Genomic DNA, 57,671 nt, shown 5'->3' with positions numbered 1-57,671 from the left:
ATACAGTAGTATTTAATCCGGCAACTTTAGCTGCATATATTAAAATGGATATTGTAGGTACTAATTTAAAAACACCTGGTACTGATTTACAATTCATAATTAAACCAGCAACAACAGGAACTATCACTCCATCTGTTTCAAATTTAACGGAAGCAACTATTAATACATTATCAACAGCTACTATTAGTTTACTCTTACCAAGTGGCGTATTATGGAACAATCTGGACGATGCTAAAAAAGACTTATTAATTAATGCACTACAAGTAAAAAATCAAACAAGCGAATGGGAAAAAGTTAAAACAAATTTAAAGTCATTGCCTGGAAACATTAGTGTAATAAACTCTAATAAAACTCTACAGATTATTATTCCTCAGACAGACGATTATAGATTAACAGAGGACCAAGTAATTACATTGAATGTTCCATACCAACTTTTACAAAATGCCGTTATTTTGCCGGAACAAAAATTTACTATTGTTGCAAAATCAAAAGCTCTTATTAAAGGAACTGTTACTCCAAGTATTTCACAAGCGGATGTTGTTAAAGGTGGAAAAACAATTATAGTAGAGCTAGTAAATGCAAAATGGGCATCAGATATTGCAACTAAAACAACAAACCGTGAAACCTTACTTAATGGTTTTGATTGGGATAATACTATTAAAGATATTATTCTCGCAAGTGCTGATGTCAAAAGAACAAGTGACAAAGTAGTTACGATAACATTGCCGCCGATTCCAGGATACAAAATAACAAGCGTAACTGAAATAAAGTTTAATCAAAGTAACAGTAAATTGGATGGTAATACATTTCTTTCCAATCAAGAATTTAGTGCATTTAATGTAATCCCTACTGACAATCAATCAGCAACAATATCTGGTTCAATTTTGTCTGGTACAAATGAGTTTGATATTGTAAAAGGTGGTAAGGAAGTTACCATTACCTTGAAAAACGATGTATGGGTAAAAGATATAAATAATAATGTCAATACAATCAAAATTAATGCACCTTCATTGATTCACACTATCAATAACTCAACAATAACTAGAATTAGTGATACAGTGGTGAAGTTTACATTACCTCCAATAGTTGGCTTTACATCGGAACAAGATACAACTGCAACAATAGAAATCTCTAAAGAATTGTTGACCATGTCAAATGATGTTTTAAAAGGAAGTTTCAAAATTGCTGATGTAAAAGCAGAACTTTCCGGAACAGCTAGTAGTGGATTGGACGCAGTGGATCTTCAAAAAGGTGGCAAAACTATAATCATTACATTGAAAAATGCTGCCTTCAACAAAGATTTACCTATCAATGATTATATTAAAGTAATAAAATCTGGGACCGGACTTCCAGATAAGGTAATAGCAGCTTTAAAAGCGTCAAATGATAGCAAAAAAATTACCATAACAAATAATAAACTAACAATTAAACTGCCAGCAGTTGATTTTTCAGGTAATGGCACACTAGGGTTTGTAGTTCCTGAGGATCTTCTCGCAAATGGGTATGATCTTTCTATAGAAAAAAATGCTAGTATTTCAGTAGGGGCGGTAGCAACAATATCCATTGGTCCAAAATCTTTAAAAGAGAAAGATTTGTCCGATGGAACTACGCTTACTCTTACCCTTACAGGAGCAACATGGGATCCAGCAATTGCAACAAATTCAAGTAAACAAGCAACTTTATTAAAAGGGTTTACTACGGATGACCAAACTAAAGAATGGGCAACAATAATTGACACAATTAAAAAGAATGGCACATTTGTTTTGGACGACGCAAAAGAAGTGTTAAAAATTACGATTCCAAAAGTATCTGATTATGCAATCGTTCGGGATCAAACTGTGAATATTACCATTCCAAAATCAGTCCTAGTAGACTACAAATATGATATTGCAGTTCCGACAGGACAAGAATTAGCTATTTCAGTGCAGCATCCAACATATAGCACTACTCTTGGTAAACTATTAGAAGATGGTTTTGATGACTATATCAAAACAGGTTTTGAAACTATTCGAGTGAAAGTTCCAGAGAAAAAAATTCAAACAATCACAACAAATACGGTAGCTCTTTCTGCTACACAAAATGTAACAACTATTGAGGTACTTGCTAATAGTGATGTACAAAAAGTAACACTTACGCTTAGTAAAGAAGAAGGCACAGACGAAACTATGGAAGCGAGTAAAATAAATGGTAAGTTCCTATTTGTATTAAATAATTTACCTAAAAATGCGGAAGTAAGTTTTTCTGCTTATGGTTCAGGAACTAACAAAGTTCAAGCTGATATTTTTAAGAAAATCGGCACTGGCAATAAAATCTATAATGAAGTACCAAAGAAAGATCTAACCGGATCTTATTCTCTTTATACACTTTTTATGGATAAGAGTTTGATGAAAGATATCTTAAAATACTACTCAATAGATGATTTACAAGTGGGTAAATAAGGAAGGAGAAATATCTTGACTGGAAAAAAACTTATCTATACGACTTTTGCTGCTATGATTATGTTGCTCACTTTCCAACCAATGTTTACACTAGCAAAAGACTGGGAATATAAAACGTCAGAAAATGTTAATAAAGTGTGGAAAGTACGATTCAATATGCAATTAAATACTAGTTCACTGAATTCGTCCAACGTTTACGTGACGGATGGACAAAACGTACATCCAACGACTGTTACTACTTCTAATAATGGGTATGTAGTGGAAGTGAAGCCTACAAAATCTTATTCAGTTGGAAAGCAATACACATTATTTATAAAAAACAGTATTCAAAGCACGCAAGGAAAAACATTGAAAACTGGCTTGGAAGTACCGTTTCAAATCGTAGATCCTTCGTTAAATATCCAATATGTGCAAAGTAATACGAATAGCATTTTTACTACAGTAACTGTGAATACTAATTCGGATGTTCACCGAGTAACGATTAGCGGAGATGACATGATTTATAAAGGAAGCAATAAATTTACTTACACATTGGTAGACGCAAAACCTGGTTCGCTCATAACTATTTACGCATACGATGAAAACAATAAGAGTTTGGAAACAAAAAAGTATACACTTGGAAACTAGTTACTTGATAAAACAAATACCAAAACATTTACAAAATCCTCTTAAGTCTTACATGACTAAAGGGGATTTTTTTATCTATGCGGTATAAAAAAACTTCCCATTATATGGTTCTCATGAATTTGCCTAACCATGATATAGTCGACTCGGTAATTACAATGCACATAAACCAAGTCTTTTGAAAGGAGATTCCAAGTTTATGAAGAAAAAAACTATAAACATAGCAGCATTAACTGCAGTAGCAACTTCAGCTTTTACTGCAGTAATAGCTGCACAAAAAATGGGCTATATCAGTAGAAGGTTTTGCTGATTATCAAACTCGTTCGTACGAACGATATAACATTGCTAAAAAGGCTATCTTAGCCACGAGAACGGCAGCTTCTAAATAAATCTACCTCTGAAAAATTAAGCGTTCAAGCAAAACTAGTGGAACCAAAAATCCAAGTCTAACGTGCACAAGCTTACATAGATGCAATTACTTCCAGTCAAAAAATAATTGATTTAACGAACAACTGAGTAGAGCAATCAACTCAGCTGATCTGGACAAAATAGAAACCGCATACCATAAAGCAACGGTTTAGTACCGTAAACAGGCAAAATTACTAGATCGTGTATTTGGTCAATCAACTAGAGACGGTATTCGTCAGGCAGTAAACCTGCAATAGAAGAACGGATCAATGAATTAAAAATTGATATAACAGTTAGAATGTATGTTGATAAAGCCGTTAATTGGATGAAGAGGATAAGTTAGTAGAAGCAGCTTCTGGATTAGAAAAAGCTCACTATTACTTAACACTAAAAGAAGCGAAGTTCAAGCAGTTACTTGGAAAAATCATACTGTGCAGTTTGTGACAGCAGCTGTTGCAGATATTTCTGGCATCTTCTTAAACGAAACCAATGTAGCCTATATGGAAACAACCGACTCTCGTACATATACCGCTAAGTTAACAAATAAAGATGGCTCCCATACGTGGGGCGTGTAAAAAAAATTTGGCCGAAGTAAGTACGCCAACATCAATTGCATCTACAACTGCGGTAATCACTTTGCTAAATGGTCCAGTAGTGAATGCGGGACAAGAATGGGTGGCAAATACAGATGTAAATGGAAATTTAGTATTTATAATTGCAACAGCATATAGTGCGAATAGTAAAATCTCTTCTGTTATCCATGTGCAACCAACCATCCCAAAACTGGATGGCGACGAAAAAAGTAAAAAAGCACCAATCACCCATTTTATGCAGTTACAACAGATAAATAATGCTTATGCATTGTATATAAATAGAACAACTGTAAACATAGAAAATCATTATGTATTTGCGAATGACTTTAAATATAATTAATTGGGATGCAAACGACCAATTCTTCATCCGCGGACAAAAAGTGTCACAAAAAGTATTCGAGGATGCCCTATCGAAAGGGGACACAGTAACAGTCGACTATAAAGTAAAAGTAGCAAACGCTTCTTCTTGAAACATTACGGTCGACGTAACGGAAGCTGCTAAATTGGAATTTTCAAACCCAGCTCATAGTTATAACGTTCGATGGTTTCACCTATGACATAAGTGGAACTGCTCAACAAGGGAATACTGTAATAGTGTACCAAAATGATGTATTAGTAGGTACAACTACAGCGGATGGGAATGATCACTGGACTCTAGGTGCAGTATCTTTAATTCAAAAACGCTGCTAATACTTTTACAGCTTATCAATACGCTCCTGGAAAAGAAGGAGAACATGGTGCAGGATCTGAAAATCCAATTACTCCTACAAAATCTGTTATCAATAAAGGTACTTTTACTTATACGGAACTTGTTATTAATGATAAAGACGATAATGGATTAACAATCTCAGATACATTAGATTTCACTTTCTTAAATCTTCCTATGGGCATGAATTCAAAAAGGGTTTATCTGGCACAATTACTTGGAAAGATAGTCAGGGGAAATGCGCTGAGGTGAAAGTTGATTATGTGGACGGTGGCACACTGAAAGTAGTTGATTTTATTTCGATGGAAACAAGTTTTGATAACTCTCGTTTTCTTCAAATTAAAGCTACTTCTGGATCAGAAAAATAAATAGAATAATAGATGGGAAGTTTATCATTAATTGACGCAAGATTGTTGGGATTTGTGGTATAATGCAGAAATAGTATGCGTATTTGAAAGGAATGTTCTAATTGGTTAAACGATTCAAAGGAAACCAAGCAAAACCGACAAATAGATTAAAAACAATGTTAGAATTCAGTGATAAATGGGATTTGGATCAACAAGATCGTTATGTCTTCCAATATTTCCACAATAAATTAAAAGGACTTGAACCAAATCAAGTGAATATCCATGGGGTAGAGTTACTTAAAGCGGAAGATGGATTTATCATGACGGCCATTATTCGTCATTCTCTACAAAAAGCCTTAAATATACAAGATATTCGACTAGTTGTTCGTGATACAGAAGGAAAAGAACTTGCACGAAAAGATTTTAATATGGAGTATTTTGGCGTATTAAACTCATTGCGAGCTCGTGCATGGGTATTCGATTTTGATAAGGATTCTTTGTTAGTATCAGAAGATGAAATTCAGGATAAAATGGAATTTGAAGTCGTTTTCGAAATTCAGGAGCCTGCAGTTTCTCGATTTGAGTTGCAACTGGATGACAATTGGTCAAACGGTTTAACAGAAGAACAAAGGAGTTCTTTAAGCACGACTCTATCTTCTCTTGATTCAATCAAACAGGATGAAATATCAGTTTCTGCATTCAATTTAGAAGTAGTAGAAGATGGAGTTAGCGTTTATGTATTTGTACGTAATTCTTTCAATAACGATATTACCATCAGCAATCTACCATTACAGTTGTTTGATGCTGCCGGTGACTTAATAGCTCAACTAGGTTTCCCATTGGAACAATTTACTGTTCAACCAACTCACGCACGTCCGATAAGCTTGCATTTCCCTGAAACTGTATTCAAAAAAGCAGCTCCAGACTGGACAAGTTGGACTATTAAACTTACGTCACAAGGTTAATCAGTGTATGTATAAATCCCTCTATCGAGAAATTGATAGAGGGATTTTTTTACTATTATTGTATATAAAAGTTTTTAGTAGAAGCAGTTTTGAGTGTTTTACCAGATACTTTAGCTTTTACGTTTTGTATGAATAGCGTGTAATTAGTATTGTTTTTATAGCCATTTGAAGGTGCTTGTACAAGTACTTTCTTTGCGCTCGTTGGGTCTACTTGTAATGTTACGGTAACATTTTCACCATTTTCTGTTTTAACGAGAATATTTTCCTTTTTAATAGAAGAAGGATCGACTTCTTGGTTGAATGTAATCGTCCATGTTTTATTGGCGGTTACTTTTTGGCCAATTCCTGAAAATATATTATCTAAAGGTAATAATTCTCGTTTGTTCGTAACATTGTTTAAGTAAGTTAACGTATTTCCCACTACTTGAATATCCGTTGAATGGATGGAATTCATTTGCGCTAGTGAAGAACCGTCTAGTTTCATTTTATACATATACCCGCTATTGGAATAATTACTGAAGTAAATAGTGTCTCCGTAAATAGCGAAATAAGGTGCTCGTACATTATTTACTTTTTGTTTGTTTGAACCATTCTTTGCTATTTTGTATAGTTTGTCAAGATCGGATTGGCTGCTGTAGTAATAGTATCCATCAAATTCTACTGTTTTATTAAAATCATTAAAGTAACTATATGTATTACTCGTAGCGATTGGCCAGTTTCCTTCTTCCCATGTATGATCTTTTCTAAGTTGATCGGAAGTTATAAGGAAATAAGAGTAACGAACGTATCCATCTTGGTTAGGGGCCGGATCATCCCACGTGATGTCCATCCAATAGAAAGTCCCATTTAGCTTAATAAGATTCCAAGAGTGGAGACCGCCATTTGCAGTTCCATACACATAATAATTCTCAATTCCTAGACGATTCATAAGTAGTTGTGCCGCCTTTGCATAGCCATCGCATACAGCAATTCCTTGGATAAGGGATCCATATGCAGTATAAGAGTCTGCTGGCACAGTTCCATTTAAATAATTATCCCAATCATAGGCAGTAGATAATGCAATATAATCATGAATTGCTTTTACTTTATCAAAATCTGAATAATTGGGTCTAATAATAGAAGAAAGAACTTTATCTACTTCTTGTTGAAGCGCTAATTGATTTGCAATCACTTTCTTAGTTGGTAGTGAATAATAAAATTCAATCGTTCCATTTGAAGAAAATCTAGCACCCGAGTAATACATAATTTCAGGGTTTTCAAAGGTTACTTGATTAATTAATTCACCAACTTTTAAATAATCAATTTCGGATGTATCAAATTGACCTGTAGCTTGTCCCGTTAAAAGTGCTATTTTAATCTTTTCATATGATTCGGGTGCAGCTGTTTTTTGAGACGAACTGACCTGGTAGGATGCTTCTGCTTTCGCTACTGATGAATGGTCAACTAGTAGAAAAATAGTAAAGATAAATGTACATAATATGGCAAGCGTTTTGTTCAAATAATATCTCCTCCTGCAACTAATATCGACATTTTCAAAATAGTCTTTAGTTTGCTAGTTGGATGTTATTTATTTGAAGGGTATTGCTTGAATATAGTCACGGTGAATATACAATTCTTTATATGAACTAGAGTCAGAGAGAACTTGTACCCAATCGGTTTCTGGTAGACTATCATCTAGAATAATAATCAGTAAGTTCGATTTAGCATATCGATAAGCAACAGGATAATTGGTACCGGGACCAGTTCTGACGTTTAGACCAGAAGTGGTTGTAATACCAAGCTTGTATGGATTAATAGAATCTTTCCCACCCATCATTTGATCCATTCGATATAAATGACCAGCTGCTTTTGCTCCCCAATATGGGTCGGAAGCATATTTTACATTGAATCCTGTTGCTTTATTACCAAAAGCGGCACCATATGCATATCCAGCATTAGGCGGAATATAATTTTTGTTCAAAAACTTTGTTATTAGTTCCTCAATATTTTGCTCGACTGTATCAAAATACTTTGCTAAAGGGTTGTTATCTGTAACATACAGTCCAAATAAGTTATTGTATTCCAAGGCTCTATTACTTAAACCATACGCACTTTCATGTTGTGCAAGTGCCAGGATAAAGAGTGCATTTATATGATATTCATCTTCCATTTGTTTTAAAAAGTTACCTAAACCTATTAACTTACTTTTCTTGGATGCTTGTTTATATGTTGCATTATATGGATTTTCCATTTCGAGTTTTTGAAGCATAGTAAATATATACGCATCGATTTCTTCCGCAGAATAATTTGTTTTACTTCGTGCAGATAGATATTGGAAGTAAGGATAACTTGTCCCAACAGTTTGTCCACTTGCATTTGTAAAATGTACTCCATCAACACTATAATAATTTTCTCCTGCTATCATAAAGTTTGGAGCAGTACCGACGTTATAAAACGTGTATTTTCCAGAGTTATGAGAGTAAATATAATGCGTCAGAGTTCCATTCACAGTAGAATAATACGATCTACCTTTGAGAGCATTCCATGGAAGTAGCTTACTATTTTCATGCTTAATATAAGCAGTCTTTCCTGCAACATTTACTTCTACGTATATGTCTGTAGAATCTACGTAAAGCAATTCAGTATCTGCAGGGACATAAGTGTCTTGCTGTTTGAATGACTTGTCCGAATAGATAATGGTAAGAACGCTCGAAGTTGTTGGTTTTGTTACTACAAGCCCGGCTGGCATTTTTATAAGAGCTCCTTGATGCATAATTACTTGATCTGTCTTCCAATTTGTAACAGCCTCTTCATATGTAAGATATGATTTGATAAAAGATGTACTTCCATCCGCTTGAATCTGTGCAATGTCATATGTTTGAGAGGCTTCAATTGTGAATTTCTTTTGGACGTATTTGGAAAGAGGCTTTCCGCTTTTGTCTTTAATTTTATCGGTAATATGCAATACATATGTAGATGAGTGAACATAGCCTCCTATTGGTGGTGCTATTATCACTTGTTTGCCATCCATTGATACCGTTATGTTCCCATTTTTCTTTGTGCCCGATTGATCTATTACATAAATAGAGTTGGAATTGACACTGGTTGAATCAACAGACTTATTAAACTTTACAGTCCAAGTTTTATCGGACATTACGTCAATTGATTCATCCCATTGAATGATTGCTTCCCCATTAGCTAGAATTGGGAACGAAAGTATTGCAATAAATAATGCGAAAATATGTATGGGCTTAATTTTTTTCATAAAATTATTACTCCTCCTAATGATCCAAGTTGCCAATTATCATACTATCAGTTAATAGTAGAGAATTCTAGAAGTGTATGGAAAATGGTCGATAGAAAACATTGAATGTCGTATAATGTCCATTTGTCCACTTTATAAGTTCGAATTATTTACAGAAAATTCACATTACAATTACTATTAGTGGTGGAAGCATTTGTTTTGAAAAAGTCCAAGCTGAAACTATTAAACCAATTGAAGCATGGGATTACTAGGTTGAATACAATTCAGATAATAATTGGGATATAAATGATTTTATAATAAGGGAAGATGACTCCATCTTAATGTAGTCTAAAACAGGAGAAGATTGAAGTTCAGAATACGAGTTAACTATTTTACCTACGAACGGAAGTGAATTATTTGGTGTATTAAACTTCCTACGAGCTTGTCCATGAATTTTCGAATTTGAAAGCGATACTTTACTAGTTCCAGAATACGAAATTAAAGATAAAATGGAATTCGAAGTCGTTTTTGAGATCCAAGAGCCTACACGTTCTGAATTCTATTTACAACTAGATGCAAACTGGTCAGAGCAATTGTCGGATGAGCAAAAAGAAGATTTGCAAAAAACGCTCGACTCTTTAGTGCCTATCCAAATGGAAACTATTTCTGTTTCTGCTTTTAACTTAGCAGCACAAGAAGATGGCGTTCATGTAAGTGTGTTAATCCGTAACACCTTTACGACAGTCGTAACACTTGAAAACTTGCCACTGCAATTGTTTGATGCAGCAGGTGATCTAGTTGCACAACTTGGCTTCCCATTAGCGCAATTTGACCTGAATCCAAATTACGGTCGCCCAGTAAGCTTGTTCTTCCCTAAAGATGTATTTAAGAAAGAAAATCCAGACTGGTCAGACTGGAAAATTGAAGTAACTCCACAATAATAAACGAAATCCTGCAGAGAATAATTTCTGCAGGATTTTTTTCATCCCTGTGAGAATTCTGGATTGCCCCTCACACAGGAACCTCTCGAAATCCCAAATCCCAATATTAGGATAATCCAACCAAGTATTTCTATGATATATTTGGTAATGAAATGCCAAATTCAAGGGAGAATACAAGATATGAAGAGAAACATAGTCAAAATTACAGCAACAACAGCAATAGTTGCTTCCACATTTGTTGGAGCATTCCCCTCCCAACAAGCTAACGCCACAACAAATATAAATCAACTAGTAACGGATGCCCAAAACGCTGGCACCATTTTAAAATGGGCTATTTCAGTAGAAGGCTCTGCTGATTTTAAAACTCGTCCATATAACCAATATAATACTGCCAAGAACACGATCCAAGCAGCAGAAACCGCAGCTACTAATCTTTCAACATCTGATAAATTAAGTGTTCAGGCAAAACTGGTGGAACCAAAAATACATGTGAAACGTGCGCAAGCATACATCGATGCGATTACCTCAAGTGAAAAGATTATCGATTTAACAGACAATCTGAAAAAAGCAATCGACTCGGCTGATCTTGGGAAAGTGGAGTCCGCTTACCACATTGCTACTGCGGAATATCGTAAACAAGTAAAACTACTAGATAGAGTTTATGGACAATCTACACGTGATGGTATTCGAAATGCAGTGAAACCTGCTATGGAAAAGTTAATAGAACAAGTGAAATATGATGTGACAGTGAAAATACATATAGAAAAAGCCTCTAGTTATATAAAGGCCAACAAGCTGGCAGAAGCAGCCACTGAATTAGAAAAAGCGAAAAACTATTTAACTTTTAATGAGGGAGATTTCTCTTTCCAAACGCAGTTAGAGAAAAGCTATAAAGACATAGAAGCTTCATTACCGTTACAACCACTCACGGTTTCTACTGATGGGCAAAACACTGTCATGGTTCATTTTTCAAAAGAATATTCCATCCCATTAGCTGGTTTAGAAGCAGGACAATTTAAAGTTTCAGGAAAAAACGTTCAAGCAGCTAAATTATCAGAAGACAAAAAAACAGTAATCTTAACAACTTCTAATCTAGATCCTTCTACAAATTACTCGGTCACTTGGAAAGACTACAAGATGAAGTTTGCAACAGAAGCGGTTGCTGATATTACAGGTATTGTAGTATATGATATGGATGCTTCTTACTTGGAAACGACACAAAATCGGGTTTATCGTGCTAATCTAACTAACGCAGATGGCTCTCCATATATTGGACGTGTTCGAATAAACCTAACAGAAGCAAATCCCGTTACTGAAATAACTTCTACTACAGCTGTCATTACTTCTGCAAATGGTTCAATAGGAAATACTGGTCAGGAAATGACCGTGTTCACAGATCAATCCGGAAATCTAACCTTTATTATTGCACCAGGAAACCTAACTTCTGTAACACATATACAACCGATAATTCAAAAACTAGATGGACATCCAAAAAGTAAAAAAGCACCGCTAACTCACTTTTTTCAATTACAAAATGTAAGCGGATCTTATAATTTAAATATAAAAAGCGCTGATCTATTTATAGAGAGTGACTTTGTATATACAAATGGTTTCAAATACAAATGGGATGATAATGATCTGTTTTTCATCCATGGACAACGAGTATCGCAACAAGCGTTTGCAACAGCACTTTCGAGTAGGGATTCTATAACAGTTGGCTATGAGACAAAAACCGAAAATATATCTACTTGGAACATAACTTCCGATTTAACAGAGGCCGCTAAACTGGAAATAACAAACCCGGCACAAAGCCCCGTAACATACGATGGTTCTAGCTATATCATAAGTGGTACTGCTCAAGCTGGCTATAAAGTGAAAGTATACCTAAACGGAATATATATCGGTACAGCTAAAGTAGATGACAAGGGAGACTGGACGCTCGGATCCATCAGCTTATTGCAAAACGTATCAAATACATTTGAAGCTTTCCAATATGCTCCTGGTAAAGACGGGCACAACGGTGAAGGATCTGAAAACCCTACTACTCCAGCTACAGCTACGATCAATGAAGGTGCCTTTGCTTCTACGGAAATTATTTTAAATGATAAAGATAGCAACGGATTAACGATTTCAGACACATTAGATTTCACTTTCTTAAACCCTTCCTTCGGGCATAAGTTCAAGAAAGCTATATCAGGAACAATTAAAATCAATGATGGATATGGCAAATCCGCAGTAGTAAAAGTCGAATATGTGGATCATGATACACTAAAAGTTGTTGATTTTGTTTCCAAAGAAACAGACTTTGTTCATGTCTCTGCCTCCTTAATAATTGTAGCTACAACTGGTATAGTAAACCAAGATCAACTTGCATACAATATCGCAGAATCTCAATCCAATGGTACGGTTATTTTGACAAAAAAATAATCTGTGTTCTTGTGTACACAAATAAAAAAACAGTAGCCGCGTATTAGTAGATATACTCTGCTACTGTTTTTTAGTGTCCCTGTGTAAGGTGTAAAAGGGATCAACTAAAAAAATGAAAACGCATCCAAATTTTTCACTATTCCGAAATAAAACGAGAAAATTTAGTAGATTAATGTATAATAGAAAGAGAAATGATTATTTCAAGAAAGTAAAAAGGTGGATGTTTATGAAGAAAAACAAATTATTTTGGCTATTAGGGATGATTTTGGCTCTAGGTATCTTTCTAGCAGCTTGCGGCGAGGGGGACAACGCCGACACTTCTGTGGATACAAAAGATGCAGAACAAGTATTAAATTTAGTGGAACGTGCAGAGATTCCGTCTGTGGACTCGGTTCTTGCGGATGATGCTGTTTCTTTCAACGTACTAAACAATATTGCGGAAGGATTGTTCCGCTTAGACCAAGACAATGTAGCGGTTCCTGCGATGGCTGAAAGCGAGCCGGAAGTTAGTGAAGATGGTATAACATATACATTCAAATTACGTAATGCTAAATGGTCAGATGGTACACCTGTTACTGCACACGACTTTGTGTTTGCATGGCAGCGTGCGGTGGACCCGGCTACCGGATCGACTTATGGACCTTATATGATGACTGGCATTATTAAAAATGCAACAGAAATCTCTCGAGGCTCGATGGATAAATCAGAGCTCGGTGTAGAAGCAAAGGATGACAAAACGTTAGTAGTTACACTGGAACGTCCAGTGCCTTATTTTGTATCTCTTATGGCATTTGGAACATTTTATCCGCAAAGTGAAGCGTATGTAACTGCGCAAGGGGAGAACTATGCCGCAAACTCAGATAGTTTATTATCCAATGGTCCCTTTATCCTAAAAAACTGGGATGGTACTGGCCTAACCTGGTCAATGGAAAAAAATCCAGAGTATTGGGATGCAGAGACGGTAAAGCTTGATACCATCAACGTAGATGTAATTAAAGAACCAGGTACATCCGTTAACTTGTATAATAATGGAGAAAAAGATCGTGTTGCACTCACTGGAGAATATGCAATGCAATATGCGGATGATGTGGAAGTAGAACAAGTTTTAAAACCAACTGTCTACTATTTGAAGTTCAATCAGGAACGAAATGGTGTAAAGACACCGCTTTCCAATGTGAAATTGCGAAAAGCACTGGCGATGTCTTTTAACAAACAAGACTTAGTGGATGTTGTCCTTGCGAACGGTTCAATTCCAGCTGATTTCCTTGTGCCAACGGGGTTTGCATATGACGAAAACAAACAAGATTTCCGTGAAGTAAACGGGGATATGCTCCCATTCAATGCAGAGGAAGCAGCAAAGCTATGGGAAGAAGGCATGAAAGAAGAAGGCTTGACAAAGTTGACGCTAGAATATATTAGCGGTGATACCGAACTTGCCAAAAATATGGACGCTTACTTGCAATCACAGATGGAGACAAACCTAAAAGGACTTACGCTTAGAGTAAAAAACGTTCCTTTCAATGTTAAATTAGATTTAGATGCTGCGCAAAATTATGATATCCAAAGCACTGGATGGGCGCCTGACTTCCAGGATCCGGTTACCTTCGTTGACCTGTTCCAATCGGAGTCATCGCAAAATAATATGTCTTTCTTTAATGAAAAATTCGATGCGCTTCTAGATCAAGCAAAAGGAGAACTTGCACTAGATCCAGCAGCGCGTTGGAAAGCGTTAGCAGAAGCCGAGAAAATAATTGTCGAAGAAGAAGCTGCGATTGCCAATATGTATCAAACAGGTTCCATGTCACTACAAAAACCTTATGTGCATGGTATCGTTGCACACCCATTCACTGGGGACTACAGCTATAAGTGGGCTTATATTTCTGGGAAAGAATAAAATAGAGTAATAGTCTCAATGCAATTTATATTAAGCGAGGGTATCCGGTTCTGTAGAATATTGAACCGGGTACCTTGTTTTTTTTGAGGGTGCCAGGTTCTAAAACAATTCAGAGTTTTATGAGAACTTGACGCCTAAACGAAGGGATAACTCCTATCCCAATTCCTCCACAGTCAGTCCCTTTGACTGGAGTAAATTGGAGTAAAAAGGATCTTTTCCTAGGCAGTATATTCGGTCGCAAAAAGAGGTAATCTCGGTCATATCATGAGACGTATAGATAATCATTTTTCCCTCGTTTTTTGCTAGGTTCACTAAATAGTTACCAATCTCTTCTTTGGATTTCATATCTATTCCTACGGTTGGTTCGTCTAATAGGATTAGTATGGGGTCATGAATAAGGCTGATTGCGAGATTTAGTTTTCTTTTCATTCCACCGGATAAAGATTCTACGGGTTCATCCCATTTGTTAAGCTGCATATCGAGACAAAGCTGCTTGCATTCTTCTAATGACTTTCTTTTCCATGATAGCTTTTCGAAGAAAGAAAAGTTTTCTGCTACAGTGAATTCCTCCCATAAAGAGATTTCTTGGGGAACGTATCCAATAAGCCTGCGGATGTTTTTTATGTCTGTTGTGTAAGATTTCTCTTCTAATATAATACTGCCATTAGATTGTGGTAATACAGTTGCTAAAATTTCCAATAGAGTCGATTTACCTGCTCCATTTTCTCCAACTAAACCAACAACTTCTCCTCGGTTCACCTGGAGATTTACATCCTCTAATATTTTGTGTTTATGAAATCTTTTTTCTAGCGAACTCACTTGTAGCATGTGGACTACCTCCTTTAAATAGAACGAGTACTAAAAAGATGACAATAATACTCAAAAAACCAAAAGCGATTTCTCTGTGAATCAATGAATAGACAGGGTTGAACCATTCTAACCAAGACCATCTTCTCATAATGGAATCGATTGGGATAAACGCACCCCCGCATATTGTTAGTATGAGTGAGATAGCAACAGCACTTATGTAGTAGGAAAAGGTATTAGTGAAATTCTTAGCAAGTAGAACCGCTAGAATATTTATTGTTAAACGAAAGCCGAACAGTGCAAGAAAAAGTTGAACACTTGGAGATACTAGATCCAGAAAGTAGAGAACATATACAGTAATAACATCTATTAAATATATGAAAATCGTATAAAACAATAGATTCCAAACAATATAACTTTTTAACGAAATTTTAGTAAATGTCCAACGTACTCTTATTAATTTTCTATTAGCTTTCACTATCCAATCGAAGATAAATAAAGTAGCGATCGTTTGGAAAAAAGCCCATATCCCCCATACAGATAGAAGGGAGGTGCTTGGATTGGCTGTTTTGCTAGGTGTCCATTGAAACGAAAAGCTTGTAGTAATTAGCTGTTGATTATCTTGTTTTTCTTTACTTGTTTCATAAATCTCCTGCATATTCCATTTTTCACTAGAACCATATTTTTCGTATAGATCCCTTATTGTGAATGCTGCTTTCGTGCGAGTTGCTTCTTCTTGCACGTAGGAGCTAATGGACTCCGCAACCGCAAAATAGGCAAAGGATCTATTAGATGAGTAAGCCTCTAGTAGATGGGACCGACGATTGGATAAAATATCTTCCTCGTATCCTTCTTTAATGACAAATACACTATCCAGTTCATGTTTCTCTAATAGATCTGTAGCTTCTTGAAGGTCAAGTCGATGAATTTGTAAATAATCTGTATCCACTATCCGTTGAACTAAAGCGTCGGAAAGGGAGGACTCTTCTTCTACTACAAGACCAATCGGAACTTTCGATTCATTTCCCAGTTTGTGTAACGCACTGAAAGTTATAAGGCTCAAAAGACCTGGTAGTAAGAGCCAGGTTAATAAAACTTTCCATTCTTTACGCAGCCTCATTAATTGTATGGCTAGAATCCCTTTCATTATTTCCACCTATCTTTCCATCGGCTAGATATCCACAACAAGATTAGCCCCATAAACGATTGAATTCCTAACAAAGTAAAGTCTGCGTAGTTTCGTCCAACTAACACAATATCTACAATCCACTTGAAGCTTTCAAAGGAAAAGAGGAATGGAAGTAATTTTTTTAACAATAACGGAAAATAAATAGTAGGTATTAATGCTCCACTTGAAACAATCAATAGTAAAATCAAGAAAAACTGAAGGAGTAGTCCGGCTCTTTTGGAGGAAATCCATAAGTCTATTAACGCTAAGCTTACTAATAAAAGGCATCCGTATAATATAATAAAAGTAAACAGACGGAAATAATCTAATGCAAATAACTCTACAGCAAAGAATTTTATTATCGGAATTAAAGCAATGCTAGCAAATACAATGCTTACTAAAAGTGAAATGAGTATTTGCGAAACAGTCGTATGCCAGTGGGTTACCCCAAGTAACTTCCATCGATTGCGCATGGCGACATGAGTATCTTTCCATAACAAAGAGTAGCTTCCAAATAGCCAGATAGTAAATGCGCTAAACCAACCAGCTACTACATAATAATTCGTAGGAGCAGTTGTTGTTATATTAGTGATGACATCTTCGTCTAGTATTTGCCCGCTTCCCAGGGTATATAAAGTAAAATCGATAAATGTTTCAAAGAGAAGTTTCTCTAATTCCTCTTCAGGAATATATGCATTACTAGCATAATCATAGACGGTTAGAATATTAGCCTGTGCAGAGGATATGTAACGCGTCAAGCTTTCTGCTAAATCTTTTACAATGAAGCTATCTATTGTTTGGGAAGGGTTACCTACAATTGAAAGGGAGACAGATTTTCCTTTATAGAGCTTTTTAGTGATTCCCTCGGGGAAAAGTATGTACGCGCTTATTTCATTGTTCTCTATTTTAAGATCCGCAGCCTTTTTTGACATGGCAATAATTTCGATGCCTTCTTCTTTATCTATAGAAAGTGACATGAATTCCAGCAACATTTTCGTTTCTTCTGTTTGATCTTCATCCACAAATGCAATGGAAATAGGTGCCTTGGCTGATGGTATAAAAAGGGAGGCAATAATTCCGAGTGTTGAAGCTAACAGAAAAATAGGAAAAAGAAAAAGCAGAAGAAGTGATTTCCACTTCTTCTGAATACTTCTACCATATTGAGTCGTAAAGAAAGCAATCTTTTTCAATTCGATCAAGATGCAACCACTCATTTCTTTAAATTTGATATTGTCATCCTACTGTGGACAATACAGTTTAATATAACTCTTGTTCTAATTGTTCGGTGATGCTAACTCCCCAGCGTTCCAACTCTGGATAAATATCTTCCATCATAAATTGTTGCAGAGCATCGGCGTCCATCGTTCCGATATTCACCATTTTCTCTGTTTCAGATGGTAGATTTACTTTTTTAATAATCTTACTTTCTTCGTTAACGTTTATGATAGCATTTGAACTGCTATCTATCTTAAGAGAGAGTTTATGTTTTGCATTCATAGAATCTTTTTTGTAGCTTGAATTTCCATTCCACAAAAGTTCCACTGGTTGGTATTCGTCTTTTAGTACAAATTTACGTTCGAATGTTCTATCATCACCAGATACCTTTTCTTCTCCATTATAAACAATGCCAACCTTATTATCGTTTAAAAATAAGATTTCGTCCTTATAAGTTCCATCTTTTTCTGTAGTTAGGTCACCTGTAAAATGCAATTGGTCATTATCTATACTAATTGTATAATCCCAGCTTTGTGCAGAATCTTCTAGTGATTGTGTACCAACAATTTCTAATACCCCGATGTCAGCTAATTTTATATTAATTTCTCTTTTAACGATCAAATCGGCATTATGCCAGATAGTAGAGTTAATACCATCAGGAAGGTCTAGTTTATCTACTGAGCTTATTAGGTCATCCATTACTTTATTAAACTCAAATGGGGTGTTTGGACTGCTAACGGCAGTAAACTGATCAAATGATCTTTCCAAGTATTCCTCAACAATCGTTTTAAATTTTGTATCTTTCTTCGCTTTTTGAAGTACATCAGTTAAAATCTTTTTCACTTCAGCTTCTGTCAGTGACATGGAAACCTTTTCTGTTTTAAGAGATTTTCCATTTACTTCGATTGTTTCATCCAAAGTGGTAAATGATTCTTCTGGCAAAGATTCATATAAATACATAATGTATTCTTTTTTCAAATAATCCCTGTTTTCTTCGGTTAAAATACTATCTTTGCCAAGGAAATTCTCTAAACCTAGCTTATCACTACCTGCATAATTAGGATCTATTGCACGCATTAAGTTTCCATAATCTTTATCTTGTAATTGAAGTAATTGATCATAAAAAGGAAGTTCAAAAATTATTTCTTCTGTTGTGATATAGCCTTTAACAGGATTAACATCCACTCCAAGAATCGTTGCATTGATCTCGGCTTCTACCTCTTGCTTATTTGGATCAGTTGCCAATCTTAAAGCTAGATTAGAATTGTTAAGTACTCTTTCTAGTTGGGGATCAATATCGCCTGTATATTCTCCTGAAAACTCATATGTACTATCAATAGTAGATTTCGTACGTTTATTTGCCCAATCACTCTCATTTGCATAGCGTGTTTCGACAAGTTCTTGGATATGTTGGATCGTTTTAACTTCTGAATAAAAATATTGTTCCTTCGGCGTTTTCTTCACTAGAAAAAAAGCAGATACTCCTCCAGCTACAACAAAAATAGAAATAAAAGCAATAATCCATGTTCTTTTCTTCATAATATCTTCCTTTCAATTCCATATATGTAAGTATATAATTTGTTTTCTTAATTTTTCATCATATGTGTGCAATTTTAATTATAGCAGATAAAATAATTCAAATAACTTTTTTTAATAAAAAATTCGGAAAAATAGGAATTCATTTTTTGGTGAAATATGGAGAAATTAGATAAAAAAGTCCCGGAAATTAAAAAGTTCTCTGTGTAAGACACAATGAAAGATGAAGAAGTAGCTGTACAATAATAGAAATATTAAGCATTTAACTTCTTCCAACATTCCGCATTATTCTTCCAAATATCATCTATTTTCTTCCAACAAGCCAACTTTTTCTTTCAAACTATGACAAACAGCTATCCAATTTTTACAAAACCTCTCTCTAAGACACATTCTGCCAAACACAATTTGAGACTGTAGAATATTGTAATCTAATAACATATTTTACGAAAACATCGTAATATAATACTAATATACTTCCAAAATTATGAATAAAAATGGTGTTTCATTTTTCAGAATATTTATACTATAATAAGGGACACAAAATGAAATCTAGTAATCTTTCCTCAAATCCTATTATCAACATTCAACCTAGAATACAATGCAGCAAAGAATTATACCTCATGTCATAACAACATGAACTAACACATACATTTAAAACCAGTATGAAATGATGAGAGTTGCTTTATATGTAACTCTCATCATTTTAAAGGAAGGATGCGATTATTATAGAAAAGCATTAGCAACAAGGCTGGACAACCTTATAGTTTGGAAAAGTAAGTAACTGTGGAAATGGGGGAATTATATTGAAGAAGAAATTAGTCAATAAGTTATTTAGTACATTTATGGTATTAGCTATGGTATTTACGATGTTTAGTCCGGCAATGATTGCTTCTGCCAACACAGATGTAAAACCATTCAAACAAAACGTTCCGAGCGAAAGCACGATGCAATTAAAGGCAGCGGTCGCGGAACAGTTAGATTTGATAGATGGTGGACCGAAGCTACACAAAGATCTAGAAAACTTATCAGGCAATCAAGAAGTTGCAGTAATCATTCATTTATCTGAAAAACCAGTAGCATTAGAAAAAGGAATAAGTGAGCTAAAAGGAAAATCATTTTCGGCAGCACAAGAAAATCAAGTAAGAACAAAAGTAAAAGCACAACAAACATCCGTACAAAAAGAATTAACGGTAAAAAATATTGCGATTAAAAAAGGGTATGAATTCGATACAGTATTGAACGGTTTTGCGGCGGTTGTAAAAGCGAATGACCTTGAGAAACTACTAACTGTTCAAGGGATTACACTAGTAGAGCCGGACACAATCGTTTATGCGTCAGAGGTACCACAAAAATCCAAACCGACGCAACCTTCTACAATTAACAAAGATAAAATCGTAGATGCAAAGATGAATACAAGTATTTCATTCTTAGGTATCGAACAACTTTGGAATGAAGGAATCGAAGGACAAGGCATTAAAGTAGCTGTTCTCGATACTGGAATCGATGCAGATCATCCAGAATTCGCAGGTATTTATAAAGGTGGAAAGAACTTTATTCCAAATTCATCCACTTATACAAGAACCCGTGCGGATAATGATGCATCGGAAACCTCACCTGTAGAACGTCCTGCAGGAACTCCCGAATTTAATGCAACTGGAAGTGCGTTCTATACTTCTCACGGTACGCATGTTGCTGGTACAATTGCCGCAATCGGTGCGAACGAGTATGGCATTAAAGGGATTGCACCTAAAGTAGATCTTTATATGTACCGTGTACTTGGAGCATATGGAAGTGGAGCTACTTCTGGTATTGTGAAAGCAATTGACACAGCTGTTATTGAAAAGATGGATGTTATTAATCTATCACTTGGTGGCGGTGCGAACACAGAAACAGATAGCGGATCTTTTGCCATCAATAACGCAATGATGGCTGGTACAATCGCTGTAATCGCAACAGGTAATTCTGGTCCTAACCGTGGAACAATGGGAACTCCAGCTACAGCTCGTTTAGGTATTGCAGTTGGTAACACCACAAACCCGGAAACAATGTATAACGGACAAGTGAATGTTACGGTTGGTGATTATAATCTGACAAAACAATTACAGTTAATGGGTACTACTTTCGGAGGAGATTTAGCAACACAACTACAAGGTGAATTTGACTTAGTAGCGGTTCCTGGAAACGGGGAAGCAAAAGATTATAATGGCCTTGATGTGAAAGGAAAGGTTGCATTAATCTCCCGTGGTAGCATTGCGTTTGTCGATAAAATTGACTATGCAAAAGAAAATGGAGCAGTTGCAACGATTATTCATAACTTTGCAGGAGGTACGAATGCACCAAATGCATCTGGAACATTCCTAGGCGACTCATTTGCATTTGTTCCAACGTTTGATATGTCCCAAACAGATGGGGATGCAATTCGCAAAGCGTTAAATGGAGGAGCAGGAAAAGTTTCTTTTGGTAATTTTAAATCTACAGCAACTGTTGGGGATGAGGTAAATGATTCAAGTTCCCGTGGACCTTCCACTCCAAACTTTGATATCAAGCCGGATGTAAGTGCGCCTGGAACAAACATTATGTCTACTGTTCCAATGTACAAAGCAGATTTCCCAGATGCTGTTTACAATGAAGCATATGACCGCAAAACAGGAACATCAATGGCTACACCGCACATCGCTGGTATTGCAGCACTTGTGAAACAAGCGAATCCGGGCTGGAGCGCATTCGATGTAAAAGTGGCACTTTCTAATACGGCAAAAGTGCTTAATCAATCAAAATACGATGTATTCGCACAAGGTGCTGGTCGTGTAAATGCATATGCAGCAGCTCATCCAAGTGTACTTGCTTACGCACTTGATAAAGCAGTACAAGACGGAAGTGGAGCAATCGTTGATAACTTGAAAGGTACGGTTACATTTGGTCCACAGCCACTAACAGAAAATCGTTCTGTTACCAAACAAATTCTAGTAAAAGATTTGAAGGGTACTGGAGGCGCTTATCAAGTAACAGTTGAAACGACAAAATCATTTGGTAATGCAAAAGTGACGGTTGATAAACCGACTTTCACGTTGAATGGCGATCAACTGTTAAACGTTACGTTAACTGCTTCGAAAGCAACAGCACCAAAAGGATCTGAAATTCTAGGATATATTCATATTAACGGTGGTGGTTCTGAAATTTCATTGCCATTTGCAGCTGACTTAAGTAGTGTAGTTCCGATAGAAATTCAAAATATGAAAATTACAGAAACAGACTTATCCTTTAACGGAGATGGTGTGAAGGATTCAGCCGTGCTTTCATTCACGCTGACCGGCAATGTAGCAACCAACTATGTGGAAATTTGGGATATTATGAATCCTGAAGGTGGAGAATACGGTGACGGCTATATTGGCTACTTACATGCAAGTGCTTCACTTGCAAAAGGATCCTATACACTACCTATTAATGGACAATACAAACCTTGGGGCAGTGCACCTGCAACAACGATTCCAGATGGTTTATATACGATTGACTTTTCTGCAAGTACAGCTACAGGACCTATTGGTGACTACGTAGGACCGATTGTCGTTAAAACAACAAAACCAGTAATTGAAGGCTCTGTCAAAGATAGAGTAGCAACAGGGCAAGTTACGGACAAATATATTGATTATAATGAAGAATTATATTTATATGGTTTAGAATATGACTTAAATGACAAGCTAAAAGCTTCTTATATTGCAACAGTTAATGGAGAAGCAGCAGCGGCAGTAGACTTCAAATTAGCGCAAGATGGTTCATTCACATTCCCAGTAACAGCAGAAACAGATTCTGTAAAAGTTATCGTGAAAGATGCTGCGGGCAATGTAGGAGAGGCTTTAATTTATGAAAAAGAAGAAGCAATAGTTACACTCTCTGTAAATCCAACGGAAGTTGATTTAGAAGTAGGTGCTACAACGCAATTAGCTGTTACAGAAACTTCCACTCCAAAAGAAGGAACACCGACTGACAAAGATGTAACAACAGATGCTACGTATACTGTAGCGGACGAAAGCATTGCAACAGTTAAAAACGGACTAGTAACTGCGGTAGGTAAAGGTTCTACAAAGATCACTATTTCACATGGTGAAAATGAAGTTACGGTAAACGTAACGGTAAAAGATCCAGTAGTGATTGTGCCAGGAATTACATTAACGGCTAATACAACAGAACTTAACCTGCTAAAAGGTAAAGAAGCACAACTGAAAATTACAGAAGTAATCACAACAGCAGATGGCAAAACAAAACAAACAGACGTAACAAAAGCTGCAAAGTATACAGTAGCAGATACGAAAGTTGCTACTACTAAAGATGGTTTAGTAACCGCAAAAAATACAGGAAGCACAACAATTACTGTTAAATACGGTAAAAATGAACTTACTGTAAATGTGACAGTTACAGAACCAGGTGTGACACTAACGGCAAACAAAACAGAACTTGATCTACTAAAAGGAAAAGAAGCACAACTAAAAATCAAAGAAGTTACAACAGCAGCAGATGGGACACAAAAACAGCAAGACGTAACAAAGGCAGCAACATATAAAGTAGCAGACAGTAAAGTAGTTTCTGTAAAAGAAGGTTTAGTAACCGCAAAAAATGCAGGAAATACAACTATCACTGCTAAACACGGTAAAAATGAAGTAACAATAAACGTGACAGTTACAGAATCAGTCGTGACACTAACAGCAAATAAAACGCAACTTGACTTAGAGCCAGGAAAAGAAGCACAACTGAAAATTACCCAAGAAACAACAACAGCAGATGGAAAAACGAAAAAGACAGACGTAACGAAATCTGCAACGTATAAAGCAAAAGGTAACATCGTTTCTGTAGACAGCAATGGTTTAGTGACAGCATTAAAAGCAGGTACTACAACAATTACCGCAAAATACGATAAATATGAAGTAACTGTAGATGTAAAAGTTACAGAACCAGTAGTAACACTGACTGTAAACAAAACACAGATTGATCTAGAACCAGAAAAAGAAGCCAAACTGACGATTAAAGAAGTAATCACATCGGCAGATGGAAAAACAAAACAGACAGACGTAACAAGTTTTGCCACATATACATCTAAAAATGAAGAAGTGGCTACCGTAAAAAATGGTGTAATAAGAGCAATAGGTGGAGGTACTACAACAATTATTGCTAAATACGGTAAAAATGAAGTAACTGTAAATGTAACAGTTACAGCACCACAAGAGACACTAGTTGTAAACAAAACAGAAGTTGAACTAGAACCAGGAAAAGAAGCGAAACTGACTGTAAAATTAGTAACAACAAAAGCGGATGGAAAAACAACCGAAAGAAATGTAACTTCAAACGCTACGTATACTGTAGAAAATGGTCAAGTAGCTTCCGTAACTGATGGTGTAGTAAAAGCAAAAAATGCAGGAACTACAACTATCACCGTTAAATACGGTAATAGCGAAGCACTTGTAAATGTATCGGTTAAAGCACCAGGACTAACACTTGTTGCAGACAAGACAGAAATTGAATTAGAACCAGGAAAAGAAGCAAAACTGAAAATTACAGAAATAAAAACAACGCCAGATGGAAAAACAACTGAAAAAAACGTAACCGCAAATGCTACGTATAAAGTAGCAAACAATCAAGTAGCTTCCGTAACAGATGGTGTAGTAAAAGCAAAAAATGCAGGAAGCACCACAATCACTGTTAAATACGGTGAAAATGAAATACTAGTAAACGTAACGGTAAAAGCACCACCAGTAATAACACTAGTTGCAGATACTACTCAAATTGATTTGGAACTAGGAAAAGAAAAACAACTGGTTATCAAAGAAGTCACAACAACATCAGATGGAACTACATCAGAAAAAAATGTAACATCGAATGCAAAATATACTACAAGTACTAATAAAGTAATTTCAGTTACTACAGATGGTCTAATAAGACCTAAAAATGTAGGCAGTGAAACAATTACTGTTAAATACAATAAAATGGAACTAACTATAAATGTAACGGTCAAAGAAGCGCCAATAACATTAGATGTACCAAAGGCTGAAAATGTGATTCCGAATTTTGAATCAAACATTCCAAGTCCTGGATTATCGGTACCAAGTTTTGAATCTATGCTTCTAGGTTCTAGAGCAATCCCGACAGTATAATTCCTGTCTAATAATCAAAATGATAAGTTAAAAGAAACAGCTGGGGCCATGTCCCTAGCTGTTTCTTTTTTTGGCACTGTGCAAGAGCTGTTTTTATTATGCGCAACTTCTTCCTTGCTCCTCGCAACATTGATCGACTTATGCGCAACAATCCCACTCGTACTCGCAACGTTTCTATTCATTTACGCAATGTTTTTTATATGTGCAACTTCTTCCACGCTACTCGCAACATTCCGAGACTTATGCGCAACTTTGACACAAAAAGCACGAACTCACAAAAGGAGTCCGTGCTTTAATTCTCTACTTTTCCAGATATCTTCGAGCTCCCGCATAGTTTTGCTTATAAACACCCGCCGAAATAGATTCGATCTTCACTTTGTCGGATGCGTTTGGGGCATGGAGCATTTTGCCTTCGCCGATATATAATCCGACATGATACACTTTACCTTTTCCTCCGTTTCCAGCAAAAAACACGAGATCGCCAGGTTGTAAGTTACTTTTCGAGACCGGTGTTCCTTTCGTTGCTTGGTAAAAAGAGTCACGCGGTATAAGAATCCCATGGTTTTTATATACGGAGTAAATAATACCGGAGCAGTCAAACCCAAAGGAGGACGTGCCTGCCCATAGGTAAGGAAGACCTAGGAATGCTTTCGCGCTATTAACGATATCTTTTTGCGATGGTTTTGGGACTGCTGCATAATTTTTATGTACTTTTGCATCTTTTTTAGGCAAATATTTAACCCCATTTTGTGGAGTAAGCACATGCAGCCATTCTCCTTCTTCTTTTATGACTGGAAGAATCGTTGTATAGCTGATGTCTATGTATTTATTCTTTTTATTTGTATCGCTATAAAGAGTAGAAGATTTCGCATTCACAATTGCAATGGAGCAAGTGGACGTATCAGTTGTTGTTTCGTATAAATGCGATGTCGGAACCCAACCTGGATATCCTTCTTTTTGATAAGGTACGTACTGATCTTTGACTGCTATTTTAGACCATTTTCCGCTTTTTTGTAAGACGACGACTTCCTCACCGAACAACGCTTGAGTATCGGTTTTATCTACGAGCCACCATTTTTCTTTGAGATTCATCGTTTTCGTCCACTTCGAAATGTCTACCGGAGTGGAGATAGAAGGGCGATCTACCGCTCGATCTATGCCAGGCTTGTGCCAAAGGGATGTAACTTGAACATTCACTTTCACTGTTTTTGCGTTGCTTGGCTTTTCGCAAGAAGCAGGAACGGTTGGAACGCTTGGAGTAGGTGGTACAGACGGTGCTTTTATTCGGAATTCTGGATTTATTGCCCGCGCAATAAATACGGCAAAATCTGCTTTTGTGATGTTAGCTAACGGATTAAACGTATTGTCTGTATAGCCCGTTGCGATATTCGTTGCTTGTAGCGTACTAATAGCCTCCGCAACCCAATAAGTTGGTGATACATCGACAAATGGCGTTTTCGTTGTTCCTTTTAAATCAAAAGACCTAACAAGAAAGACAGCCGCTTCCCCCCTAGTGAAAGAGGCATCTGGGTTAAACGCTCCATTCTCATCGGCATTCATGATCCCACTGTTAGCTATCGTTGCCATAATAGGAAAGCTTGGGTGATTAGCGGGTACATCTGTAAAATTCGGATCTACTTGATTGGACGTATCAAGACTAAGAGACTTCACAATCATCTCCGCTGCTTCCAAACGAGTGATCTCCGCATCCACTCCATAGGCACGCTCCGGGTCGCCAGTTATGATGCCTTTCGATGCTAAAAAATCCATTTCCGTTTTAGCTGGATAACTATCCCCAACATCCTTATACAACGGTGCAGCAGAGGCATTACTAAATGTTGAAAATAAAATAATCATAAATGCAAAAAATACTATGAATCTCTTCATTTTAATGACTCTCCTTTAGTTTGATAGTTACATAAATAGTATAAACTACATAGATGTCCCTGTGTAAGAAACTATCCAGAATTCTATTGTCTTACACAAGGAAGGTATAGATCCAAAGACTTGAATAAAAAGTTCTAATATTTATTATTTTTTGTAAATTTAGACTATACATAGTTTTGTATATTTGATAATATATAGTAAAGGAGGCAAAAAGGAGGATATATATTTGAAAGAAAAGGATTCTAAATTGATTAATCGACGAGTATTGGTGCTTGAATCTGTTTTTACGAATGGCAACAAATCGAAAATTACAACAACACATGGAATTCATTATTCAAAAATGTCTGTACTTGAGTTACTTAATAACGCTTGCATGCGCTACGCTTCTACTTTAGAAGGACGGATGAAAGCGATTAAAGAGGTCCTGAACTACTATCAGAAAACACCAGTTCTCATCAATCCTCATGAGTTTGGCGCATTTCCAACACTATCATATAAGGATATAGAGTGTGTATGGATTTTTAATCATCACTTCTACGTCAATGAGTTAGGTAATGGAAAATCGCAAATCATGTTTGATAACGGAATTCACGTAACTGTAAAAGCTTCCAAAAATGTTTTACTAAAACAACAACAACGACTACACACAGCGATCAATATATTCAGCAAAATCGAGCATTTAGAGTAAACAACATTACACTAATTAACTGTCTCCTGGATAAAAAGTAAAGCGGTTGAAGTATAATCTTCAGCCGCTTTTTTGTGTCCCTATTGTATGTGAATGATAGACAAATTAAAAACGCCCTCTAAAAATACATGCAGTTCAACACCCGCAAACTGTGCATATACTCTTTCGCACTATAACGAGATTCCATATATCCTATACCTACCTAGGAATAACCGAATCGTGCACGAGTCAAAAGGAACGCATAGTGAGCACATTTGAAGAAGTCTTGCCGCAATATGAACCGATGATTTCCGCCTGCATTCGCAAACTGCATATTTACAAAAACCACGAACTATATAGACAAGCCGGAAGAATTGCTTTATGGAAGGCGTGGGTGAGGAACGATGCAACAAAAGGGGACTTCGCACCGTACGCCTATCGGTGCATATACGGGGCGATGTTAGATGAGCTAAAAAAGGAAAAGCATCAAGAAGAATACGTCGATATAGTAGAAGATGAAAAACTATCACGCTTACTGGAAAAATCGCTCGTCACAGCCTTCATCCATGAAGACCTCGGAATCGCCTTAGAAAACTTAACCGAGAGCGAACGGGAACTGCTCCTATGGATCTTCGTCGAAGGAATCTCACTCCAACAAGCAGCAACACGCGCGGGCATCACGATACCAGGCATCAAAAAAAGACGCGAACGCTTGTTGCAAAAACTAAGAGAAAAACTGACCCAGTAATCGAAAAAAGCTCTGTAGAGAGAACATCTCTGCAGAGCTTTTAAGTAAACCTCTTACTTTGCGAATTGATTGCTTTCAATGACTATTCAGTTGCCTTCAAGGGTAACTTGGTTGCTCTCAGAATAGAATTGATTGCTCTCAATGACCAGTCTGTTGCTCTTAACCATTTTCTGGGTTCATTTATTGTAAAACTACTTAATATTGGATATATTTCCCTCTCATTAGTAGTCCAGCGTCATCTCACGTCAAGTGAACCCTTTACATTGAGAATTGGTTGCTTTCCAACAACTATTTGGTTGCTCTCAGAATAGAATTGAGTGTTTTCAATGACCAGTCTGTTGCTCATAGCCATTTTCTGGGTTCATTTATTATAAAACTACATAATATTGGGATTTAGCCAAGCACGATACTGATAAGTTAGCAAATTCTATTGACTGGAGCGTAAGGCGGCAACTCCAGCGGGATGAGTGAGACAGATGAACCATCACAACGGACGCGAAAGCGGCGGTGATGGTTCATCGCTCACCCCGCGGAAAGCGTCCGCCTGATGCGGAAATCATAGCGATTACTTAATAGAGCTTTTAATGCGCACATTCCGATATTATATTCAAATCAAATAAATCATACGATCCAAATAAGTACCCAACATCGTACCTGCCAAAATAGTCACCAATATCAAGAACAACAACACAAATACAGCAATATAAAGGATAAAACCATATAAAGGATCCAGTCCAGGTGCCTTTTTAGTCGCTAAAAAACTTACCAAGTACAGCGGCAACACAAACAAAGCAAATATAAAACTCACGATTAAAACAAAATTTCCATATGTAAATGACTGAATAGCCATTAATAGAAAAGAAACCCCAACACTCACAACAACAGGAGACAATTGCCCTCCATAAAAACTAATAATCGCCTTCAATGAATTCGGGGAACCAAAAAAGTTATTCGCAATGTAAAGTGCAAAAATGACAATTCCCACTAGTAAGAAAACAAGTAACATAATCTGAACGAAAAAAGGAAAAAAGCCTAAAGACTCCCCAAAATAATTACGGTTAACAACTAAAAATAAGGAAATCGTATACACGATGGCAAACAACAGAATGCTAAGCAACCCATTCGAAAAATCCTTTTCTCCTTCTTCAAAAGCGCGAGAAGGGTATTTGAATTGTTTCATAAAATAGGTACTATATTGTTTAGACTTCTTCTTCATATTTTCCATATGAATATTTGGTTCCACTCGTTGAGCAGAAGCTCTTTTTTTCACTGTGACAGTGGGCTCTTCTAACTTTTCCCCACATATTCCACAAAAGTTTCCGATGGCTTGTTCGTTACCACAATTAGAACATACGATACGAAATTCCTCCTGCGTTCTTTTTATATACATGGTATGAATTGTATTGGACAAATATTCCGACGTTTCCGATATCCGAAACAATGTCACAAAGCGTTAAATATTTGATATGATAGGAAGAAAAGGTGGGATTTTATTTGTTAATAACTGTAGGACGAAACGCCCCATGTCCGTGCGGGAGTGGGAAAAAATATAAAAAATGCCACGGCGGCAAAGAAGCAGTATCGGTTCAGCAAGTGGCCGATGAGGAATTGAGTGCAATCATCCAGAACTTTTACAGAGAATATCCGGAACGAAAAGATATATACGAGCTTCGTATGTTACTTAGCAGATGGAATGCAAGGTTAAAAGGATTTTGGTCACCAAATCAAATCGAGCAGCAATTGGTAGATTACTATTTACTTCTTCTAAAACAAGATATTTGGCAAAAATACGTAGAGAAACAATTGCAAAAAGCGGTTCGACCGTCCGTCATGCAAGTGCTCGAGAAGTGGATAAGCCCTATGATGATTATGGGAGAAGTAATAGAGGTCGGGCAAGGGTTTGTTACACTGAAGGAAATAGTTGATGAAAACGTCTATGAGCTAAATACATTTGGCGATACGAAAACGGCAAAAGGAAATTATGTAGTAGGCATCGTACTGCCGGATAGCCGTCGGGATTCAAATGGCCTCATGGTTATTTCGAGAGTTGCCCTGCTGCCGAACTGGATTGCAGACGGCTTGAAGGACGTAAAGAAACTTGCCAAAGAAAGCAAATTAAACACACAAGCATTTTACAAAGAGCATATGCTAGAATGCTTAACGTTCATTAGTGAAAGCAAAAAAACTAGTGAAAGCCCAAAAATCAATAATGAAAGTCAAAAAATCGAAAGTACGAGCCAACAAAACGATTCTGAAATGACCCCAAAACAACTAGAAATGCTACTAGCCTTGGAAAATATGATGAACGAGAAAGAGATAAAGAACGACGAACTCATCCGCATTTTCCGTTCCTACTTATCGGAATGTTCTCCAAACCCGCGAAAAGCCGCAGCAACAGCAGCCGGAGCTATCCGTTTCGCAAAAGAACGTCTATCCACAGAAGTGTTCCCATGGACGAATAAAGAAATAGCTGCTATGTTCGACGTGTCCACGTCAACCGTTCAAAAGTATTTTGAAGAAATAGATGCATTTTTGGCTGTCCCTGTGTAAAACAAATTGTTCCTACACAGGGAACAATTTCAGCCTCTCATTCTAGGATCCAAGTATTTATGGAATACTATTTTCTTCGTTATTGCTAATTCTTGTTTTGCTAACTTGGGAGAATAAAAGATAGTAGATCCTAGCGCAAGCTTGTCCGCTTCTGCTTCATAATCGATCACCGAAATATTCCACGTTCCTGATTTTTTAAGTTTTTCAATCAAATCACTTGTCCATACATCGACTCCTAAAATAACATGTTCCGTTTTTCCCCTTTTTCCTGTTCGCTGATACATTTCTCATCCTCTTTTCATGCGATCTTTTTGGTTTATCATATCATTTTTGGGGTATATCTGATAGTGGGGAACCAATTCAACCACTGGAAAACCAATCCACCAAATAAGTTGAATACTTTCCAATTAAATAGTAACATTAAAATTGTCAAAATATATCGTAAATTTAACAGCGATTATTTAATTAGAAAGAGGAGGAGAAATATGAGTAAACGTTTTATCAAACAAACGACAGCAGCAGTATTATTAACAACATCGGTATTATCATTTTCATCTGCTGCACTAGGGGCAACAAATTCATCCGTGGATCAAGCGGTGAATAAGGCGAAAGCAGAATTGAACAAAGCGACGACACATTATGTGAATCCGTCACTTGAAGGGAAGCTTACACCAAGTAGCGCACTATACCCTGCGTTAAACAGTGCGAAGAAAAACTATCAACTTACTAGAAGTGCGGTAGTATCTTCAAAACTATCTACTGCGCAAAAGAATGAAAAGTTGAAAGAGATTGATACGCTTTATAACGAAAAAGTTTCAGGTGGATTAGTACCATATATTGATGCATATAACTATACAACAAAATATTTAGTGCCAATTATGGATGAAATTGCAGCGGCGCAAGAAAGAAATGACTTTGCAGCTGTGGAAAAAGGTTACCACAAATTATCGTACCAACTAAAAGGTAGAACAGCGATTCTATACCGTTTCTCTGGCAAAGCAGCTCGTGATCTTCTACTAGAAGAGTACAAAAAACCTGCAGATGCCAAACGTAATGAATTAATGGTACCTGTAACAATTACTATGAAAATTACAGAAATTAACGATTTATTAAAAACTGGTAAAAAAGCAGAGGCTAAAACGCAGTTTGCAGAAATCGAAGCTCTATTAAACCGTCTTCCAAATGCTTCAACAAACAAGTTCGTTGCTGCATTGTTAGCGGAAGTTGCTAAAGTGAAAGCAGCTGTAGGAGATACTTCAACGGTAAAACCACCAGTAACAACTCCTGTTGATCCACCAGCGACTGGCGGTGGCGGAAATGGTGGTGGGAATGATACATCTTCAAAGGCTTCCCAACAAGAAGTGTTAAATACTAAAGTAGCAAGTCTAGTAACTATACTTAATACACAGCAATCAGATAAAGCAACAGCTTCCACAACTGGTGCTAATTCTCTTGCCGTTAGGGTAAAAGAAGATGTTGCAGTTGCAGAATTTTTAGGTAAAGGATTCTACGAAACATTTACGAAACAATTAGGTGTAACGAAAGTGAATGGTTTCGATCCTACATCAATAGAAGCAGTAACTTATATTGCATCTAAATTCCCGGCAACAGCAGAATCACTTGCTGATTTGAAGGGCCAATCAGTTACACTTACAATCACAGTAAACAATGGTTCTGATCTAACTGTAGATTTCACAATTTCATTTCAATAAGTACTAATTCATATACAAATCCCTTCACATCGACAATGTGTGAAGGGATTTTCTACATTATCTGGATTTATTCTTTACTTTTCTATTATTCTTCATGTTAAACTAAATATATAAACATACAGACAAAGGGGAATATTATGAATAAACCGAAAATATTTTTAATAGCAACTGTAGTTATTATACTCGGAGCAGGGGGCTACTTGCTCTATATGTTTAAATTTAAAGAATACGATGTGGCGGATGAAGAAGTGAGTGAGATTGTCGCAGATCCATATAAAGTGGAGCTGCCAGATGGGAGTATGCTTGTCATTGATGAAAACGGTGAAGTTGTCGAAGAGACAGCGACCTCTGAAACAGTTATGACAAGTGCATCAACCACCGAAGAAAAGTTAGCTGGAATGACGGCTGGACCTGGCACCGGTTCAACGAGTACAGTAAATAACACAACGGGAACAACAACTTCCTCTACCGAGAAACCAACTGTTGCATCGATAAAAGATAAATATAGGCCAGCACTAGAAGGACTGGAAGCACAAGCAGATTCCAAAATCAAGGCACTCATTGGACGAGCGGTAAGCGAATATAACGGGAAGATAGAAAACGGAGAAAAAGTGGATTTCGGCTACTTTTACAATAAATACACAGCCGCTGCAGGTAATTTAGAAGCGAGAACGGATACATTTTTTTATGCAGTATTAGGTGCAGCAGAAAAGGATCTTGTTGCAAATGGCTATGATAAGACCTACGCACAAAGCTTCAAAGATGAATACGAAGCGACCAAAAAAGCGCGACGTGACGGTATACTAAAAAAAGTACTTGGAAATCAATGACCAGCTTTAAATCCCCTCCCTATATACCTTAAAAACGTCGGGAGGGGATTTTATAGTATTCACCGGTAAAATAACTGATCAGTGATGAAGCCCAAGCAGACCAATTATTAATATAAGGGCAAAAGAATACAGAAAACGGAAATTAATATTGATATAATACGCCTGTATTTAGCTAATATTACAGTTCTCATGGTTATATTATATTTCTCTATGAAAAAAAATAAAGATAAAGGCGCAAACTGCCAACGTATGCTATACTATAACAAAAATAGAAGATTCTAAATTAAAGGAGTTATCAGATAATGGAAGAAACAATTAGCCTCCAAGATCTATTTAAAACACTGAAAAAAAGATTACTATTAATCATACTGACAACAATAGTCGCAATTACGGTCAGTGGTGTTGTTAGCTTTCTTTATCTGACACCCATTTATCAGTCCTCTACGCAAATTTTGGTCAATCAAGAAAAATCGGCTATCAGTACATTAAACTCCCAAGATATACAAACTAACTTGCAATTAATAAATACATACAATGTAATTATTAAGAGTCCTGCTATTCTAAGTAAAGTAATTGAACAGCTAGATCTAAACACAACACCATCTGCATTAACCGGTCAAATTACAGTAAATAACGAACAAAACTCCCAAGTAGTGAATATTACCGTGCAAGATGCCAATCCAAATACTGCAGTGGATATTGCCAACAAGACAGCTACTGTATTCCAAAAAGAAATTAAAAATTTAATGAAGGTAGACAATGTAAGTATATTAACACCTGCCCTCCTCGGAGAAAATCCATCTCCAGTAAAACCGGACCCAATGCTCAATATGGCGATAGCAGCTGTAATTGGTCTAATGTTAGGGGTAGGAATCGCATTTCTATTAGAGTATTTAGATACGACGATGAAAACGGAACAGGATGTCGAAGAAATTTTAAATTTACCGATAATTGGATTAATAAGCCCTATATCTGATAAAGAGATTCAAAAAACAATGGTACATATGCTGCAAAGAAGAAAGAGGTAGTAAGATGGCTAAACCAAAGAAGAAAAGAACAAAAAAACGTGCTATTCAAACCGTAGCGCGAAAACTTGTTACTAGTGTAAATACAAGATCCATTGTGTCTGAACAATTCCGTACACTTCGTACGAACATTAACTTTTCTATGCCGGACAAAGAATTGAAGACATTCCTAGTTACCTCATCTTCTCCTGGAGAAGGAAAATCGACAGTGGCGGCAAATACAGCGGTTGTATTTGCGCAAGAAGGGAAAAAAGTGCTGTTAGTCGACACAGATATGCGAAAACCTACCGTGCACTATACATTTCATCTAACAAACACGCTTGGAACATCCAATCTCTTGACACGTCAAGCTACTGTTGAGGAAGTAGTGAAAACAAGTGAAATAGAAAACTTGGATATTATAACTTGCGGTCCTATTCCACCGAATCCGGCGGAGCTTTTAAGCTCTCAAACGATGAACAATGTAATAGGAGAGATGAAAGAAAGCTACGACATTATCATTTTTGATGCCCCACCAGTTCTGTCGGTAGCAGATGCCCAAATACTTTCGAACAAGTGTGAAGGGACAATTCTAGTGATGAATACGGGGGAAACTGAAAAAGGTGGCGTGATAAAAGCGAAAGAAGCGCTTGTTTCCTCTCAAGCGAATATTATAGGGGTAGTACTAAACAACTTCCAATTACAGAAGGACCACTATTACTACCAATATTATGGAAATGTAGAATGAATAGGTAATTTATACCTAATCATTCTTTTTTGTTATTGTATAAGGAAAAGGGGGTAATGAAAAGTGATTGACATACATACACATATTCTACCAGGTGTAGATGATGGGGCTCAAACGGTAGTGGAATCGATGGAGCTAATTGAGCAAGCGATAAAGGAGGGTATTACGGATATTATTGCGACTCCACATGCGGACAACCCTCATTATGATGTCCCGCAAAACGTGGTGTTAGAAAAGATAGAACTGCTTAATACAGAAATGAAAAAAAACAATGTATTTATTAATATTCATCCAGGGCAAGAAATTAGAATAGGGCAAACTACTATTGAGAAGTTAACAAATGGAGAGCTTCTAACACTTGCAAATTCCAAATATGTATTAATCGAACTGCCGACTGGGGGAATACCCGCAAACACTATTCAGATAATCCAAGGGATTTTAAATTTAGACAAAGTGCCGATAATTGCACATCCGGAGAGAAATCGTGCAATTGCAGAAAAACCGAGTAGACTATTGAAGTTGATCAATCACGGAGCACTAGCTCAAATTACTGCAGGAAGTTTAGCGGGTCATTTCGGTAGAAACATTCAAAAACAATCGCTTCAATTGGTGGAGGCAAATTTAGTGCATACATATGGTTCGGACGCCCATCATACGAAAACGCGCCCTTTTCTATTTGATGCAGGGCTAAGTTATTTGGAAAAACATAAAAAGTTATATGCGGTAGATATTTTTCTTGAAAATAATGCACGAATTCTAGAAAACGGAGAAGTGATTATTTTAGAGCCAAAAGACCTAGGGAAGACAAAATGGTGGAAAATTTTCGCGTAGTTTCAAGATAATTAATATAATTATCTGATAATTATCACGAGATGTAAAAAGCGTTTATGGGTAGTAAGTAAGAATTGAAATAAAAACAATACTATAGAACTACATTTGAGCTAAGTGCAATAAGTAGATTGAAATTATATGAACCTATTCTATTGCAAAAGTGCTATAATTGCTTATGGAAATGAGTAGTCAAAATTGTATGAAGATTGGGTGAATTGTTAATGTCTTTAAGCAAAAGAATGTTGATGCTAGTATTCGTCGATTCTTGTATCGTATTATTTTCTATTTATGTAGGCTATTTTTTAATACATCCGATAGACAATCCTTTTATGGACACTTTTTTGTTAATCAGTTCCCTTACCATATTTTTAGCACATAATGGTTTTGCCATGTTTTATGGTCTTTATCGTAAAGTATGGGAATACGCGTCCGTAAGAGAGTTAGTATCTATTTTCAAAGCGGTGACATTCTCCATCATAATGGTAGCTATTGTACAATTTGTCATAAAAGGAGATGTCCTATATCGTGCATTATCGATTACATGGATGCTTCATATTCTACTTATTGGTGGCTCCCGATTATCATTGAAGGTTTTCCGTGACTCATATATATTAGGTGGAAAATTCAACAATAAACGAAAGCGTACACTCATCATAGGAGCAGGATCTGCAGGTACAATGATTGCCCGACAGTTGCTCCGCAATAAAGAATCTCCGCTAAAGCCAATCGCTTTTTTAGATGATGATTTACAGAAAAAAGGATTAGAAATCTTTAATATGCGAGTATTAGGTGGAACAGATATCATTGCAGGTGCGGTAAAAGACTTGGATATCAAACATATCATCATAGCAATCCCATCACTAGATAAACCAACAAGTGCGATGCTAATGCAACAATGCTTAAACACTGGCATTCATACACAGATTATGCCACTTATCGAAGACTTACTAACGGGCAAAGTATCAATCAATCAAATCAGAGATGTAAGAATAGAAGATTTACTCGGACGGGATGAAGTAGAGCTTGATTTGGAATTAATCTCTACGAAACTAACAAACAAAAAAATACTCATAACCGGAGCGGGCGGCTCCATCGGTTCTGAGATTTGTCGCCAAGTAGCAAGATTTGACCCAAAACAACTGATCCTACTCGGCCACGGCGAGAACTCTATCTATACTATAGATATGGAACTACGCAAAAAAGTTTCACCAAATACAGAAATAATTCCAATTATCGCTGATATCCAAGATCGCAATCGCATTTTTGATATCATAGCAACACATAAACCAGATGTTATTTATCACGCTGCAGCACATAAACATGTACCATTAATGGAATACAACCCAATAGAAGCAGTCAAAAACAATATCTTCGGTACAAAAAATGTTGCAGAAGCAGCAGATATGTTCCGAGTAGAATACTTCGTTATGATCTCAACAGACAAAGCAGTCAACCCACCGAACATGATGGGTGCGTCAAAGCGTTTTGCTGAAATGATTATTCAGAATCTTGCGAAAGATAGTAGAACGAAATTCGCAGCAGTACGTTTTGGGAATGTACTTGGATCCAGGGGAAGTGTCGTCCCATTATTTAAGAAGCAAATAATGGCTGGTGGGCCTGTGACAATAACGGATGAACGCATGACAAGATACTTCATGACCATTCCGGAAGCTTCAAGACTAGTCATTCAAGCAGGAACACTTGCAAATGGCGGGGAAGTATTCGTCCTCGACATGGGAGAACCAGTGAAAATTGTAGATTTAGCTAATAATCTAATTCGATTATCTGGTTACTCAAAAGGCGAAATTGAGGTTAAAGAAACAGGTATTAGACCTGGTGAAAAATTATATGAAGAATTGATGAATGAGAACGAAAGACAGAATGAAGTTGTGTTTCCAAAGATTTATATCGGAAAGGCGACGCCGATTACTGGCAATGAATTAACTTACCTACTCGAAAAGATTCCTACACTTTCGATAGATGAATTAAAAGATACATTACTAGGGGTAGCTAATCAGAAGAATGTTGAAGTAGAAAAAAAGGCAGTGAGTATATAACGTGTGATTGCATGTTGATTCGATACTGAGAACTTGAATTTTTAGATTGGAGAATAGAATGAGTACATTAAAGTTACAAACAAACTATTTAGAGTCTTATATTCAACAGGATGAGTTACTTCTATTAAATGAGTCTGTTAAAAGAATTCACGAAAAAATGCATAATAGAAGTTCAATAGGAAACGAATTTTTAGGGTGGTTAGATTATCCGCTTGAAAATCACGACTCGCAGCTAGCGGGAATGATTGAAATCGCCGAAGTAGTTCGGAATAACGCGAAGGTGTTTGTAGTTATTGGAATTGGAGGATCTTATTTAGGCTCTAAAGCAATTCAAGACGCACTTAGCCCATACTTCAGAGTGGATGACTTCTACCCAGAAGTCATCTACGCCGGTCAAAACTTAAGTGGCCGTTATATGAATCAATTGATTAAATATTTAAAATATAAAGATGTGTATATAAATGTTATTTCCAAATCGGGCACAACGACCGAACCAGCAATTGCATTTCGTATTTTAAGAAAGTATATGGAAGAAAAGTACGGTGAAAAAGCAAAAGAACGAATCATTGTCACGACGGATAGTGAAAAAGGAGCACTTCGCGAATTAGCCGATGAAAAAGGTTATCGCTCATTTATCATCGAAGAGAGAATCGGAGGTCGCTATTCCTTCTTTACTCCAGCTGGGTTATTACCACTTGCAGTGCAGGGGTATGATATTCACGCATTAATGAATGGAGCCAAAAAGGCAGCAATCGATTTACAAGCGAATGATATTTTTACAAACCAGGCTTATCAATACGCAGTAACTCGTCAGCTGTTGCTATCAAAAGGGTATGAAGTGGAAGTGTTAGCATCATTTGAGCCTGCATTAAAAAACTTGCACGAATGGTGGAAACAATTGTTTGGTGAAAGCGAAGGAAAAGGGCATGATGGGATATTACCAGCAGCAGTCTCCTTTTCAACAGATCTTCATTCCATTGGGCAATACATTCAAGACGGGAAACGTTTCTTATTTGAAACATTATTACATTTTCACGAAGTAGAAGAAGACTGTGAAGTTCCATATGATAGTCAAAATAAAGATCAACTGAACTATTTAACTGATAAAACACTAAATACCATCAATGATATTGCTACTCAAGGTACGGCAATGGCACATGTTGAGGGTGGTGTTCCTGTAATGAGTATTGAAGTTGAAAGATTGGATGAGTATCATCTAGGTTATTTGATGTACTTTTTCATGAAATCATGCGCAATGAGTGCTTACTTACAAGGGATTAATCCATTTGATCAGCCTGGTGTAGAAGCATATAAGCAGAAGATGTTTGAATTACTTGGAAAGAATGTTGAAGTAGCAAAATAATTAGGGTTATGGGTGATGACGAATGAAAAAAGTGAGAAAAGCTATTATACCAGCGGCAGGATTGGGAACACGATTTTTACCAGCTACGAAAGCGATGCCGAAGGAGATGTTACCAATCGTCGATAGACCTACGATTGAATATATTGTGGAAGAAGCGATCGCATCTGGAATAGAAGATATTATTATTGTGACGGGTAAAGGCAAACGTGCAATAGAAGATCATTTTGATAGAAATTTAGAGCTTGAAGAAAATTTGATCGGAAAAGGGAAGTTTGATCTACTAGAAAAAGTAAATCAATCCTCCAAGGTGGAAATCCACTATATACGACAAAAAGAACCTAAAGGATTAGGGCATGCCATATGGTGTGCACGTAATTTTATCGGTGATGAACCATTTGCTGTATTACTAGGTGATGATATCGTACAAGCTGAAAAACCATGTCTCCAACAATTGATTGAACAATATAATGAAACAGGATCATCCGTGATCGGAGTTCAAACAGTTGCGGATGAAAATACAAATCGATATGGAATTATTGATCCAAATTCAAAAGAGGGCAGACGTTATCAAGTGAATAATTTTGTAGAAAAACCTGCACAAGGTACTGCACCTTCTAATTTAGCTATTATGGGACGATATATTTTAACACCTGAGATTTTTGGGTTTCTGGAAAAGCAGGAAACTGGAGCTGGTGGAGAGATTCAGTTGACGGATGCGATTCAGAAGTTGAATGAGATACAGAATGTGTATGCGTTTGATTTTGAGGGAAAGCGATATGATGTTGGAGAAAAGTTAGGATTTATACAGACTACAATTGAGATGGCTTTGCAGGATGAAGGGTTGCGGGAAGAGTTGCTGGTTTATCTTGATGAGCTGATGACTAGTCGGTTGGTGATGTAGGGAATAGAATGACGAAACACATTTGATTGGGCTTTGTGGTTTTTTCAGTGGATTAGTAGTTGGTTTGATAGGTGATTTGCCAATCCAATTAAGTACTAAGAGACTAAGGAAATCAAGGAGGAATGTAATAGAGATGTATATGAAAATTAAAAGATTGATAGATATCATTCTATCATTATACGGGCTTATTGTTATATCACCAGTGTTCTTTATATTGATTATTGCTATTAAATTAGAATCAAAAGGTCCAGTTCTCTTTAAACAAAAAAGAATAGGAATTTATAAGACTCATTTCAATATATTAAAATTCAGAACGATGAGAATAGATACTCCCAAGGACACTCCAACTCATCTATTAGCAAACCCAGAGCAGTATATCACAAAGATGGGCAAGTTTCTAAGGAAGACTTCACTTGATGAGCTCCCACAGATTTGGAATATTTTTGTTGGACAGATGAGCATTATTGGTCCGAGACCAGCACTTTGGAATCAATATGATTTAATAGAAGAAAGAGATAAATATGGGGTTAATGATGTGCCCCCTGGGTTGACAGGTTGGGCTCAGATTAATGGGAGAGATGAGCTTCCTATAGAAGTTAAGGCGAAATTGGATGGGGAGTATGTTGAGAAGATTAGTCTTGGCATGGATGTTAGGTGTTTTTTGGGGACGATTGTTAGTGTTGTTAAGAGTGATGGGGTTGTTGAAGGTGGTACAGGGTCTAAAAGGAAGGTTGCAGGTACTAAGGAGAGTATTTCAAAATGAAAAAAATACTGATAACAGGGGCAAGCAGCTATGTAGGTAAAAGCCTAGAGAAATGGCTGGGAAAATCTCCTGATAGATATTCTATAGATTCCATTAGTTTGAGGAACGATACATGGAAGGAAAAAGATTTTTCAGAGTATGATGTTGTCGTTCATGTGGCTGGTATAGCGCATATAAAAGAAACAAAAGAAAATGCAGGACTATATTATAGAGTGAATCGTGATTTGGCAAATGAAACTGCTATAAAGGCAAAAAATGATGGTGTTGGGCAATTTATATTTTTAAGCTCGATGAGTGTTTATGGAATAGAAACTGGAGTAATAAAAAAAGATACTCCACTTAAGGCAAAAAATAATTATGGTAAGTCAAAGCTTCAAGCAGAAGAGCTAATTAGTACGATGGGAAATGATTCATTTAAAGTTGCGATTCTTCGTCCACCGATGATTTATGGGAAAGGATGCAAAGGAAACTATCCTAGATTAGCAAATCTTGCATTAAGACTACCTGTCTTTCCAAATATCCAGAATAAGCGAAGTATGATTTATATTGATAACTTGTGCGAGTTTGTAAAATTGTTAATCGATGATTTTAGTGGAGGCTTATTTTTCCCACAAAATACTGAGTATGTTTGTACATCAGAAATGGCAAAGATGATAGCAGAGACGCATGGAACTAATTTTCGAATGACAAATTTGTTTAATTTGTTATTAGGACAAATTAGGATTGCTACAATAAACAAGGTGTTTGGCGATTTGGTGTATGAGAAGAGTATGACTGAATACCAAAGTACTTATAATGTTTATGAATTTGAGACAACTATTAAATTAACGGAGCAATGATAATGAAAAAAGTATTATTTGTGGCTACAGTAGTAAAAGCTCATATTATGGTGTTTCATATACCAGTTATAAAGTGGTTTAAAGAAAATGGATACGAGACATATGTTTGTGCAAGAAACGATTATGAAAACAAGGAAGAATGTGTAGTACCTTATTGCGATAATTATTATGATGTCCCGTTTGAACGATCTCCATTTAAATTAAATAATATTAAAGTATATAAACTACTAAAAGAAATTATTGACTCTAATAAATTTGATTTAATTCATTGTCATACACCCATGGGTGGAGTACTAACTAGATTAGCAGCTAGTAATGCAAGAAGAAATAATACAACTGTCATCTATACAGCACATGGGTTACATTTTTATAAGGGCGCGCCTCTCCCAAATTGGCTGTTATATTACCCTGTTGAAAGATGGTTAGCAAGATATACCGATGTCCTTATTACAATAAATAAAGAAGATTATAATAGGGTCAAAAAGTTTAAAGCAAAGAGAATTGAATATGTACCTGGAGTTGGTATAGACAGTAAAAAGTTTAGAAAAGTTGATAATGAAAAAATCGCAAAGAGAAAAGAAATTGGTGTTCCTGAAGAGAGCTATGTCATACTCTCTGTGGGAGAACTTAATAAAAATAAAAATCATGAAGTAATTATAAGAGCATTGGCAACGTTGAAAAATAAAAATATTCAGTATGTAATATGTGGTCATGGAATTTTGGAAAATCATTTGAAAGAATTAGCAGACGCATTAGGCATAGAAGAACAATTAAAACTATTGGGATTCCGAAATGATATAGGTGAGATTTGTAAAGCTTCTGACTTATTTGCCTTTCCGTCTTATAGAGAAGGGCTTTCGGTATCTCTAATGGAAGCTATGGCTTCTGGACTTCCTGTTATATGTTCGGGTATAAGGGGGAATTCTGATTTAATTGAGAATGGTAAAGGTGGTTATTTAATAAAACCTGATGATATTGATGGTTTTGCTAATGCCCTTCGGAAGTTATCTGCAAACCAATTAGATAAAGAATCTTTTGGGGAATTTAACAAAAATGCAATAGAGGAATTTAATATAGAAAATGTGATGTTAATTATGTCAAAAATATACTTAGATGTATAGTGAGAACCTATTTTTACCGAAATACTTAAACTAATATAGGGTAGTTGAGGGAAAAAATGAAATTAGCTTATTGGAGTTTTTTAATATTCGTTATATTGAAACAATTTTATTTCTTTGAATCAGGAGGATTGCAACCAGGAGACTTATTATTATTATTATCCTTAATTTTATTTATTTTCAGTAAAGAAAATAGGCTTGAATTTAATATAAAAGTAATAGATCGTTTATTAATTTATTTTATTGTTTGCGTTATTTTAATTAATGGTTTTTATGCTGTTTATTATCAAAGAATAGATTTTGTTATATCTTCATTACATTATGTATTTAATTTCATAGTGGTAATCCTTTTTCGTGTATATGCTGAAAATATGTTTTTTTTAGAAAAACTCTTTAATGTTTGTAAATTAAACTTATGGATACAATTATTAATATATCTAGTCGGAATTGGAGATTATTATGGTACTTCTAGGTATATTGGGACTTTTAATGATCCAAATCAAATGGCCTTTTTTATCTATATTACTTTAATGGTAATGTACATTGTTTCTAGGATTATTAATAAAAAGATAAGTGTTGTTTACTATTTAATTGTAATTTTTTTAATTTTCCAAACTGTTTCTACGGGACTATTTCTCGCAATATTTTCTTTTGTTTTATTATTGATGATTTATAAGATTAGCTCAATAATGGAGTTTAAATTTAAGGTTAAAACTATATTGAAATTTAGTTTTACATTGATAGTATTACTATTAATTGCTTCGGTAAACATAATTAATATTAATGAATATTTCACAGATAGTTTTCTTTTTCAAAGAGTAGAGGAAAAAATCTTAAAGCTAGGAAATACTAATTCTTCGAATTCGTATAATGAATTAACAATTGTAGAAGAAAGAGGTATAGATAAATTATTTTTATATCCAGAAAGATTAATTTGGGGGGCAGGACAAGGGTATTATAACCGATTCGATGAAGCGGCTCATAATGGGGAGGTTCATTCTACTTTACTTAGTGTTTTGTTCTATTATGGGATAATACCATTCATATTATTAATATTATGGTTTATAAAAAATATTGGAAGGGTTACATTTTTTACTGTACTAATATTTATTCCGCTTTTGTTGGAAAGTTTCACATTACTGAATCAAAGACAACCCTTATTTTGGATGGTTTTTGTTCTTACTTATATATATATTCAAAAAAGGTTAAGGAGGAGTTATGATCTGTCTTTACCATAAAGACATCATACAATCTAATTATGAAATTATTATTTGTACATGATGGTGAAAAATTAAAAGAAGATGAAGATGGAATATTCTACACTGATGGTAGTTATAATAAAGAAGTGTGGGATAGGTATCTAACCATTTTTGGGAATGTAACTGTAATGTTTAGAAAGGACTCAAAAATATATAATCCAGTATACGCAAAGGGAAATTTTCAATTTTTTGATAAAGTGAGAATAAATTTTATCGAAATTCCTAATTTCACCTCATCTATATGGTCCTTTTTAAATTTAAGAAATAGACTAGACAACAAAAAAAAAATAAAAGAAGTAGTTAAGCAAAGTGATTATCTTATAGCAAGATTGCCAAGTAATGCAGGTAATCTTGCTGTTAAGTATGCAAAAAAATATAAAAAGCCGTATCTTATTGAAGTCGTTGGGTGCCCATGGGATAGTTATTGGAATCATAGTCTTAAGGGCAAAATTATTGCGCCAGGTGCGATGCTTTCTATGAGAAGGGTTGTAAAGCATGCACCTTTCGTTATTTATGTAACTAATAAATTTCTTCAATATAGGTATCCAAATAATATGAAAAATATAGGTTGTTCTGATGTTACCTTAAAAGAATTTAATAATAGTTTAATCGATGAAAGATTAAAAAAAATAAGTAATTTTGATGACCAACTAAAAAAAGTAATTGGCACAACTGCTGCAATAGACGTTAAATATAAAGGCCAACAGTATATAATTGAAGCACTGAGTGTTTTAAGGAAACAAGGCATTACAAATATTGAGTATCAACTAGTAGGAGCCGGTGATCAAAGTTATTTGAAATCAATTGCAAAACAATATGGTGTTGAAGAACAAGTAATATTTCTGGGGACTTTGCCTCACGAGCAAGTATTCAAGTGGTTAAATCAATTAGATATTTATACGCAGCCAAGCCGTCAGGAGGGACTTCCAAGAGCACTTATAGAGGCTATGAGTAGAGGATTACCTGCTTTTGGTGCTAGGACTGGAGGAATTCCAGAACTCTTAGAAGACAAATATATATTTAGTAATTCAAAAAGGAATATTGATGAAATATGTAAAATTCTACAATTCTTCAACAAAGATAATATGAGTAATAATGCAACAAGGAATTTTAATGAATCTAAAAAATATGATAAAGAGATTATAAAAGGTATTCGTAATAAGTTTCTTAATGAATTTATACAAAGTGGTATAAAGAATACAAATTAAATCTCTTAGATTGAATGTGATATATTTGAATCCAAATTGTTATTGGTACTAAAAAATATTTAGAATGGGTTGAGATCAATGACAGATAAAATTGTTAGTATAATAGTTCCTGTGTACAATGGTGAGTTATATTTAAACAAATGTATTGATAGTATTTTAAATCAAACATATAAGAGTATAGAGGTTATATTAATTAATGATGGATCAACTGATTGTAGTGGCTCCATCTGTGAAGAATACGCTAAAGATGATAATCGGGTAAAAGTTATTCAACAAGATAATTTAGGCCCTTCTGCTTCAAGAAATAAAGGAATAAATATTGCAAGAGGAGACTATATACAGTTTGTAGATTCTGATGATGTACTGGAATTAAATATGACTGAATTATTAGTTAAATCAATGAGTCATGAATTTCAACTTGTTATATGTGGTTATAAATTAATATATATAAACGGAAAAGAAATAGCTTCTCATCAATATATACCTATAATTGTAGGTAACTTTGATTATTCTCAATTTAATTTGAAATTTGGTGAATTGTATACTAAAGGGTTTATAAACTCATTATTTAATAAGTTATATGTAAATAATATAATAAAAAAATATAATATTCGTTTTGATAATAATACTAATATGGGTGAGGATTTGTTATTCAATCTAGATTATATTACAGTTTGTAAGAATGTGATAATAATACGGGACCAATTATATAATTATATGAAAATTAATAACAACTCACTAACAAGCAGATTTAAAGAGAAGCTATATGAAAATCAACAAATGTTATTTCGAAAGGTCGAAAAATTATTATTGAAAAATAACTGTTATAAAATTGAAAATCAACATTATGTTGAAATAACTTATTTGAAAGGGTTAATCGGTTGTTTTGAAAATATATTTCATAAGGAAAGTAATCTTACATCTAAGGATAAAAAAGAAGAAATTGGTAAAATCGTTAATGATGCTGTTCTAAGACGAAATATTCAGTATTTTAAAACGCAAAAAAATTCAAAATATATTCTTGGTATTTTAATAAAATTTAAGTTAATTAATACAATTTATTTATTATTTTCTTTAAGAAGTAGCTACAAAAAGGAAATATACTGACTACTAAATAATTTTAAATGTAAACTCAAACCTGAATTGAATAGCGGTTCTCTATCAGTCTAAAGTGTCCTTAATCATAATGCTCCAAAAAATCGGTCATTTGTTAGCTTAAAATTGGTGGATATTCAAATTCGTCCACTTGTATCAGAATAAATTCTACACTATTCTAACAATCGAGTGCGTCTGTGAAATAAATAGGAGGATAAATAAGTCAACTATATTGACAAAAAACGATCGATATATCCCTTCATGTTATTACTATCCTTACAACTCAAAGTAGGAACGAGGCTTAAATGCTAAATTCGGTACTGTATCAATGTCCCTGTAAGGTACGTGGTTTGAAACAGAGTTCTTATTAAAAATCAATCAATCGTTCTTACACTAATTCAATGGAGGTAATTATGAGTGAAGTCATTACAATAATAGTACCTGTATATAAAGTTGAAGACTATCTTCATCGTTGTGTTGATTCTATTTTGAATCAGACATATAAGAGACTTGAGATAATTCTAGTTAATGATGGTTCGCCTGACAGTTGTGGAAAAATCTGTGATGAGTATGCGATGTTAGATGAAAGAGTAAAAGTAATACATAAAAAAAATGGCGGCCTATCAGATGCTCGAAATGCAGGAATTGACATTGCTCAAGGGGAATACATTTCTTTTGTTGATAGCGATGATTGGATAGACGAGAACTATATTGAGAAGTTATACCAATTGTTAGTTAATACAAACTCCGATATTTCTGTATGCAATTTCATCAGAACTTCGACAGAAAAGGTTCACGTTGATAATTCAAAGGAAGAAATTTATGAGTATTCTAATATTGAAGCATTAGAGCAGTTGTATGAAAAATTTGGTGTTCAGATGGTTACAGCATGGGGAAAATTGTATATTAGAGAATTATTCAAAGATATACGTTTCCCTGTTGGAAAGATACATGAAGATGAGTTTACAACTTACAAACTAATGTATAAAGCTGAAAAAGTTGTTCTAACTACAGCTCAGTTATTATTCTATTGGCAAAGAGAAGATAGCATTATGGGTGTTGGCTTTAATATAAAGCATAGAATAGATGTAATAGATGCATTTAAGGAGCGAGCAGAATTTTTTGAGAAGATTGGTTTGCTGAATTTAAGTAATAAAACATACAGGGGTTTATTTGCTATTTATATGGATGTTAATAAAAGAATGAATACATTTGAAGATTCGTTAAGTATAAAGAACTTTAACAAAAACTTAATGGATTTTAGAAAAACACTTAGAAAGAGTAAACAGGCAGTTATTTTTAAAATATTTTATGAGTTATATTTTGTGAGTCCAAAAGCGATGGTGTTAATTATTGGAGTTTATAGAAGGTTGAAAAGTAATCAAAAATCTGACTAGTCAAGCAAAATAAGAAAATGTTCCTGTTAGAAACAATTATTCATTATTCTGACAATCAGCTACAATTATTAAAAATAGAGCTAAAACCGTAATGAATACAATTCTCTATTTTCTTAAGTGTACCTAAATTATCACCAAGCATGAGACAGTGCAACTCGGAAACGAATAGTAAACTGAAAATCCACTGTATTTAAAGGCTAGCCTTTGCAAACCAACACATATCTGGATTCGAAGAAATGAAAAAAAAAAACAATCCCATAACAAGCAAAATGAGGTTGTGGCACAAGTCTAATTGTAAATAAAAATCAAATGGATGGTGCCATCCATATTGAAGTATTTAACCTTTTTGGCTCTCCATGACAAGAAAAGAGTGAATTTTCAGTAACTATATATGCGACACTAGTTATTTAGAAGGAAAAAATACAAGCTAATTTTGCAATAGGGAGAATTAAAACATATGGAAAATATTTTAGTCAGTATTAGCTGTATCGCTTATAATCACGAAAAATACATTGCTGATGCTATTGACAGCTTTTTAATGCAACAAACTAATTTCAAGTATGAGATATTAATTCATGATGATGCCTCAACAGATCGAACAGCAGAAATAATTAGAAAATATGAAAAGAAATATCCAGAATTGGTTAAACCAATATATCAAATAGAAAATCAATATTCCAAAGGTGTAGATGTATTTAAAGTTAATGATGAGAGAGCTATTGGAAAGTATGTTGCTTTGTGTGAAGGAGATGATTATTGGACAGATATTTATAAATTGCAAAAACAGGTGGATTATATGGAGAAACACCCTGAATGTAGTTTATGTGTTCATGCTGGTCATGTAGTGTCTGCATTAGACAAAAAGCCAATATCCTTTGTCCGTCCCAATAAAGGAAATAAAGTCTTTAAGGTTGCTGAAGTGATTGAAGGTGGCGGAGGACTTTTTGTTACTAATTCCATGTTATATCCAACGAAATTTGGACAAAATAGACCCGTTTTTTTAGAAAACGCCCCTGTTGTTGATTATCCTTTAGCTATTAATTTATCTCTTCAAGGTAGTGTTTATTATATAGATGAATTTATGTCTGCTTATAGAACTGGGGACAGTAGTTCATGGACAGCTAGAAATACCTCCAGTTTTGAAAAGGAGATTAAGCACTTTGATGAAATTGCAATTATGCTAGATGAAATTAATGAATATACAAATTATGGATATTCAGATATTGTTGCTCAGACGAAGGGATTTAATAAGTTTAACTTATTATTGAACCATAGAAAGTTTATGGAAGCAAAAACAGGAGATACGAAAGATATATATTTGAAATTAGGATTTAAAAGGAAGCTAATAATTTATCTTATGCAATATTTCCCTAGTATTATTAATGTTCTACGAGTAGTAAAAAGGAAGTTGATTAGGTGAATAATGAGATAACTAAGGCAAAAGTCCTTTCCTCTCTTTTTTGGAAACTGATGGAGCGTGGAGGAACTCAAGGGATCCAATTTATAGTAACTATTGTGCTAGCTCGTCTTTTATTGCCAGAAGAATTTGGTTTAATTGTGCTTGTAACAATTTTTATTACTATTGCTGGAGTTTTTGTCCAGAGTGGTTTTAATACTGCTCTTATTCAAAAAAAAGATGCTGATGAGGTTGATTTTTCTTCCGTTTTTTATTTGAGCTTAATTGTAGCTAGTCTGCTTTATATTATACTTTTTTTTAGTGCACCATTTATTGCTACTTTTTTTGAAGAAACCCTTTTAACAACAGTGATTAGATGCTTATCGTTAACATTGTTTTTTGGTGCTTTTAACTCCATCCAGATAGCCGTTATTGCACGAAATATGCAATTTAAAAAGTTATTTGTAAGTAGTTTTGGTGCCATTGTCATTTCTGGCATATTAGGCATAGTAATGGCATATGCAAGTTTTGGTGTTTGGGCTTTAGTGGGACAACAATTAACAAATCAGTTACTAGTTTCAGTTATTTTATGGTTTACAGTAAAATGGAGACCGAAATTAATCTTTTCAATAGGAAGGATTAAAAATCTATTCTCATTTGGTTGGAAGTTATTGGCCTCAAGTTTGTTAGATACACTTTATAATAATATCACAAGTCTTATTATTGGGAAACTCTTCAGTCCAGCAACACTAGGGTTTTATAATAGAGGGGAACAATTTCCAAGCCTCATTGTTAGTAATATAGATGGTTCAATCCAATCAGTAATGCTTCCGACTTTATCATCTTATCAAGATAATAAACAAAGAGTAAAAGAGATTGTCCGCAGATCGATAGTTACGAGCTCATTTATCGTATTTCCTATGATGGTTGGACTGGCTACAATTGCAGAGCCATTTATTAAGATTGTATTAACAGCAAAATGGTTGCCTGCTGTTCCATTCCTACAAATATTTTGTGCTTCTTATGCATTATGGCCAATTCATACAGCCAATTTGCAAGCTTTTAATGCTTTAGGGCGTAGTGATATTTTTTTGAATCTTGAAATTTTCAAGAAAATACTTGGACTAGTCATTTTAGGAATAAGTATACCGTTTGGAGTTTATGGAATAGCTCTAGGAGTATTTATTAGTAGTATTTTATCTACATTTATTAATGCATATCCTAGCTTAAAACTAATTGATTATAGTTTTCAAGATCAGTGGAAAGATATAATACCATCTTTATTAGTATCGTTGGTTATGGGTGCTGTAGTATATAGTATTCAGTGGATTGGCATGACAGCCATACTAACTTTAATAGTACAAGTATTGGTAGGAATAGTTGTATATGTGGGATTAGCAAAAGTATTTAGATTAGAATCTTATACTTATTTAGTAAAAACAGGGAAAGCTATTATAAAGGCGAAAGGGGAAAGACAACTTGAATATTATGGTTCTCACAGATAATGAGTATTTATATGAAAATATGAAAGAGATTATTGATTGCGATGAATATAGAGATATGAATTTTAACTTTTATTATTCAGATAGAAATATAGCGTTTAATTCGAGATATTTAACAAATGATTTTAAGCCTATAAATGTGAAGGGGAAAGTCGATGAAATTATAGCAAAATATCAGCTAGTGTTATCATTACATTGCAAGCAGCTATTCCCTTCAAAATTAGTTAACAGTGTACGTTGTGTTAATATTCATCCGGGCTATAATCCATATAATAGAGGGTGGTTTCCGCAAGTATTTAGTATAATTAATAAATTACCTATTGGAGCAACTATACATGAAATGGATGAAAATCTAGATAGTGGTAATATTATTGTGCAAGAAAAAATAGAGATTTTATCTTGGGAAACCTCATTTGATATTTATAACAAAGTTCAAAATCTTGAGGTAAAACTATTAAAACAACATCTACATGACATAATAGATCATAGCTACGAAAGTATTTACCCGAAAGTTGAAGGAAATATCAATCTAAAAAAAGATTTTGAAGCACTTTGTAAGATTGATCTTGATAAATCTATAACATTTAGGGAGGCGATTGATTATTTCAGAGCAATGAGCTTTTCGGGATATAAGAATGCATATTTTATTGATCAAGAGGGAAGAAAAGTATTTATAGATATAAATTTAGATGTGGTGTGTAATGATGAAGTATAAAAAAAACAATCTAATCCAAGTTACTCGTTCCTCAATGCCTCCAACAGTTGAATATATAGAAGAAATTAAAGATATTTGGGATAGCCATTGGTTGACTAATAACGGTGTAAAACATAATAAATTAGAAGCAGAGTTACAACATTATCTACATGTCCCTAATGTCACGCTATTTTCTAATGGTCATCTTGCATTAGAGACTGCAATAGTAGCTTTGAATTTAACTGGCGAAGTGATTACAACACCATTTACTTTCGCATCAACAACTCATGCAATTGTGAGAAATGGTTTAACACCTGTTTTTTGTGATATTAACGTTGATGATTATACAATTGATGTAAACAAACTAGAGAGCTTAATTACTGATAAAACTTCAGCTATACTTCCGGTGCATGTTTATGGAAATGTATGCAATGTGAAAGAAATAGAGCGAATTGCTAAAAAACATAATCTCAAAGTCATTTATGATGCAGCACATGCTTTTGGAGTTACTGTTGACGATGAAGGTGTTGCGAATTATGGTGATGCTTCTATGTTCAGCTTCCATGCAACAAAAGTCTTCAATACAATTGAAGGTGGAGCGTTAACTTTTAAGGATACTAAATTGAAAGATATTTTAAATTCCTATAAAAATTTTGGTATTACAGGTCAAGAATCTGTTGAATATGTTGGTGGTAATGGCAAAATGAATGAGTTCCAGGCAGCTATGGGTCTTTGCAATCTTCGGCATGTGGGTGAAGAAATTAATAAAAGAAAGTTAGTAGTTGAGAGATATATAAAGCAACTTAGTAGAATTGAAGGAATCAAATTACCACAACCTCAAAATGGTGTGAGAAGTAATTATGCATACTTCCCAGTTGTTTTTAATGAAAAATTTTCTAGGAATGAAATGTTAGAGATATTAAAGGAAAATAATATTATTGCTCGAAAGTATTTTTATCCTTTAACAAGTAGTTTCGAGTGTTACCAGGACCAATTTACAATTCAAGAAACACCCGTTGCTGCATATATAGCAGATCGAGTATTAACTTTACCTCTTTATGCTGATTTATCTTTAGAAGATGTTGATAAAATTTGTGAAATTATTAGAGGATAAGGGGTGGATGTTATGAAAGGTATAATATTAGCTGGTGGTTCAGGTACAAGACTTTATCCATTGACGAAAGCAGTCTCGAAACAAATGCTTCCTATTTATGATAAGCCGATGATTTATTATCCATTGTCGGTCTTAATGCTTGCAGGTATCAGAGAAATTTTAATCATTTCAACACCAAGAGATATTGTTGATTTTGAGGAGCTGTTAGGTGACGGTGGTAATCTTGGTATGAAATTTGAGTATATCATTCAAGAGCAACCAAATGGCTTAGCAGAAGCATTTATACTAGGTGAAGAGTTTATAGGTGATTCACCTGTAGCTTTAGTATTAGGAGATAATATCTTTTACGGTTCCGATTTCGGCAACAGATTGCAAAGAGCTGCCTCTTTAAAAAATGGTGGCATTATCTTTGGGTGTTATGTGAAAGATCCAAGAGCTTATGGTGTTGTAGAAGTTGATAACGAAAAAAATGCTATTTCAATTGAAGAAAAGCCTGAGAAGCCTAAATCTTCACTTGCTGTACCTGGATTGTATTTCTTTGACAATGCAGTAGTTGAAATCGCAAAAAATATACGACCATCTGCACGTGGCGAAAAGGAAATTACTTCGGTGATTGATCATTATTTAAAAGAACAAAAGTTGAAAGTAAATATTCTTGGTCGAGGCCTTGCCTGGTTGGATACAGGGACTCATGAATCTTTGCTTGAAGCTTCGAATTTTGTTGAAGCTATTCAAAAAAGACAAGGGTTATATATAGCTTGTATTGAAGAAATCGCCTATAGAAGGGGGTATATTTCTCAAGAGCAATTATTAAGTCTTGCAGAGCCTCTTAAAAAAACTGAATATGGCAAATATTTAAAGGATATTGCCGATCAACCACAAGATACTGCAATTACAACTCTTAAAGAGTCAGTGAACACTTAAATGAGAGGTGAAATAGATGACAATGAAGAAAGTACTTGTTACTGGTGGAGCAGGTTTCATTGGTGGAAACTTTGTACAGTATATGGTTGGTAAATATCCTCAGTATAATATTTATAATTTAGATTTATTAACATATGCTGGAGATTTAACGAAGCATCGTGAAATTTCTCAAAAGAATAATTATCATTTTGTCAAAGCTGATATAGCCAATCGTGAAGATATTATGTATCTATTTGAGAAAGAAAAATTTGATTATGTTGTTCATTTTGCCGCGGAGAGTCATGTGGACCGCTCTATTACGAACCCAGGTATATTCGTTCAAACAAATGTATTAGGTACACAGGTGTTATTAGATGGAGCAAAACAAATAGGTATATCAAAATTCGTACATGTTTCAACAGATGAAGTATATGGAGAACTTGATTTTGATCCAACTACATTCTTCACTGAAGACACACCAATTCAGCCAAATAGCCCATATAGCGCAAGTAAAGCGTCATCTGATTTATTAGTACGTGCTTATCATGAAACGTATGGTTTACCTGTTAATATTACACGATGTTCTAATAATTATGGACCATATCATTTCCCGGAGAAACTAATTCCGTTAACAATTTCACGCGTGTTGAATGATCAAAAGGTACCTGTTTATGGTGACGGTAAAAACATTCGAGATTGGTTACATATATATGATCATTGTACTGCCATTGATTTAGTATTACACCAAGGTATAGATGGCGAGGTTTACAATGTTGGTGGACATAATGAACGTACAAATTTGGAAGTTGTAAAAACGATTATAAGCACTTTAGGGAAATCAGAAGAGCTAATAGAATTTGTCACAGATCGCCTTGGTCATGATAAACGCTATGCAATTGATCCAACAAAGTTAGAACAACTAGGTTGGAAGTCGACCTATACATTTGAAACCGGTATTGCACAAACTATTCAGTGGTATTTGGATAACACTGAATGGTGGGAACAAATTTTAAGCGGTGAATATCAGAATTACTTTGAAAGGCAGTAAATAAAGAATGCAACTTTCCTATTAAACAAGTCACTAAATCGAGGTGTTTTCCTGTAATGAATGTTCTAGTAACTGGCGGTGCTGGATATATTGGTTCCCATACATGTGTTGCTTTGCTTGAAGCAGGGCATTCTGTAATTGTTGTTGATAATCTTTCCAATTGTAAGCGAGAGTCCATTGAAAAAATTAGTCAAATTGCAGATGTAAAAGTCACATTTTATGAGATGGATGTGACGGATGCGCAAACAGTAGATGTTCTTTTTAGAAATCATCACATTGATGGTGTAATTCATTTTGCAGGTTTGAAGGCGGTTGGAGAGTCAGTTGAGAAACCATTACTGTATTATGTGAATAATCTTGTTAGTACAATGGTTTTAGCAGAGGCTTGTTTGCAGTATGGTGTAAAACGATTTGTTTTCAGTTCTTCTGCTACGGTATATGGCGACAATAAAGTACCATTTGAAGAGACGATGAATCTCTTACCAACGACGAATCCTTATGGTGAAACGAAAGCCATGAGTGAGAGAATATTAACGGATATTGTCAAAGCAAATCCTAAATTCGGTGTTTCGCTACTTAGATATTTTAATCCAGTTGGTGCACATGAAAGTGGTTTAATTGGTGAAGCACCTAATGGCATTCCGAATAATCTAATGCCGTATGTTGCACAAGTTGCAAAAGGAAAGCTTAAGAAACTAAAAATTTTTGGAAATGATTATCCAACAGTGGATGGTACAGGAGTACGTGATTATATTCATGTCGTAGATCTTGCTGAAGGACATGTAGCAGCTTTAGATAACCTGACAGCAGGTGTGCATATTTATAATCTTGGTACGGGTCAAGGTACTAGTGTACTAGAATTAGTAAAAGCATTTGAAGAAGCAAATGATATTAAAGTGCCTTATGAAATCGTAGATCGCAGACCAGGCGATATTGCTTCATGCTATGCAGATGCTTCAAAAGCAGAGCGAGAACTAGGTTGGACAGCAAAACGTGATATTGTTACCATGTGCCGGGATTCTTGGTGGTTTGAGAAGAAAATGTCAGACCAAAGTGTCTCTTCTACTGTGGTCTGACTTTTTTGCACTTAACCTTCTTTGGTTATTATAAATAGAATTAAACAATCATTCATAGATGTATCATTAGTCATTTTGTTGGGGGAAACTTCCAGTAAATTTCAATTCAATAAACCCAAGTTTAGTGGCAATCTTGTTATCGGAATACGTTTTACTAAAATTTCGATACCTTTAATAATCAAAAGGCTTCCTCCATAAATAAATGACCATTCTTTCGATACTGTTTCCAAAACTCTACATGGTACTGATAAAAATAAAAAGAAATAGAAATAGAAAGGGGATTAACCATTACTCCACATACCTTTTCAGATGAATTTGTATATCCTTTAATATTATGAATATCGCTTGTACGAAGTCCAAGCCTTGTAACAAGAAGTAACATTGCTTAATCACGCTGCCAACTGGATTACTTTGGTCAATGGATTGAACGAGTTTGATAACATCTTCTTTTCTTCAGGAAGAAGGGATGAAACGAATCCCTCACATATAGGATATTTGGAAGGAGTGGACAGAGATAATGAGATACTAGATGATTTTCATAAAGGAAATGAAATTAGATGCTTAGTTTTGATATTCTCATGCAGACTCTGTACAAATTCATTGCAAAGTTCTGTACACAATTTTGCACAATATACTAAGTTTATACTTCTATGTACTAGCATATTAATGTATTTAATGGAATGGGCAGAAGTGGGGGGGCGATAATCAGGGATACTTACAAAGAACTAGAGAAGAACCATTCTGGATCAACCTGTTAAACATGCAGAAAAAATAAATGAGGGGATGAATTGTCAATGGAAAAAACCAAGAATTTACAATTAAATATATGGGCACCAACAGAACGATTATTTTTAGATGAATGGAATGAAAATTTTGAGACAATCGATAGAGTAGTAGAAAACACTAAGACACAGTTGGCGGAAACTACAACAAACTTAAACAAGTTGATTAATTATGCTAATGTTGTTGAAAAATCCAATATATACGAAATAGATGCGTCCAATGTAACTAATTTCGTAGTAGAAACAGAAAATAATGAGGATAAAACGATTATCCTAGTAAGTCCAGTGATTAATCCTAATGCTTTATTATCCGTCACAGTCACACTTAGATATATAAATTCTGCTTCAATAATTTTTCCAGACAATGTAATTTGGCAAAATGACGAAGAACCTACTTTTGAAGCAGGTAAAATATTTATGGTAATGTTCCAAAGTTTTGATAACGGCATTACATGGCTTGGGGTAGTCGTTGGAAATTGGCCTATTCAAAAACCGATTGAGACAATTGTTTCAGACGATTTCACAAGACCAGACAGTACGACCTCTGTTGGCATAGCGGATACAGGGCAGACATGGCTTGTGCCATTAGGAGTGACTGGTATTTCTTCAAATAAATTATATCCTGTCTCAGGAGAGTTCGTTTTTGCCGGATTCGATTTATTGAGTGATTTTTCGGCTAGTTTTAATTACACAATCGGTGGTGTCGAGGATTCATCCTTTACTTTTAGGACACCAGGTGCATCT

General features: G+C 35.2%; 45 protein-coding genes (2 of these 45 running past the window's edge). 35 read left to right on the top strand and 10 right to left on the bottom strand.

Annotated features, from left to right (window positions below; translation table 11 throughout):
* The 5 genes from ACIQYS_RS09215 to ACIQYS_RS09195 all read left to right on the top strand — a co-directional run.
* A protein-coding gene (locus ACIQYS_RS09215) for a hypothetical protein (protein WP_402978059.1) crosses the window boundary here: on the top strand, positions 1–2,438 show its 3' portion. Its footprint begins 751 nt before the window's first position; only the last 2,438 of its 3,189 coding nucleotides appear in the window; its start codon lies off the left edge, out of view; it ends in the stop codon at positions 2,436–2,438.
* Positions 2,439–2,453: 15 nt separating this feature from the next.
* On the top strand, positions 2,454–3,065 hold the full coding sequence (locus ACIQYS_RS09210; RefSeq protein WP_402978056.1) for an Ig-like domain-containing protein: 612 nt from the start codon (positions 2,454–2,456) through the stop codon (positions 3,063–3,065).
* 836 nt (positions 3,066–3,901) lie between these two features.
* Entirely contained in the window at positions 3,902–4,045 is a 144-nt protein-coding gene (locus ACIQYS_RS09205) for a hypothetical protein (RefSeq protein ID WP_402978053.1), read from the top strand.
* 7 nt (positions 4,046–4,052) lie between these two features.
* Entirely contained in the window at positions 4,053–4,403 is a 351-nt protein-coding gene (locus tag ACIQYS_RS09200; RefSeq protein ID WP_402978050.1) for a hypothetical protein, read from the top strand.
* 835 nt (positions 4,404–5,238) lie between these two features.
* Positions 5,239–6,081 carry an SLAP domain-containing protein gene (locus tag ACIQYS_RS09195; RefSeq protein WP_402978047.1) on the top strand — a complete coding sequence of 281 codons (843 nt, stop codon included), beginning with the start codon at positions 5,239–5,241 and terminating at the stop codon, positions 6,079–6,081.
* Between the two features lie 55 nt (positions 6,082–6,136).
* On the opposite strand, the gene ACIQYS_RS09190 is transcribed toward ACIQYS_RS09195, so the two are convergent.
* Positions 6,137–7,579, bottom strand: a complete 1,443-nt coding sequence (locus tag ACIQYS_RS09190) for a DUF5050 domain-containing protein (protein ID WP_402978044.1) — start codon at positions 7,577–7,579, stop codon at positions 6,137–6,139.
* 69 nt (positions 7,580–7,648) lie between these two features.
* Positions 7,649–9,325: a glucosaminidase domain-containing protein gene (locus ACIQYS_RS09185; protein WP_402978041.1), complete on the bottom strand. Its 1,677-nt coding sequence runs from the start codon at positions 9,323–9,325 to the stop codon at positions 7,649–7,651.
* A 488-nt stretch (positions 9,326–9,813) separates the two neighbouring features.
* Here ACIQYS_RS09185 and ACIQYS_RS09180 point away from each other — a divergent pair, with 488 nt between their 5' ends.
* The 3 genes from ACIQYS_RS09180 (at position 9,814) to ACIQYS_RS09170 (ending at position 14,566) form a co-directional block, all read left to right on the top strand.
* Positions 9,814–10,245: an SLAP domain-containing protein gene (locus tag ACIQYS_RS09180; protein ID WP_402978038.1), complete on the top strand. Its 432-nt coding sequence runs from the start codon at positions 9,814–9,816 to the stop codon at positions 10,243–10,245.
* 180 nt (positions 10,246–10,425) lie between these two features.
* Positions 10,426–12,672 carry a hypothetical protein gene (locus ACIQYS_RS09175; protein WP_402978033.1) on the top strand — a complete coding sequence of 749 codons (2,247 nt, stop codon included), beginning with the start codon at positions 10,426–10,428 and terminating at the stop codon, positions 12,670–12,672.
* Positions 12,673–12,898: 226 nt separating this feature from the next.
* The gene (locus tag ACIQYS_RS09170) at positions 12,899–14,566 is read left to right on the top strand and encodes a peptide ABC transporter substrate-binding protein (protein ID WP_402978030.1); all 1,668 of its coding nucleotides are present in this window, start codon (positions 12,899–12,901) and stop codon (positions 14,564–14,566) included.
* Positions 14,567–14,719: 153 nt separating this feature from the next.
* On the opposite strand, the gene ACIQYS_RS09165 is transcribed toward ACIQYS_RS09170, so the two are convergent.
* The 4 genes from ACIQYS_RS09165 to ACIQYS_RS09150 are packed head-to-tail and all read right to left on the bottom strand — an operon-like array spanning position 14,720 to position 19,295.
* On the bottom strand, positions 14,720–15,394 hold the full coding sequence (locus ACIQYS_RS09165; RefSeq protein WP_402978027.1) for an ABC transporter ATP-binding protein: 675 nt from the start codon (positions 15,392–15,394) through the stop codon (positions 14,720–14,722).
* Positions 15,357–16,520 carry an ABC transporter permease gene (locus ACIQYS_RS09160; RefSeq protein WP_402978024.1) on the bottom strand — a complete coding sequence of 388 codons (1,164 nt, stop codon included), beginning with the start codon at positions 16,518–16,520 and terminating at the stop codon, positions 15,357–15,359. The genes ACIQYS_RS09165 and ACIQYS_RS09160 overlap by 38 nt, the downstream gene beginning before the upstream one ends.
* A complete protein-coding gene (locus tag ACIQYS_RS09155) occupies positions 16,520–17,740 on the bottom strand; it encodes an ABC transporter permease (RefSeq protein ID WP_402978021.1) in 1,221 nt (406 codons plus the stop codon). The genes ACIQYS_RS09160 and ACIQYS_RS09155 overlap by 1 nt, the downstream gene beginning before the upstream one ends.
* Before the next feature lie 58 nt (positions 17,741–17,798).
* Positions 17,799–19,295, bottom strand: a complete 1,497-nt coding sequence (locus ACIQYS_RS09150; protein ID WP_402978018.1) for a hypothetical protein — start codon at positions 19,293–19,295, stop codon at positions 17,799–17,801.
* An 800-nt stretch (positions 19,296–20,095) separates the two neighbouring features.
* Here ACIQYS_RS09150 and ACIQYS_RS09145 point away from each other — a divergent pair.
* The gene (locus ACIQYS_RS09145) at positions 20,096–25,435 is read left to right on the top strand and encodes a S8 family serine peptidase (RefSeq protein ID WP_402978015.1); all 5,340 of its coding nucleotides are present in this window, start codon (positions 20,096–20,098) and stop codon (positions 25,433–25,435) included.
* Between the two features lie 300 nt (positions 25,436–25,735).
* Here the strand turns inward: ACIQYS_RS09145 and ACIQYS_RS09140 are convergent, their stop codons facing one another.
* The gene (locus ACIQYS_RS09140) at positions 25,736–27,322 is read right to left on the bottom strand and encodes an NlpC/P60 family protein (RefSeq protein WP_402978012.1); all 1,587 of its coding nucleotides are present in this window, start codon (positions 27,320–27,322) and stop codon (positions 25,736–25,738) included.
* A 226-nt stretch (positions 27,323–27,548) separates the two neighbouring features.
* Here ACIQYS_RS09140 and ACIQYS_RS09135 point away from each other — a divergent pair, with 226 nt between their 5' ends.
* Together ACIQYS_RS09135 and ACIQYS_RS09130 are read left to right on the top strand one after the other, a co-directional pair.
* A complete protein-coding gene (locus tag ACIQYS_RS09135; protein WP_402978009.1) occupies positions 27,549–28,010 on the top strand; it encodes a competence protein ComK in 462 nt (153 codons plus the stop codon).
* A gap of 244 nt (positions 28,011–28,254) precedes the next feature.
* Positions 28,255–28,737 carry a sigma-70 family RNA polymerase sigma factor gene (locus tag ACIQYS_RS09130; RefSeq protein ID WP_402978006.1) on the top strand — a complete coding sequence of 161 codons (483 nt, stop codon included), beginning with the start codon at positions 28,255–28,257 and terminating at the stop codon, positions 28,735–28,737.
* Between the two features lie 607 nt (positions 28,738–29,344).
* On the opposite strand, the gene ACIQYS_RS09125 is transcribed toward ACIQYS_RS09130, so the two are convergent.
* Positions 29,345–30,007 (bottom strand): hypothetical protein, encoded by a 663-nt coding sequence (locus tag ACIQYS_RS09125; RefSeq protein WP_402978003.1) that lies wholly within the window; start codon positions 30,005–30,007, stop codon positions 29,345–29,347.
* A gap of 224 nt (positions 30,008–30,231) precedes the next feature.
* Here ACIQYS_RS09125 and ACIQYS_RS09120 point away from each other — a divergent pair, with 224 nt between their 5' ends.
* Entirely contained in the window at positions 30,232–31,287 is a 1,056-nt protein-coding gene (locus ACIQYS_RS09120; RefSeq protein ID WP_402978000.1) for a YecA family protein, read from the top strand.
* A gap of 29 nt (positions 31,288–31,316) precedes the next feature.
* On the opposite strand, the gene ACIQYS_RS09115 is transcribed toward ACIQYS_RS09120, so the two are convergent.
* On the bottom strand, positions 31,317–31,571 hold the full coding sequence (locus tag ACIQYS_RS09115; protein ID WP_402977997.1) for a hypothetical protein: 255 nt from the start codon (positions 31,569–31,571) through the stop codon (positions 31,317–31,319).
* A gap of 201 nt (positions 31,572–31,772) precedes the next feature.
* Between ACIQYS_RS09115 and ACIQYS_RS09110 the strand changes: the two genes are divergently transcribed.
* The 22 genes from ACIQYS_RS09110 (at position 31,773) to galE (ending at position 56,145) form a co-directional block, all read left to right on the top strand.
* Positions 31,773–32,999, top strand: a complete 1,227-nt coding sequence (locus tag ACIQYS_RS09110) for a hypothetical protein (RefSeq protein WP_402977994.1) — start codon at positions 31,773–31,775, stop codon at positions 32,997–32,999.
* Between the two features lie 137 nt (positions 33,000–33,136).
* Positions 33,137–33,829 (top strand): hypothetical protein, encoded by a 693-nt coding sequence (locus ACIQYS_RS09105; protein ID WP_402977991.1) that lies wholly within the window; start codon positions 33,137–33,139, stop codon positions 33,827–33,829.
* Positions 33,830–34,131: 302 nt separating this feature from the next.
* Positions 34,132–34,857, top strand: a complete 726-nt coding sequence (locus ACIQYS_RS09100) for a YveK family protein (protein WP_402977988.1) — start codon at positions 34,132–34,134, stop codon at positions 34,855–34,857.
* Positions 34,858–34,861: 4 nt separating this feature from the next.
* Positions 34,862–35,581 carry a CpsD/CapB family tyrosine-protein kinase gene (locus ACIQYS_RS09095; RefSeq protein ID WP_402977985.1) on the top strand — a complete coding sequence of 240 codons (720 nt, stop codon included), beginning with the start codon at positions 34,862–34,864 and terminating at the stop codon, positions 35,579–35,581.
* A 63-nt stretch (positions 35,582–35,644) separates the two neighbouring features.
* On the top strand, positions 35,645–36,412 hold the full coding sequence (locus ACIQYS_RS09090) for a tyrosine-protein phosphatase (RefSeq protein ID WP_402977983.1): 768 nt from the start codon (positions 35,645–35,647) through the stop codon (positions 36,410–36,412).
* A 221-nt stretch (positions 36,413–36,633) separates the two neighbouring features.
* Positions 36,634–38,469: a polysaccharide biosynthesis protein gene (locus ACIQYS_RS09085; RefSeq protein WP_402977981.1), complete on the top strand. Its 1,836-nt coding sequence runs from the start codon at positions 36,634–36,636 to the stop codon at positions 38,467–38,469.
* Positions 38,470–38,527: 58 nt separating this feature from the next.
* Positions 38,528–39,832 (top strand): glucose-6-phosphate isomerase, encoded by a 1,305-nt coding sequence (locus tag ACIQYS_RS09080; RefSeq protein WP_402977978.1) that lies wholly within the window; start codon positions 38,528–38,530, stop codon positions 39,830–39,832.
* Between the two features lie 22 nt (positions 39,833–39,854).
* On the top strand, positions 39,855–40,733 hold the full coding sequence (galU, locus tag ACIQYS_RS09075) for a UTP--glucose-1-phosphate uridylyltransferase GalU (protein ID WP_402977975.1): 879 nt from the start codon (positions 39,855–39,857) through the stop codon (positions 40,731–40,733).
* Between the two features lie 133 nt (positions 40,734–40,866).
* A complete protein-coding gene (locus ACIQYS_RS09070; RefSeq protein WP_402977972.1) occupies positions 40,867–41,496 on the top strand; it encodes a sugar transferase in 630 nt (209 codons plus the stop codon).
* Positions 41,493–42,335, top strand: a complete 843-nt coding sequence (locus ACIQYS_RS09065) for an NAD-dependent epimerase/dehydratase family protein (protein WP_402977970.1) — start codon at positions 41,493–41,495, stop codon at positions 42,333–42,335. Before ACIQYS_RS09070 ends, ACIQYS_RS09065 begins: the two co-directional genes overlap by 4 nt.
* A 2-nt stretch (positions 42,336–42,337) precedes the next feature.
* On the top strand, positions 42,338–43,456 hold the full coding sequence (locus ACIQYS_RS09060) for a glycosyltransferase family 4 protein (RefSeq protein WP_402977967.1): 1,119 nt from the start codon (positions 42,338–42,340) through the stop codon (positions 43,454–43,456).
* A 56-nt stretch (positions 43,457–43,512) separates the two neighbouring features.
* Positions 43,513–44,691 carry a hypothetical protein gene (locus ACIQYS_RS09055; RefSeq protein ID WP_402977964.1) on the top strand — a complete coding sequence of 393 codons (1,179 nt, stop codon included), beginning with the start codon at positions 43,513–43,515 and terminating at the stop codon, positions 44,689–44,691.
* 20 nt (positions 44,692–44,711) lie between these two features.
* Entirely contained in the window at positions 44,712–45,920 is a 1,209-nt protein-coding gene (locus ACIQYS_RS09050; RefSeq protein WP_402977961.1) for a glycosyltransferase, read from the top strand.
* Positions 45,921–45,998: 78 nt separating this feature from the next.
* Positions 45,999–47,027 carry a glycosyltransferase family 2 protein gene (locus ACIQYS_RS09045; protein WP_402977958.1) on the top strand — a complete coding sequence of 343 codons (1,029 nt, stop codon included), beginning with the start codon at positions 45,999–46,001 and terminating at the stop codon, positions 47,025–47,027.
* 401 nt (positions 47,028–47,428) lie between these two features.
* Entirely contained in the window at positions 47,429–48,412 is a 984-nt protein-coding gene (locus ACIQYS_RS09040; RefSeq protein ID WP_402977955.1) for a glycosyltransferase family 2 protein, read from the top strand.
* 457 nt (positions 48,413–48,869) lie between these two features.
* Positions 48,870–49,832, top strand: a complete 963-nt coding sequence (locus ACIQYS_RS09035; protein WP_402977951.1) for a glycosyltransferase family 2 protein — start codon at positions 48,870–48,872, stop codon at positions 49,830–49,832.
* Positions 49,829–51,313, top strand: coding sequence for a lipopolysaccharide biosynthesis protein (locus ACIQYS_RS09030; RefSeq protein WP_402977948.1), 1,485 nt, complete (start codon positions 49,829–49,831; stop codon positions 51,311–51,313). The genes ACIQYS_RS09035 and ACIQYS_RS09030 overlap by 4 nt, the downstream gene beginning before the upstream one ends.
* On the top strand, positions 51,297–52,025 hold the full coding sequence (locus ACIQYS_RS09025) for a dTDP-4-amino-4,6-dideoxyglucose formyltransferase (protein WP_402978089.1): 729 nt from the start codon (positions 51,297–51,299) through the stop codon (positions 52,023–52,025). Before ACIQYS_RS09030 ends, ACIQYS_RS09025 begins: the two co-directional genes overlap by 17 nt.
* The gene (locus ACIQYS_RS09020) at positions 52,012–53,118 is read left to right on the top strand and encodes a DegT/DnrJ/EryC1/StrS family aminotransferase (protein WP_402977945.1); all 1,107 of its coding nucleotides are present in this window, start codon (positions 52,012–52,014) and stop codon (positions 53,116–53,118) included. The genes ACIQYS_RS09025 and ACIQYS_RS09020 overlap by 14 nt, the downstream gene beginning before the upstream one ends.
* A gap of 12 nt (positions 53,119–53,130) precedes the next feature.
* Positions 53,131–54,042 (top strand): glucose-1-phosphate thymidylyltransferase RfbA, encoded by a 912-nt coding sequence (gene rfbA / locus ACIQYS_RS09015; protein ID WP_402977942.1) that lies wholly within the window; start codon positions 53,131–53,133, stop codon positions 54,040–54,042.
* Positions 54,043–54,058: 16 nt separating this feature from the next.
* The gene (rfbB, locus tag ACIQYS_RS09010) at positions 54,059–55,069 is read left to right on the top strand and encodes a dTDP-glucose 4,6-dehydratase (RefSeq protein WP_402977939.1); all 1,011 of its coding nucleotides are present in this window, start codon (positions 54,059–54,061) and stop codon (positions 55,067–55,069) included.
* Between the two features lie 56 nt (positions 55,070–55,125).
* The gene (gene galE / locus ACIQYS_RS09005) at positions 55,126–56,145 is read left to right on the top strand and encodes a UDP-glucose 4-epimerase GalE (RefSeq protein WP_402977936.1); all 1,020 of its coding nucleotides are present in this window, start codon (positions 55,126–55,128) and stop codon (positions 56,143–56,145) included.
* Positions 56,146–56,323: 178 nt separating this feature from the next.
* On the opposite strand, the gene ACIQYS_RS09000 is transcribed toward galE, so the two are convergent.
* Positions 56,324–56,527 (bottom strand): hypothetical protein, encoded by a 204-nt coding sequence (locus ACIQYS_RS09000; RefSeq protein ID WP_402977933.1) that lies wholly within the window; start codon positions 56,525–56,527, stop codon positions 56,324–56,326.
* 412 nt (positions 56,528–56,939) lie between these two features.
* On the opposite strand from ACIQYS_RS09000, the gene ACIQYS_RS08995 reads away from it, so the two are divergent.
* Positions 56,940–57,671: the 5' portion of a hypothetical protein gene (locus ACIQYS_RS08995; protein WP_402977930.1), read on the top strand. 294 nt of this gene lie beyond the right edge of the window; 732 of the gene's 1,026 nt are visible here — the first part of the coding sequence; it begins with the start codon at positions 56,940–56,942; its stop codon lies off the right edge, out of view.

The organism is Psychrobacillus sp. NPDC096426 (genome assembly GCF_044762745.1).
Classification (GTDB): domain Bacteria; phylum Bacillota; class Bacilli; order Bacillales_A; family Planococcaceae; genus Psychrobacillus.
The sequence above is the reverse complement of the archived record's forward strand: the minus strand, read 5'-3'. Positions and strand labels throughout refer to the sequence as shown.

Bases quoted from the DNA above. Each gene is read 5' to 3' on its own strand.
- ACIQYS_RS09185 (WP_402978041.1), bottom strand. From the start codon at position 9,325: ATGAAAAAAATTAAGCCCATACATATTTTCGCATTATTTATTGCAATA.
- ACIQYS_RS09180 (WP_402978038.1), top strand. From the start codon at position 9,814: ATGGAATTCGAAGTCGTTTTTGAGATCCAAGAGCCTACACGTTCTGAA.
- ACIQYS_RS09175 (WP_402978033.1), top strand. From the start codon at position 10,426: ATGAAGAGAAACATAGTCAAAATTACAGCAACAACAGCAATAGTTGCT.
- ACIQYS_RS09170 (WP_402978030.1), top strand. From the start codon at position 12,899: ATGAAGAAAAACAAATTATTTTGGCTATTAGGGATGATTTTGGCTCTA.
- ACIQYS_RS09165 (WP_402978027.1), bottom strand. From the start codon at position 15,394: ATGCTACAAGTGAGTTCGCTAGAAAAAAGATTTCATAAACACAAAATA.
- ACIQYS_RS09160 (WP_402978024.1), bottom strand. From the start codon at position 16,520: ATGAAAGGGATTCTAGCCATACAATTAATGAGGCTGCGTAAAGAATGG.
- ACIQYS_RS09150 (WP_402978018.1), bottom strand. From the start codon at position 19,295: ATGAAGAAAAGAACATGGATTATTGCTTTTATTTCTATTTTTGTTGTA.
- ACIQYS_RS09140 (WP_402978012.1), bottom strand. From the start codon at position 27,322: ATGAAGAGATTCATAGTATTTTTTGCATTTATGATTATTTTATTTTCA.
- ACIQYS_RS09115 (WP_402977997.1), bottom strand. From the start codon at position 31,571: ATGTATCAGCGAACAGGAAAAAGGGGAAAAACGGAACATGTTATTTTA.
- ACIQYS_RS09110 (WP_402977994.1), top strand. From the start codon at position 31,773: ATGAGTAAACGTTTTATCAAACAAACGACAGCAGCAGTATTATTAACA.
- ACIQYS_RS09105 (WP_402977991.1), top strand. From the start codon at position 33,137: ATGAATAAACCGAAAATATTTTTAATAGCAACTGTAGTTATTATACTC.
- ACIQYS_RS09100 (WP_402977988.1), top strand. From the start codon at position 34,132: ATGGAAGAAACAATTAGCCTCCAAGATCTATTTAAAACACTGAAAAAA.
- ACIQYS_RS09095 (WP_402977985.1), top strand. From the start codon at position 34,862: ATGGCTAAACCAAAGAAGAAAAGAACAAAAAAACGTGCTATTCAAACC.
- ACIQYS_RS09085 (WP_402977981.1), top strand. From the start codon at position 36,634: ATGTCTTTAAGCAAAAGAATGTTGATGCTAGTATTCGTCGATTCTTGT.
- ACIQYS_RS09080 (WP_402977978.1), top strand. From the start codon at position 38,528: ATGAGTACATTAAAGTTACAAACAAACTATTTAGAGTCTTATATTCAA.
- galU (WP_402977975.1), top strand. From the start codon at position 39,855: ATGAAAAAAGTGAGAAAAGCTATTATACCAGCGGCAGGATTGGGAACA.
- ACIQYS_RS09070 (WP_402977972.1), top strand. From the start codon at position 40,867: ATGTATATGAAAATTAAAAGATTGATAGATATCATTCTATCATTATAC.
- ACIQYS_RS09065 (WP_402977970.1), top strand. From the start codon at position 41,493: ATGAAAAAAATACTGATAACAGGGGCAAGCAGCTATGTAGGTAAAAGC.
- ACIQYS_RS09060 (WP_402977967.1), top strand. From the start codon at position 42,338: ATGAAAAAAGTATTATTTGTGGCTACAGTAGTAAAAGCTCATATTATG.
- ACIQYS_RS09055 (WP_402977964.1), top strand. From the start codon at position 43,513: ATGAAATTAGCTTATTGGAGTTTTTTAATATTCGTTATATTGAAACAA.
- ACIQYS_RS09050 (WP_402977961.1), top strand. From the start codon at position 44,712: ATGAAATTATTATTTGTACATGATGGTGAAAAATTAAAAGAAGATGAA.
- ACIQYS_RS09045 (WP_402977958.1), top strand. From the start codon at position 45,999: ATGACAGATAAAATTGTTAGTATAATAGTTCCTGTGTACAATGGTGAG.
- ACIQYS_RS09040 (WP_402977955.1), top strand. From the start codon at position 47,429: ATGAGTGAAGTCATTACAATAATAGTACCTGTATATAAAGTTGAAGAC.
- ACIQYS_RS09035 (WP_402977951.1), top strand. From the start codon at position 48,870: ATGGAAAATATTTTAGTCAGTATTAGCTGTATCGCTTATAATCACGAA.
- ACIQYS_RS09025 (WP_402978089.1), top strand. From the start codon at position 51,297: ATGGTTCTCACAGATAATGAGTATTTATATGAAAATATGAAAGAGATT.
- ACIQYS_RS09020 (WP_402977945.1), top strand. From the start codon at position 52,012: ATGATGAAGTATAAAAAAAACAATCTAATCCAAGTTACTCGTTCCTCA.
- rfbA (WP_402977942.1), top strand. From the start codon at position 53,131: ATGAAAGGTATAATATTAGCTGGTGGTTCAGGTACAAGACTTTATCCA.
- rfbB (WP_402977939.1), top strand. From the start codon at position 54,059: ATGACAATGAAGAAAGTACTTGTTACTGGTGGAGCAGGTTTCATTGGT.
- galE (WP_402977936.1), top strand. From the start codon at position 55,126: ATGAATGTTCTAGTAACTGGCGGTGCTGGATATATTGGTTCCCATACA.
- ACIQYS_RS09000 (WP_402977933.1), bottom strand. From the start codon at position 56,527: ATGTTACTTCTTGTTACAAGGCTTGGACTTCGTACAAGCGATATTCAT.